Raw genomic sequence first — 57,359 nt, 5'->3', positions numbered from 1 at the left:
ATTCCGATCAGGGCGCTCAATATACAAGCCTGAAATATCGGCAACAGCTCTGTTGTTACAGGATGCAGCAGAGTATGAGTCGCCGCGGAAACTGCTGGGATAATGCGCCGATGGAGCGTTTATTCCGAAGTCTGAAAACCGAGTGGATACCGGATAAGGGGTATCGTTCGGTGATGGAAGCAAAAATGGATGTGGGCCGGTATCTGATGCATTACTACAACAGCTACAGGCCACACAGTGCTAACAATGGGCTGAGCCCATCGGCAGCCGAAGAATTACTTAAGACCGTGTCCGGAATTAGTTGACCACTACAACCTTACCCGCTGTTGCATATGGAGCTGACAGCCGTTTAACGGACGGAAACATAAGATAAGGACATTGCTATGAGTGAACCGGTCATGTGGGTTCGTAATCTTTATACTGGCGCCGGTGGTGGTGCGTATTCCGGCCCCGGCGGAGGCATGTATCGCGGTCCCGGAGGGGGCGCATCTGTCGGTCCAGGCGGCGGCCTGTACCGCGGACCGGGCGGCGGAGCTTATAAAGGCCCTGGTGGTGGATTGTATATCGGGCCTGGTGGTGGTGCTTATGCTGGCCCCGGGGGCGGTTTATATACGGGGCCTGGCGGTGGTTTATACACTGGCCCGGGCGGTGGCCTCTATACCGGTCCGGGCGGGGGAATGTACACCGGCGCGGACCCGAATCCATTTATGGCTCATTTTCCTCCATGGCCTGTTTTTGCCCGTGAGCTCAGGGCGATGGGCAAACACCGGGAGGCGGAATTAATTGAAAAAGCGTTGCGGCGTACGGGGGGAAGGTAAGCAGATGATAACGTGGCCTGTACGATATGCAGCTCAATTGTTTTACTATTTCCGCTCTGGTTTTGAAGAGAGCCAAATAACTTTCGACGTTTATCAGGATTTTTTTGTTGGCAGGGGGCGGGTTTGATTGATATCTGATTCCCCCAAGCCTTATCAGGCTGTCAGTATTTTTCTGAGAGCCTGGCAGTATGAGATCCGGTAATTCATAAAGCCCATTAGTACATCATTTAGTATCTTTTTAGTACGCTAAGCTCATCAAGCACCGTAACACTTCCACACTTACGTCCCAGATATTCTAGTTCACTGTTTGTATAACTACGCGGAAAGGTATTAATGAAAACAAACTTACCATCAATGAGTGTAACAACATCAGCCCCCTTTGCGGATGATGATACATCCCCTCTAAAACTTATCGTTCCTTTGACACCTTCGCAGGAATAAAAGAGAAGATTTAGGCTACCATAGAAGGCCAAAGCCACGTATAGAGATAGAAAGGCAAAAAACCATACCCAACAAACATCTTCGTAAGGGAGTAAGACTTCAAATAAGGCGTAACTGCAACACAGGAAAATATACAAAAAAAGACCGCAGAAGCTAACAAGCCCCAAACATTAGCGGTTATATAATCTTCACAAAACCAGCAAATAATTATTAAAACACAGAGAGCGTTCATGTATACCACTGAAACACTTTTCATTTAAAAACCACCAATACTTATGTCGCTCATGCCAGTATCATCTAATGAAGTCATATTAAAATTCAGCTCCTCTGAAGGTCTGTAATCAGCCTGATCTTTAAGCGCCTCCTGTATGCTCTTTATAAGCTTTGATGTGAAGCACTATGTGTTTGAATAGTATAGTGGTCAAATAAATCTGGCCAGCCTTCTTTATGGGCATTACTGTCCTTTTGGTGTTTGCAACTTGCGTTGTTTCCGCAATCGTAGAACTCAGTTCTCAAGGGTGGATTTTCCGGCACCTGAGCTGAATACCGATATGGTCTACTAGCAGTTGAGTCAATGCGAGTTTAAATTCGCGGCTGAGCTGTCTTCGGTTTCGCGCTAGCTGTACGTTTTTGGGAAAATGTCACCCATCGCCAGGTTGCCAAATAAATTAGGCCATTACCCAGAAAGAGAAACCGTCAGATATAGTCAATCATAATCCGGCTCCACATATCCTCCGCTAACAATGCAATCTTCTCGTTGTCCGTAGGAAAGGCTGGTCCCTCTCTGAAGGCGCCGCCAAATTTTCTCTCCAGCTCTGTTTTGTTGTGCAGGATGGCGCTCTTCAGCAAGAGATGTATCTGTGCTTTAAGCTGGTCTTTTGCCGGAATTTCATACCAGCCGATATTCTCCGTTTCGTAAAAACGGACAATGCTGTGCGCACGATAGGCTTTGCCTTTGGTTTTAAAATCGCAAGTCAGGCGGAATTGTATTTCAACATTTTTGCCATCGTCATCGGGCTGATCACAGATCACAAAGGCCATCTCGCCTTTGATGGCGGGTGACGAGCGCGCAGGCAATGATTCGGTGATGATGCTGCAATCAGACGGTTGTACATAGGCTTTATTGCCCAGAGAAAGAGCAATATTGTTGGTCTCACGACAGTCGTAATCGTTGACACATACTTTATTGCCAGCGCGCTGGACAAAGCGGTCACAGGCACTCGGGGCGTCATCAGGGAAGGTGCTGCTGTCGCAGGCTCTGTTCAGTATCTGCCACTGCAGACCAAGGTAAATCGCCTGATGCTGATGCAGATTGCTGTTACGCAGGGAAAAACTCTTGCTGGCAAGTGCTTCTGCCTCGGTGGGAAAAGCATCGGATATAAAATGTTCCTGATTAAAACAGTAACTGGCAATAAAAGCCTGCTCATGCTCATCGAAGGTAATCACTGCATGCCCGATATCAATGGCGTCAAAGACAAAGAAATGCTGCCGCCAGCCAGCGCTGTTGCTGAATGTTGATGGGGTATTGTTGCGGCTCAGCAGCGTGTTGCTCCAGCGTTGCAGGGTATCTTCCAGTGATGTCCTGATATCGGGTGTAACGTCCATATTCCGGCTCGGTGATGACTTGGCCCGCCAGTATAACGTCCGCCAATGGTGTTATGAATAGGGAACATAATAAGGAGGGGCGGGAGAACGCGGCAGGAAGGACAGTTTTCTTATGACTGGCAGGGCTGAGCAGAGGGTTCCTCAGGAGCACTTCAAAAAGCAAACAAGACTCCGCGCCTAAAAACTGGATAATAGCGCTCATTCTGATCCGGGCAGGCTGAACGCCCGGTTGCAACCCGCTTATTCTGGTATTCCCGCATGCAAATTAAGGTCAATTTTCTCGACAACCTCCGTCTGGAAGCCAAATTCGACGACTTTACCGTGGTGGCTGATCAGCCGATCCGCTACAAGGGAGACGGTTCCGCACCGGGACCGTTTGATTACTTTCTGGCCTCTTCAGCCTTGTGTGCGGCCTATTTCGTTAAGCTGTACTGCCAGACCCGTGATATCCCGACTGAGAATATCCGCCTGTCGCAGAACAATATCGTCGATCCGGAAAACCGTTATAACCAGATCTTCAAGATTCAGGTCGAGCTGCCGGAAGATATCTCCGAGAAAGACCGTCAGGGGATTCTGCGCTCCATTGACCGCTGTACGGTTAAAAAGGTTGTACAAACCGGCCCGGAGTTTGTCATTGAGGTGGTCGACAACCTCGACGAAGACGCACAGGCGCTGTTGATGACACTGCCGGCCGATAATGCGGCGACCTATATTCCGGGCAAGGATTTACCACTGGAGCAGACCATTGCCAATATGTCGGGTAAGCTGGCCGATCTGGGCATGAAAATCGAGATCGCTTCCTGGCGCAATATCGTGCCGAATGTCTGGTCGTTGCATATCCGTGATGCCGATTCGCAGATGTGTTTTACCAATGGTAAAGGCTCCAGCAAAGAAAGTGCGCTGGCCTCGGCGCTGGGCGAATTTCTTGAACGCCTGAACTGCAATTTCTTTTATAACGATCAGTTTTTTGGCGAAGAGATCGCTAACGCCGATTTTGTTCATTACCCGCAGGAGCGCTGGTTTAAACCCGGCCCGAACGATGAACTGCCGCAGGACATTCTCGATGAATACTGTCTGGATATTTATAACCCGGATGGCGAACTGTGTGGCTCACACTTGTACGATACGAACTCGGGCAATGTTGAACGCGGTATCTGCTCGCTGCCCTATGTGCGTCAGTCTGACGGCGAAACGGTCTATTTCCCCTCTAATCTGATTGAAAACCTGTTTCTCAGTAACGGCATGAGTGCCGGTAACACCCTGGCTGAAGCACAGGTACAGTGTCTGTCCGAAATTTTTGAACGCGCGGTAAAACGCGAAATTCTGGAAAATGGAATCGCGCTGCCGGATGTTCCGCAGGACGTGCTGGCGAAATATCCGGGTATTGTTGCCGGTATTCAGGGATTGGAAGAGCAGGGCTTTCCGGTTCTGGTAAAAGATGCCTCCCTTGGCGGCCGTTTCCCGGTCATGTGCGTCACCCTGATGAACCCGCGTACCGGCGGTGTGTTTGCTTCTTTTGGCGCCCACCCGAGTTTTGAAGTAGCACTGGAGCGGAGCCTGACCGAATTATTACAGGGCCGCAGTTTTGAAGGCTTAAATGATCTGCCGCAGCCAACCTTTGAAAGCCAGGCCGTGCAGGAGCCGAATAATTTCGTTGAGCACTTTATTGATTCAACCGGGTTGGTGTCCTGGCGCTTTTTCAGTGCCAAAGCCGATGTCGATTTTGTTGAATGGGATTTTTCTGCCAATAACGAAAAATCCAACGAAGAAGAGGCGGCCAACCTGTTCGCCATTCTGGAAAAACTCGGGTTGGAAAGCTATATGGCGGTGTATGACGATTTAGGCGTTAATGCCTGCCGGATTCTGGTGCCAGGGTATTCTGAAGTGTATCCGGTGGAAGACCTGATCTGGGATAACACCAATAAAGCGCTGTATTTCCGCGAAGATATTCTTAACCTGCACAGCCTTGATGATGAGCAACTGGAAGATCTGGCTGAGCGTCTGGAAGAAAGCGGTCTGGATAACTACACCGATATTATCACCCTGATCGGCGTTGAATTTGACGACAACACCGTCTGGGGGCAGCTCACCATTCTGGAACTGAAACTGCTGATTTATCTGGCACTGGATCGTCTGGAAGAAGCGAAAGAGCTGACCGAAACCTTCCTGCAGTTTAACGACAATACGGTTGAGCGCGGGCTGTTTTATCAGGCGCTGAACGTGATGCTGGAAGTGGTGCTTGATGACGAACTGGAGCCTGAAGACTACATCGGCAATTTCCGCCGTATGTACGGTAACGAGCGTATGGATGCTGTTGTCGGTTCCATTGAACGCAGTGTGCGTTTTTACGGCTTAACACCAACCAACATGCAGCTGGAAGGGCTGGATAAACACCTGCGTCTGATTGCCAGCTACAAAAAGCTGCATGTCGCGCGGGCTGCAGCGGCGGGGCTTAATTAAGCACGAGTCATTACGCTTATATTTATTAATGCCAGACGAAAGCCCTGCAGAGCAGGGCTTTTTTATATCCTCAGGCTACTGCCTGTGCATTCAGCTCAGCCTGCAGTTCTTTATTACTGCGTGCCATCGCTGCCACTTCCCCGACAATAATCAGCCCCGGACCATCGCTCTCGCTTTTCAGATAACGTTCGGCCAGATACGCAAGATCCATCAGTACGCCTTTAAAAACCTGTTGGTTGGCTAACGTGCCGTTGGTGATTAAAGCCACCGGGGTGGATTCGTGCAGGCCTTCCTGCAGCAGTTGGGCGGTAATCGGCCCGGCCTGGCGCAGGCCCATATAAAATACCCGGGTTGGATTCTGGCACGGAGAAAATTCGTTAAATTTGCTATGACCGGAATGCAGTACCAGCGCATTGCCATAATCGCGGTGGGTGAGGGGAATACCGGCTGCCGCGGCACAGCCTCCGGCGGCGGTAATGCCGGGGACAATATCCACTTCCACGCCGCGCTGTTGCAGGTATTCCATTTCTTCGCCGCCGCGACCAAAAATAAAAGGATCGCCGCCTTTTAAACGTACCACGCGCTGGTATTTTCCGGCAGCCGATAACAAGGCTTTATTAATATCCTGCTGCGTCATTTTATGCGCGCCGCAACGTTTACCGGTATGGATACGTGCACACTGGCGCGGCAGCAGGGCGAGAATATCGTCAGAAATCAGGCTGTCGTACAGCACCACGTCGGCCTCGGCGATGACCCGCATGGCTTTTAAGGTCAGCAATTCCGGATCGCCCGGACCGGCGCCGACCAGCCAGACTTTTCCTGAACCTTTCTGCTCTTTGCTGCCTGGTGGATTGGTCAGTTTGGATGCATGCAAAGAGGACGCACGTTTTACCGGATTTTTTGCCTGTATTGTCATCATTATAATTCCACTGCAGTGCAGGCCGCGTCGCTGAACAGGGCTGCAGGTTGTGTATCGCTACCGGCGCTGTGGCTGGCCAGCAGGGTTTTTAACTCGGGAATGCAGGAGCCGCAATTGGTGCCGCAACGCAGAGCCTTGCCTAGTGCGTCACTGCTGTCGCAACCGTTATTAATGGCCTGAATAATCTGTTTTTCACCGATCTGGAAGCAGGAGCACACAATAGCGCCATGATCCGGGGCATCAGCCGGTTGGCCGGCAAGCAGAGCACGGCGCTGCTGGCTGCTCAGTTCGCTCTGGGCAAAGCATTCGGTCAGCCACTGACGGTTACTGAACTGCAGATCTTTATGAACAAAAATGACGGCTTCAAGCTGGTTATTAACAATCAGAACATGGCGGTAATGTTGCTGAGCGGGGTCGCTCAGCGTTAACCACTGGCCTTTTAACGGTTGGTCCGGCAGCCGCTGACGCAGAGCATCGACAAACTGGCCGGCATCGCCCTGACCGGCCACTTCGTAGTACATGCCAGGATTATGGATGTCGTCGCCAAACACACCGCAGGCCCAGTAAGCGCAATCCGGCGTGCCGATATCACGGCGGCTTAACACAAAGCCCTGCCACCCGGGGCGGAAAGGCTCGGCATTAACCGCACTGTATTTCAGTTCCGGCTGACCGGAGATAGCGTCCACGCTGTTGTCTGTCAGGGTACCCATGCGTGCGGCACTGGCGTAACGGCTGGTCCAGTGCATGGGTACAAATATTTCGCCGGTGCGTTGGTTATCACTGATATGGGCACGCAGCAGCAGGCTGCCACGGGGGTTGAATATCCGTACCAGTGAGCCGTCTTCAATCCCGCGCAGGGCGGCATCCTGCGGGTGAATATCGGCGTATGGTTCGCTGATATGCTGTGCCAGCCTCGGTGCTTTACCGGTGCGGGTCATGGTGTGCCAGTGATCGCGTACACGGCCGGTGTTCATAATCAGATCGCCGCCAGTGCGGGGGACTGGCAGTTCGGGGGCAACGGCAATAAAGCGTGCTTTACCGTTATCGGTATAGAAGCGACGGTCATCAAAAAAGCGCTGACGCCCCTGCGGATATTGCGCATTCACCGGCCACTGTACCGGTGCCATGGCGTCGTATTGCGCGCGGCTCATACAGCTTAATCCGCTTAAATCAAAATCACGGCTGCCGTTATTTTCAAATGCCGAGAGTCTCGCATGTTCGTCAAAAATATCGGCCGGATGGCTGTAGTTAAATGCATCTGCATGACCCAGGGCATGGGCCACCTGGGTGATAATCCACCAGTCGGGCATGGCTTCACCCGGTGGCGGCAGAAAACCGCGCTGACGTGAAATCCGGCGTTCGGAGTTGGTGACGGTGCCGTTTTTTTCGCCCCAGCTGGCTGCTGGCAGCAATACATGGGCAGCGGCAGCAGTATCGGTATCGGCCATGCAATCGGAAACCACCACCAGTTCGCAGTGTTTGAGTGCTTCTTTTACATCGTCGGCATCGGGCATGCTGACCAGCGGGTTGGTGGACATAATCCACAGAAATTTGATCTCGCCGCGTTTAACTGCCTGAAACAGGTCAACGGCTTTCAGGCCCGGACGTTCGGCCAGATTGGGTGCCTGCCAGAAGCGCCGTACCCGGTCGCGCTCGGCAGCGGAAAAATCCATATGCGCAGCCAGCTGATTAGCCAGTCCGCCCACTTCACGGCCGCCCATAGCATTGGGCTGACCGGTAATGGAAAAGGGCGTGGCGCCGGGTTTACCAATACGGCCGGTGGCTAAATGCACATTGATGATGGCATTGCCTTTATCGGTGCCGGTCGCGCTCTGGTTAATACCCTGAGAATAAAAAGTAACCGTGCGTGGGGTATCGGCAAACCAATGAAAGAACTGCGCCAGATCTGAGGCTTCTATATCCAGCTGGCCGGCAACGTCTTTCAGGCTGCGGCATTGTTGCCGTGCGGCCTCCAGCGCGCTGCCAAAACCTTCGGTATGCAGGGCGATAAAATCGTGGTCGAGGTTATTGGTTTCACCGAGATACGCCAGCAGGGCGGTAAACAGAAAAGCATCGCTGCCGGGACGGATAGCCAGATGCAGATCGGCGAGATCACAGGTGGCGGTGCGGCGCGGATCAATCACCACCACTTTCATATCCGGGTTGGCTTTTTTCGCGGCCACCATGCGTTGATACAAAACGGGGTGGGCCCATGCCGCATTGGAGCCGGTCAGCACCAGCAGGTCGGCCTGCTCTAAATCTTCGTAGCAGCCGGGTACGGTGTCGGAGCCAAACGCACGCTTATAGGAGGCAACGGCCGAGGCCATGCACAGACGGGAGTTGGTATCCATATTGGCGCTGCCGATAAAGCCCTTCATCAGCTTATTGGCAACGTAATAATCTTCGGTCAGCAGCTGGCCGGAGCCATAAAAGGCCACAGCATCCGGCCCATGGGTATGAATCACTTGCTGAATTTTATCGGCAATAAGGTTGATGGCCTGGCTCCAGCTGCTGCGCTGGCCGTTCATGAGCGGATACATCAGGCGGCCGTTATGGCTGATGGTTTCATGCAGCGCTGAACCTTTTACGCACAAGCGGCCGAAGTTAGACGGATGGCGGCTGTCTCCGGCGACCGGTAACAGCTGTCCATTCTGCTGGCTGATATCAACGCCACAGCCAACACCGCAGTAAGGGCAGGTGGTCTGCGTTTGCTGTGTGGCGGTTAACGGCGTTGCTGTCTGCTCAATGGCGCTCATCGGCAATCCACTCTGAAAAATCCCAAAAAAAAGCGCCCACAGGTTTTTACCTGTGAGCGCCAATGCTCATTCTGCACAACATACGTTTCGTCGCGACAGGCCTTGTAAGCGCTGTGTATGACGGTTGGCATCTGCGTTGATGCCGGAAACGGCCTGATAGTGGCAGCTTCGTTATTCAAGACAATTCAAGATAAGTGCCAATCCTGCGGGCAAACCTGAAAAATAACAGCAAAGGCGCAGAATGGATCATCCGTGCGGGGCGGCACAGTATTCCGTCGGCCGGTATTGATTCGGCAAAGAATAAAAATGCGTTTTAGCGGAGCGCGGATTGGTCTTTATGACTCAAATTGGTGCGAAGGTGCCTGTGATTTAGCAGGCACTGCCTGAGTTTGCGCTATAAGCAGGCAGAATCGTTGCTACACTCTGAAGATCGGCTCCAGGTGTGCCGGATCAATTTGTACAGAAAGGCCCGGTATGCGATGACTGACGAAATAAATAACCCCGGAATAAAGCGACTGCTCGCCGAAATCCCTTTGCTGAATCGCCGTATTCAGCACTATCAGCCGGGTATGCCGATCACCATTCTGGCGTTCGGTACTGGTACTGTACCGCCATCTCTGGCAGAAAAAATCCGTGCGGCGGGTTACCGGCTGAAAGAAGTGGAATCCATATCGCACCTGCTGCATCACGAAGGTAATAACACCTGCGCCCTGATTGTTAATCTTGATTCTCTTAACGATAAGCAGCAGCAGCGTGTACTGCAGCTGGCGCAGAAGAATCTGCATCTGCCGGTGCTGGCCATCAGCACCGCCAGCGGACTGGAAGAACGCATTATTGCCATCCGCATGGGGGCTCAGGCTTTTATTACCACGCCGGTTAATGATGATCAGGTTCTGGCGGAGATTAATGCCCTGACCGAACGTTATGAACGCGACCCTTATCAGGTTCTGATTGTTGATGATCAGCCTTCTGTCGCCGAGTTTCTTTCCTCCACTCTGCAGGATGCGGGCTTTCATACCTATGTGATTACCCAGCCAATGAGTGAGCTGATGCCGTATCTGCAGAATCATATTCCTGATCTGATTCTGCTCGATTTGTATATGCCCGGTATCAGTGGTCAGGAGCTGGCGGGGGTAATCCGCCAGCAGGATAATCTGATCAGCGTGCCTATTGTTTTCCTGTCCAACGAAATCAGCCCCAAAGTTCAGGTGCAGGCCATGTGTACCGGCGCCGATGTCTTTTTAAGCAAACCGGTGCAGCCGGTTGACCTGTTGTTTGCCGTAGAATCGCGAATCCGCCGCGGCCGTATGGTACGTAATCTGGTGACCCGTGATTCACTGACCGCGCTGCTGAACCGGCGTGAATCGATGCGCCGCCTGCAGGAAGAGGTGCTGCGCTGTCAGCGTTATGGCAATAAACTGTGCGTTGCGCTGCTCGACCTGGACCGTTTTAAGCGTATTAACGATACCTATGGCCATGCCGTCGGTGATCGTGTCATCAAACATTTTTCTTTGCAGTTAAAAAACAGCCTGCGTGACGGCGATATTATTGGCCGTATTGGTGGGGAAGAATTTATGGTGGTGCTGCCGGAAACGACGCTGGCGGTTGCCCGGCGGACTTTTGAACGCCTGGCCGAAGAACTGCGCGAGAACCCGTTCAGTGATTTTTCCTATACATTTTCCGGCGGGCTGGTACGTTGCTTACCCGGCGTTATGGAAGATGCCCTGCTGGAGCAGGCGGACGTGGCATTATATGAAGCCAAAGCCGCTGGTCGTGATCAGGTTGTGTGTGTTGAGCAGCCGGCGGCATCCGGACACGGATAAAAAAGCCACACGCGGAATGTCCAGGGTCTGTTTAATTAGTATTAACAGGCCCTGGCACCCGGTGTGGCGAGTGCGCGAATCCGCTTCACAGAGTGAGCGTTTAACGGCCTGAGCATCGCAGGAATCCAATCTCAGCGCAGCCCCTTCTGTTACTCTTGCCTGCCAATCATGTCATTGTTTCTATGCTTGTCTCATACCCAGCCTATGGCTTTACCTCTTTTGCACTTTTTTATTCCGGCTTGTCTTTCACTGGTGCCGTTGTCTGGCATCTGAACGGTGCGGCGGCGGATCTTTTTGTGCAACCCTTACCGTAAATCTTCGTCCGGGATCATTATTGCCCTTAATAAGGGCAGGTTACGGTTTATCCGATATTTTCTGGTGCACTTTCCCTGCATAAAACCCGATCCGGCGCCATAAACAGGCTGTTGATTGCTGAAAACAGGGCAAATTTATTCTTTGGCATTCATGTTGCTAAACCCCTTGTGATGTTTTTGCACTGCAACGGCGTGGTGTGAAAATAGAGCAACGATGCAAATACAGGAGAAATCAGATTATGACCCGATAGCGAGGCCATCCCATGAGCAAAAAGCGTATTATCGTCGTTGGCAACGGCATGGTTGGACACAACTTTATCAACACTCTTGCCACCTCCGAACATTCCTCCGAATTTGAACTCGTTACCTTCTCAGAAGAACCGCGTCTGGCTTATGACCGGGTACAGCTGAGCAAATACTTTTCCGGCTATACCGCCGCTGATCTGGCACTGACCACAGCAGATGATTATGAACGTCAGGGCGTGGTATTTACCCTGAACGATAAAGTCGTGGCCATTAACAGCCATGAAAAAACCATCACCACCGCCAGTGGCCGTAAAGAAGGTTACGACAAGCTGGTACTGGCAACCGGTTCTTACCCCTTTGTTCCGCCGATTCCGGGCAAAGACCAGGATCACTGTCTGGTTTACCGTACTATTGAAGATCTTGAAGCTATTTCTGCCTCGGCCGCCGTGAGTAAAACCGGTGTTGTTGTGGGGGGCGGACTGTTGGGGCTGGAAGCCGCAAACGCGTTAAAGCAGGCCGGGCTGGAAACCCATGTCGTGGAATTTGCGCCGCGTTTAATGGCCGTACAGCTGGATGAAGGCGGCGGTAAATTACTGCGCCGTAAAATCGAAGATCTGGGCGTTACTGTTCATACCGAAAAAAATACCAAAGAAATTGTTGCCGGGCAGGAATGCCGCTATCGCATGAATTTTGCCGATGGCAGTTTTCTGGAAACCGATATGATTCTGTTCTCTGCCGGTATCCGTCCGCAGGATGAACTGGCGCGTCAGTTCGGACTGGATCTGGGTGAACGTGGCGGTATTGTTATTAACGATTACTGTCAGACCTCAGACGAGGATATTTATGCCATTGGTGAATGCGCACTGTGGGATAACAAAATTTTCGGTCTGGTTGCTCCCGGCTATCAGATGGCCAAAGTCAGTGCCGCACATATTGTCAGTTCGTTAATTACCCACGAAGAACCGGCACTGGCCTTTAAAGGTGCCGATATGAGCACCAAACTTAAATTGCTGGGCGTTGACGTTGCCTCCATCGGTGATGCACACGGACATACTGCCGGCAGTCAGAGTTATGTATTTAATGACGATATTGCCGAAGTCTATAAACGCCTGATTGTTTCTGCCGATGGTAAAAAATTGTTGGGTGCGGTGCTGGTGGGTGAGGCTGAGGCTTACGGTACGCTGTTGCAGTTAATGCTGAACGATATGGATATTCCCGGTAACCCGGCGGCACTGATTCTGCCAGCGGTGGATGGTGAAGCCTCCGCCGGACTGGGCGTTGCTGCCTTACCGGAAACGGCTCAGATCTGTTCCTGTTTTGATGTTACCAAAGGTGATCTGGCGGCAGCGGTGCAGGGCGGTTGTTGCACCATGGGGGATATTAAAGACGCGACCAAAGCCTCGACCGGCTGTGGTGGTTGTTCTGCGCTGGTGAAGCAGGTGATGGATGCTGAGCTGGTGGCTCTTGGTGTTGAGGTTAATAACAATCTGTGCGAACACTTTGCTTATACCCGTGCTGAGCTGGCGGATATTATCCGTGTTAAAGGCTACACCACCTTTGCTCAGGTATTGCAGGGGCACGGTAAAGGCCATGGCTGTGAAATCTGTAAGCCAACGGTCGGTTCTGTACTGGCCTCCTTTCATAACGAATACATTCTGAAAGACGAGCATATCGGTCTGCAGGATACCAACGATATTTTCCTCGGTAATATGCAGAAAGACGGTACTTACTCCATTGTGCCACGTATTGCCGGTGGTGAAATTACCCCGGATAAACTGATCGTGCTGGGTGAAATTGCCAAAGAATACGACCTGTATACCAAAATTACCGGTGGTCAGCGTATCGATTTATTCGGCGCACAATTACATGAACTGCCGCAGATCTGGGAGCGTCTGGTTGCTGCCGGATTTGAAACCGGCCATGCCTACGGTAAATCGCTGCGCACGGTGAAATCCTGTGTTGGCAGTACCTGGTGTCGCTACGGTGTGCTCGACAGTGTGTCGATGGCGATTGCACTGGAGAACCGCTACAAAGGCCTGCGTGCACCACACAAAATTAAGTTTGCCGTATCCGGCTGTACCCGCGAATGTGCGGAGGCACAGAGCAAAGATATCGGTGTTATTGCCACCGAAAAAGGCTGGAACTTATATGTCTGTGGTAATGGCGGTATGCGTCCGCGTCATGCTGATTTATTTGCCACCGAACTGGACGATGAAACCCTGATTAAAACCATCGACCGCGTACTGATGTTTTATGTACGCACCGCCGACCGTCTGCAGCGCACGTCGGTATGGATGGAAAACCTTGAGGGCGGACTGGATTACCTGCGTGAGGTCGTGGTCGACGACAAACTGGGTATCTGCAGCGAACTGGAAGATGCCATGACCCGCGTTGTGAGTACTTACCAGTGTGAATGGAAAACAACACTGGAAAATCCGGAAAAACTCAAACGCTTCCAGCATTTTATTAATGCCGATGAAGATGACAGCAACCTGCTGTATGTGCGCGAGCGTGGTCAGCGCCGTCCGGCAACCGCAACCGAGCGGATTGAACTGGTTAATCTCAGTACAGTACAGGGCTAAGGAGCACATTATGACGTTATCTAATTCCGTAATGAATGAGCAGAATCAGGCTATGAATCAATGGACCACTATCTGTCCGTTAGAAGATATCGCGCCGGATACCGGTGTGTGCGCTCTGTATCAGGGCGAGCAGGTCGCACTTTTCCGGATCGGTGACAGCGATCAGGTGTTTGCCATCAGTAATTACGATCCGCTGGGTGAGGCCAATGTGTTGTCACGCGGTATTGTCGGTTCTGTTGGTGAGCGGCTGGTGGTGGCATCACCCTTATATAAACAGCATTACGATCTGGCGACCGGCGAGTGTCTGGAGGACAGAGATCTGTTGCTGAAAACCTACCGGGTAAGAGTGGAGCAGCAGCAGGTTCTGCTGGGCTGAGGCTGCATAGCTTCAATTATTGAAACGCTGCCCGGAAACCGGGCAGTGATATTAATTACCGGATGAATTATCTGATGACGGTCGAAAAATTTAATCTGTTTAATTTCAGCGGTAAGATGAAAGTACTTCATCTTAGCTGGATCGCATTTTTTATTACCTTTGTTGTGTGGTTTAACCATGCTCCCATGCTGCAGGCGATTGCCGCCAGTCTGGGGCTGAGCGCTGCGGAAGTTAAAACACTGCTGATTCTTAACGTCGCGCTGACCATTCCGGCACGGGTTATTATTGGCATGCTGACGGATCGTTTTGGTCCACGTATTGTTTACTCGCTATTACTGGCGCTATGTTCAATTCCTTGCTTTATGTTTGCCCTGGCCGATGATTTTACTCAGGCCGCGATTGCCCGCTTTCTGCTGGGCTTTATCGGTGCCGGTTTTGTGATTGGTATCCGTATGGTCAGTGAATGGTTTCCGGCTAACGAGCTGGGAACGGCCGAAGGGATTTACGGTGGTTGGGGTAACTTCGGCTCTGCGGCGGCGGCATTCACCTTGCCGGTTATTGCGCTGTTATTTGGCGGGGACGATGGCTGGCGTTATGCCATTGCTCTGACCGGGGTTCTTAGCCTGCTGTTCAGCGTTATTTATTATCGTAATGTTTCGGATACACCGAAAGGCTCTACCTACTTTAAGCCAAAGCATGTCGGTGCGCTGGAAGTCACCAGTAAAGGCGATTTTTTCTTTCTGCTGGTGATGAAGGTGCCTATGTATGCGGCGCTGGCATTATTGGCATGGAAGCTGTCTCCGGCTGGTGTCAGCATGCTGACCGATACCATGGCAGTGGGGATTTATATAGGCCTGGTGCTGTTGTATCTGTACGATGTCAGCCATGTCTGGAATGTTAATAAAACGGTTTTCAAAGAACCGGTTGCTGAAATTCATCGTTATAAATTCCGTCAGGTGGCGGTGCTGAATATTCTGTATTTTGCCACCTTCGGTTCTGAACTGGCGGTTATTTCCATGCTACCGCTGTTTTTTGCCGAAACCTTTGAACTGACACCGGTTATGGCCGGCATGGTGGCTTCGGCTTATGCTTTTATGAACCTGATGTCACGTCCGGGGGGCGGTTGGTTGTCGGATAAATTCGGCCGTAAGCCAACCCTGCTGATTCTGACCTTGGGTTTGGCCATTGGTTACTGTGCGATGGCAATGGTCGACAGCAGCTGGCCTTTGTGGCTTGCCGTTGTTGCGGCAATGGCCTGTTCGTTCTTTGTTCAGTCCGGAGAAGGTGCTGTATTTGCTGTCGTGCCATTAATCAAACGCCGTCTGACCGGGCAGATTGCTGGTATGACCGGAGCCTACGGCAATGTCGGTGCCGTGACCTATTTAACGGTGTTGTCATTCGTGGATTATTCAACTTTCTTTATGGTGATCGCGGCGACGGCTGTCGTGGGCTTTATTGCTCTGTTGGCCATGGAGGAACCAGCAGGCCATATTGCTGAGGTGCGTGATGATGGTACGGTTGAAATGATTGATGTGAACTCTGCTGCAACGGCGCGCTGAGTTATAAGTATAACGATCGGGCGAACCAGACATACGGTGACAGCAGGTGCTTACCTTCCTTCATCAGTTGTGCCGTGTTTGGATATTTCGCCTATTGCGCTGTTGCGCACTGTGTAAAACGGGACGGATATCAATGAATACCGGGCTACTCTCTCACGTCTTGGTATTCATCATCTGTGCATCGTTTTACACAGGTTTTTTATTGCAGACCGTTGGGTCCTGATGCCTGACTCAGAGACATTTATGCAGACTGACAGAGCATTAAATAAGGAATATGGTCTTGCCACTGAAGGTGACATTATCCGTCGGCCTTCTGCCAAACGCCTGATCGTCACGCTGGGCGGCTACTCTTCTGCAGGTCCGAAAGACGAAAATCAGGATGCTTTTGCCGCTTGTCTTACCACCCAGGAGCATTATAAAGGGGTGGCCCTGTGTGTCGCCGACGGTGTCAGCTGCAGCGAGCATGCGCAGCAGGCAAGCACCACCAGTGTGACGCATTTTCTGCAGGATTATTACAGCACGCCCGACAGCTGGGATGTAAAAACTGCAGCAGGAAGAGTTTTATCGTCACTTAATGCCTGGCTGTATCATCACGGTCAGCAGGCCAGTGCCCGCCATAACAGTCTGGTGACGACCTTCAGTGGGCTGATTTTAAAATCCAATACTGCGCATTTACTGCATGTAGGCGACAGCCGGATTTATCGTCTGCGGGCCGGTATTCTTGAGTTACTGACCCGCGATCATAATCATCAGCAGGGTGGGCGTCAGTACCTTAGCCGGGCGCTGGGAATGGATACCCATCTGGAAGTTGATTATCAGACTCAATCATTGCGGCAGGGCGATGTTTTTGTACTCACCAGCGATGGTGTGCATGGTTTTTTAACCGCCCAGCAATTACAGCAGACACTGAACGGTGCATTGCAGGCCGCGACTGCTAGTCACGGAATCAATCAGCATCAGCTGGAACAATGCAGCAAACAGCTGGTGCAACAGGCTTTGGCTCAGGGCGGTGATGACAATGCAACCTGCTGTCTGCTGGTGGTTGAACAATTACCGCAGACCAATCTTGAGGAAGCACACCGTACTTTGTGTGAGCGGGCTATTCCGCCGGTAATGAAAACAGGCGATAAAATCGACCACTTTCAGATACAGGAAATTCTGTATGCCGGTACGCGCAGCCATGTCTACAGAGTGCGTAATCTGCGCGACCAAAAAGACTATGTATTAAAAGCACCGTCGCTGAATTTTCAGGATGATCTGGTTTATCTAGAGGGCTTCGTGCGCGAGCAATGGGTTGGCAGCCGGGTCGATCACCCGAATATTATGAAGATTTACCCGCCACTGGATAGCAGTCGCTTTCTTTATCATATTTGTGAAAAACTGGATGGCGACAGCCTGCGCCAGTGGTTGCATGACCATCCGGCTCCGTCTGCTGCCGATGTCCGTAAACTGGTCGGGCAATTAATTCATGCACTGCGGGCATTTCAGCGATTGGGCATGGTGCACCGTGATTTAAAGCCTGAAAATGTGCTGGTTGACCGCGATGGCGGTATTAAATTGATTGATTTTGGCACCGTTCAGGTACGCGGCCTGGCAGAAATTAACAGCGCTGTTAAAGAAGAATGCCCGCAGGGATCGGTTAATTATATTGCACCTGAAACCGTTCTTGGCACTACAGGCCTGCACAATGCCAGCCATCAGAGTGACTTATTTTCGCTGGGTGTTATGGTCTATGAGCTGTTCAGCGGTGCGCAGCCTTTTTCTATGGATCAGGTACACCGGCGCGGAGCGAAATCGTTTTCGCAATGGCGTTACACGTCGCTGTTGCAGCATCGTCCGGACTTGCCGCTGTGGCTGGATCTCTGTATTCAGAAAGCCTGTGAACCCAATCCGGCGGAGCGTTATCAGGCTTATTCTGAATTCTGGACCGACCTGCATCAGCCGAATGCTTCGCTGCAGCGGCAATACCGGCAAAAGCCATTGCTGGAGCGTAACCCGTTGCGTTTCTGGCAAATACTCAGTGGGCTTTTACTGCTTGTGATTATTGTACAGGCGCTGATTTTTTCCGGCTGATTCAGGGCCTGTCAATAGGCCCTCCCTGATCGCAAATCAGCGCTTTGCACTTTTCATCGCACACATCACCATCAACACTATCAGCGCGCAAAAAAACAGTTGAGCGACAGTAATACTGTCACGCAGCATCAGGCTGATAAATGCCAGAGTAAAAAACGGCTGCAGCAATTGCAGCTGACTGATTTTGGCGACACCCGCCGTCGCCAGGCTGCGATACCAGAAACGGAAGCCCCATAGTTGGCTGATGAGACCCAGATAGAGCAGGGCGAACATGCTTTCCACAATATTCTGCTGGTTGCTGTGCGCAGCTTCCGTGGCCCACAAACTTCCCCATACCAGCGCAGACAATGGCAAATATAAAACCACCATCCAGCAGATGGTCTGCCAGCCACCGATCATTGCGGCGGCTTTGGCTCCGGCGCTGTAACCCAGACCGCCAAACAGCAGGGTGGCGATCAGAGTCAGCAGATGCTGAGGGGCGAACGCCGGCAATGCACCAATGGTGGTAATGACATAACCGGCGAGCAGGCTGCAGCCGACAACGGAAAAAAACCAGAAGCGTGGCGGATGACGTTCGCCCTGCAGCAGGGTGGCCAGTAACGACGTTACCAGCGGCAGGCCGGCCAGAACCACGCCCATATCAGCGGCAGGTATACGGGTAAGGCTGAGACTCAGTAAATAAGGAAAGCCCAGTACCACACCAACACCGGCCAGCAGCAACCAGGGCAACGCCTGCAGCGGCGGACGTTTCCAGCCATTAATAACGATTACCACCCAGGCTGTCAGGCCCGCGATGACGGCGCGGCTGGCGGCAATAAACTCGGCTGAAAAACTGCCCAGTGCGATCTGTGTCATCGGAATGGTGAGGGCAAACAGCATCACCGCAAACAAGGCCTGATGAACGGCACTGAATACGGGGACCGCGAATTTTCCGGGTTTGCTGTTAGCGGGTAAATTTGTCCTGCTGTCAGGAGGAGAAGGAATGGTCAGAGATGGATTTTGCATACATGGCCTTTGTGCTGAATCGATGGATAACTGATGAATCATCATGCCGTGCTGTGGGTTACGGCAGCAGACGCAGGGCGGGAGAGAAGCAGCAGTACAGTAGTGCTACGATCGGTAACTGTACTGGAATGAATTGGCCAAACTGTATCGGTTGGCGGTACAGTTGTTTCTTTAGAATGCGCTTTGTCAGTGAGTAATTGGCCATGGAGCCTATTCCACGCCGCCGATTCTATGCAGCCGTCAGTGCTCAGGAGTTCATCGTGTTACAACGCCAGACAGAACAACCCCTTTATCAGCAACTGGCTGGCCGGGTGGCGGATGATATCCGTGCCGGAGTGTTTGCGGCCGGCAGCAAAGTACCCAGTGTGCGTAAACTGGCGGGGCAGTACGGCGTGAGTATTTCAACCGTAACCCAGGCTTATGCCTGGCTTGAGGATCAGGGCTGGATTTCGGCCCGGCCACAGTCGGGTTACTTTGTCCGCAGCCATGTGTCGTCTGCTGAGCAGCAGATACCGCCGTTATCGGCCGGTGATAAACCCTGCGCTGTTACCAAGGCTGAATTTATTAATGGCATGCTGGCGAAAATCAATCGTCCGGCCATGATCAATCTTGGTGCTGCGATTCCGCGTCCGGACTGGTTACCGCAGCGGGTGCTGCAGACCCATATTCAGAAAGTCAGTCGTTTTCATTCTGCCGAAGTATTCGATTATTTATTTTCACCCGGTCTGGAAGAGCTGCGTAATCAGGTTGCGGTACGAATGCGCGATGTGAATGTGCGTTGTCAGGCGGATGATATCGTTATTACCCATGGCTGTGCCGAAGCGCTGGCCCTGTGTTTACGGGCAGTTACGAATCCCGGTGATCTGATCGCAGTTGAATCGCCCTGTTATTACGGTTTTTTACAGACCGCCGATATGCTGGGGCTGAAGATTATTGAAATACCCACTGATCCGCAGCAGGGCATGAGTGTCGATGCACTGCAGCTGGCATTACAGCAGTGGCCGGTAAAAGTCATTCAGGTCAGCAGCCGTTATTCCAATCCGACCGGTTGCAGTATGCCGGTAGAGCAACAGAAAAAACTGATGGCGCTGGCCAGTCAGTATCAGGTGCCGGTGATTGAGGATGATGTTTATGGCGAAACAGGGTATCCGGTCGCGCGTGGACAGGCTCAGTCACCGGCTTCGGTGCTGAAAACCTACGATCAGGATGGTCTGGTGCTGTACTGCTCGTCGTTTTCCAAAACGGTCTCGGCAGGCTTGCGTGTGGGCTGGTGCATTCCTGGTCGCTGGTACCGGCAGGTAACAGAACGGCAGACATTTACCACTTTTTCGGCAGCGAGCCTGTCACAATACGCGATGCTGTCGTATCTGCAGAACGGCCACTACGACCGGCATCTGCGTCAGTTCCGGGTGCGTGCCGCCAACAGCATGCAGCGTTTTATTCATGCCATCCGCCAGTATTTTCCACCGGGAACCCGGGTTAGTGAGCCTGCCGGAGGATTTATTCTCTGGGTCTGTTTGCCCGAGGGCGTCAGTGCTATGGATCTGCATTATGAGGCTGCGCAGCGTTCGGTAATTATTATTCCCGGTGATGTGTTTTCCAATACTGAGCATTTTTCCAATTATATCCGCATTAATACGGCTATTACCTGGAGTGAGGATGTGGAAGATGCGATTAAAATACTGGCGCAGCTGGTGAAAAGACAGCAGCAAAAATACAGTGGCAGTGTGGGAGCCTAGTATGAATACCTGGTGGATTCTGGCGATTGCGATTATTGCCGAAGTGATCGCAACCTCAGCGTTAAAAGTCAGCGAAGGTTTTACCCGTTTAATACCCTCGCTGGTGGTAGTGGTTGGCTATTCTATAGCGTTTTATGGTTTGGCCCTGACATTAAAAACCATTCCGGTCGGCGTTGCTTATGCCATCTGGTCGGGCATGGGCATTGTTCTGGTTACCCTGATTGGCTGGTTTTTATTCGATCAGAAACTCGATCCGGCGGCTATTATCGGTATGGTGCTGATTATTACCGGTGTCGTGGTGATGAATGTTTTTTCTGCCAGTAGCGGTCACTGATAATTTTTCAGCACAGTATCAGCAATACGCCTGGCCGAACAATAATGTTGGCCGCAGAGCGGTAACGCTGTCACCCTGTTGCATTAATTCATAATACCAGTGGCTGTCGGCGACATCACCGACACACAGGGCCCCGACGATACGCTCATCGCGCAACAGTATTTTTTTATAAATACCCGCGTGCTCATCCAGCAGTTGCAGAACTTCTGTACTGCTGTCTGCTTCAAACTGACCGATGCTGTGAATATCGACACCGGATACTTTTAATTTGGTTAAATACTCGCGCTCCTGATACGACAACAGAGGATCGGCAGTGCTTAATCTCTGCTGCTGATCGGTTTGATATTGCTGGTGCAGCTGGCGTGCAAGGATGCTGGCCTGTTCCCAGATGGGAGCGACCAGGCCATAGGTGTTGCCGTTAAATTCGCAGCATTCGCCTAGTGCATAAATATGCGGGTGACTGGTACGCATCAATGCATCTACCTGAATCCCCTGGCCACAGCGGATGCCCGCACTTTCTGCCAGTTCTTTATTGGCAATAATACCGGTAGCAAATACCACCAGATCGGTATCCAGCTGTTGCTGAATATGGCGCTCAGCCTGTTCAAACTGAATAGTATTGATGTGCAGCTTTGGCGTATTGCTGCTGCACAATTTAAGCGGGGTGCAGCCGGTGCGCACATCAATACCACGGTTAAGCAATTCTTTTTCCAGTAATGCCGACGCTGTGGCATCCATCTGGCGGTTCATTAACACAGGATTACGGTGCAGCAGGGTTACCTGGATGCCGTGGCTGCGAAGTCCCGTGGCGGCTTCTACACCCAACAATCCGGCACCAATCACGGTAGCGTGTTGTATATCCGGCAAGCGTTCAAACATAGTGTCAACATCGCGCAGACTGCGGAAACCAACAACATTGGTTGCATCTGCACCGGGAATATCAGGCACAAAAGAACGGGACCCGGTGGCTAGTATCAGTGCGTCATAAGCAAAATGGTCGCCACCGGAACAGATAACCTGCTGGGTTAGCGTATCAATGCGTTCAACATTCTGCTTCAGATAAACAGAAATACGCCGGCTCTGATACCACTCTTTATCATGTGGCGTAATGGCATTCAGCGTTGTTTCGCCGGCCAGCAGTGGTGAGAGCATAATGCGATTGTAATGAGCAACAGGCTCGTCGCTCAGTACGTGAATAGCGCTGAACGGATGGTTCTCGCCCAGTTGCTCCAGTACCCGGTTGGCTGCCAGACCATTGCCAATAATCACCAGAATGTTTGTCGCCATGTTCTATCTCCTTCGCTGACAGATGGCGGTACCCGCAGGGCACCGCCGTATCGCTTTTTTAAGGCTTAATCAGAATTTTGCTTCCAGCCACAGCCAGGCTTTGTCGCTGTCGCTACCATTATCTCCGGCGCTGTAGGCGGCGTATTTCAGACCGGCACTGTAATGCTCAGCAAAGCTTCTGGCGGCGAGGAAATTGACTTCGCTGCCTTTATCGTCATTGCCTTCATCGGCACTGTACTCATGGTACATGGCCAGCAATTTGACACCGGCGACGGCACCCGTGGCTTTAATATAGGTATCACTCAGGCCATCGGCGGGAGTTACCAGGAATTTGTCTGCCCAGCCATTAAACGCATGTTTGGTGGCTAACGGGGTCTGGAATCCATAGGCGCCGTCATCACTGCCGAGGGTTTCATTGCCCAGTGCGAGAGTAATGCCGGACAACACCACGCCGCCTTCCAGGGCATAATAACTGGCATCAAAATCATCGCTGGACTGGGTAGCAAATTCTGCGCTGTAGATCAGGCTCAGATCATTGACGGGTGTTTTTCCGGCAAAGCGCGCACCATAGGTATCCAGCTTGGCATCACTGTCGTCATCCTTTAATAAATAGGCGTAACCGGTCAGGTTTCCGGCTTTGAGTCCGGAGTAGGTGGCATTAAGTAAATGGCTGGTAACGTCGGCATCAAATTTACGCAAAATACCGTTAACCTGATCGATGTAAGCGTATTGAAGGTTAACATCGCCGGTTTTATAAGCCGCTTTTACCGCATCAAAAGTTTGTTCATTCTGACGCCAGCCGACATTACCGACGAAGCGGGCATTATCCAGAATAATACGCTGGCGACCGGCTACAAGGCTGAAGCCATCTTTGCTGTAGCTGATCTGAGCACGGTTGATCTCGGTGTTCTCCGGATCGGCAACGGTATCATAATCGGTATTTTCCGGAGCATAGTCGTCGATAGCGGCGCGTACATCTTCAATTTCGTACAGCACTTTAAAGCCGTTAAGATCGGCTGTTTCATAACCCAGGCGAGAGCGCAGAGTGAGTGCCGTGGCAGAGTCTTTATCGGCAGCATCGTCATCATCAACGCTTTCATAGCGCAGGCGAAGATCAATAATGGCGTCACCTTTTTTCAGCATATCAACAGCCGTATCTTCTGCCAGCACACTCTGACTGAAGACAATCTGGCTGATGGCTAAACTCAGGGCAGTAGCTGACAACGTTTTTTTTGTTTGCATCATTCTTTCTCCGGTATTTGATTAAAATCAGGCAGTTTTTAACTGGTTAGCTTTATCCTGATCCGGTGTATGAGCATGGGAATGCCCGGCCGGGGTGTTTATCGCGCGGGTTTCATGATTTTCTTTTATTATTTGGGAACCTGAGACCTGACCATGGGGTTGCGTGGCAGGCAGGCTGTCATCAGTCTTACGCTGTTTTTCATAAAGGAAACTCAGCACCTGATGACGGTAATGGTTGTAGCGTGGGTCATCGGCTAACTGCAGGCGGTTACGTGGCCGTTCCAGATCGATGTGCAGAATTTCGCCAATGGTGGCAGCGGGACCATTGGTCATCATTACAATCCGGTCAGACAATAAGACCGCTTCATCCACATCATGGGTAATCATAATGACGGTGTTATTCAGCTCCTTCTGAATGTCCATTAATGAATCCTGAAGGTGCGCACGCGTCAGGGCGTCGAGCGCGCCAAAAGGCTCATCCATTAATAACACCTGAGGCTCCATCGCCAATGCCCGGGCGATACCCACGCGTTGCTTCATGCCACCGGAAATTTCATCCGGGCGTTTATGCATGGCATGGGTCATATGCACCAGCTCCAGGTTGTGCTCAATCCAGGCTTTCATTTCGGCTTTGGATTTTTTGCCACGGAATACCTGTTTTACTGCCAGCTCGACATTTTCATAAGCACTGAGCCAGGGCAGCAGGGAGTGGTTCTGAAAAACCACCGCACGTTCAGGGCCTGGCTCGTTCACTTCTTTACCATTCAGAACTACGCCGCCTTCGGTTGCCTGCAGCAGACCGGCAACAATATTCAGCACGGTGGATTTGCCGCAGCCGGAGTGGCCGATCAGTGAAATATACTCACCTTTATTAATCTTAAGATCGACACTCTGCAACGCGCGGAAACTGCCTTTTGCGGTGCTGAATTCAATACCTACCTGAGTCAGTTCGAGTAGTGGGTTCATAATTTTCTCCGGTTCTCAGCGTAAGGTGGCGGACTTATCCCAGGAAACGCTCCGTTGCAGCAGCAACATAATGCGGTCAAGGGCAAAACCAATTAAGCCGATGGTAATAACCGCGACCATAATACGGCCGAGGGAATTTGAGCTGCCGTTCTGGAATTCGTCCCAGACGAATTTTCCGAGTCCGGGGTTTTGTGCCAGCATTTCCGCAGCAATCAGCACCATCCAGGCGATACTCAGCGACAGACGAAGGCCGGTAAACATCATCGGAATAGCGGCAGGTAACACAATTTTCCGTACATGAGTCAGCCAGCTTAAACGCAGCACCTGACTGACATTTTTTAAATCCTGAGAAATAGAGGCGACGCCCACGGCGGTATTAATAACGGTTGGCCACAGGCAGCAGAGCATGACGGTAATCATGGAAGTGACAAAAGACTTTGCTACAACCGGGTCATCGCTGACATAGACAGCACTGACCACCATAGTGACCAGTGGCAGCCAGGCCAGAGGTGATACCGGTTTGAAAATCTGAATCACCGGGTTAAACGCCGAGTACAGGTTGGCATTTAAACCAATAACAATACCCAGCGGAATGGCGATCAGTGAGGCAATCAGAAAACCGCTCAGAACTGTAATCAGGCTGGTACCAATCTGATCGACGTAGGTTGGCTTACCGGTGTAGTCGCGGATTTTGACGATATAGTCCGGGTCTTGTGCCAGACGCCGGGCATTACGTTCATCCTGGCGCTGGTAAAAAGCGGCTGCTTTTTCACGCTCTGTAATATGTTCGCTGATCAGGGTTTTACTCTGGATCAGGACATCGGCAGGTCCGGGGAATTTTCCCAGAGAGGTGTTAATGCTTGATGCGGCCGCATGCCAGATCATTAAAAACACCAGAATCCCTGCCAGAGGAATGCCGATGGCTTTGGCAATAATGCTCAGGTTCTGGCTGCGGTTTTCTCCCTGAGCGGCTTTAATCATCGGTTCCAGCCAGCTTATTTTGCTTAATGTTTGGGTCAGGGCAATGCTCATAGGATCTCCTTGACGGATTCAGTTGACTGCACAATTTCGATGAATGTGTGATGGTTGGCCGGCTGTTAAAACAGCCGGCTTATTCCCTGTGTTACAGCTTTTGCTCGCCTTTCAGGCCGATAGCAAACTTCTGCAGGTAAGCATTCGGTTGCTGACCGTCATAGGTGATGTTGTCGATAAATTCCGTTTGTGGGGCACGGAATCCGCTTTCATTGCTGAAGTCAGGGAAGTCTTTGGCATCGGCTTTACCTTCAGCAATAAGTGCCTTGGCTGCTTCTGCGTAGATATCCGGGCGATACACTTTTTTCGCGATGTCTTTGTACCAGTCATCCGATTTAGCTTCGGCAATCTGGCCCCAGCGGCGCATCTGTGTCAGATACCAGATGGCATCGGAGTAATAAGGGTAGGTGGCGTTGTAGCGGAAAAAGACATTGAAATCCGGTACAGAGCGCTTATCGCCTTTTTCATACTCGAAAGTACCGGTCATGGAGTTAGCAATCACTTTGTAATCGGCGCCTACATACTGTGGCTTGGCCAGAATTTTTACCGCCTCCTCGCGGTTGGCATTATTGTTTTCATCAAGCCAGGCGGCAGCACGGATCAGTGCTTTGACCACACGCTTGTGAGTGTTCGGATATTTTTCTGCCCAGGTTTTGCTGACGCCAAATACTTTTTCCGGATTGTTTTTCCAGATTTCGTAGTCGGTAATCACCGGAACACCGATGCCTTTAAAGACGGCCTGCTGGTTCCAGGGTTCGCCTACGCAATAACCATAAATCGTACCGGCTTCCATCGTTGCCGGCATTTGTGGTGGCGGTGTAACCGAAAGCAGGGCATCAGCATTCAGCTGGCCGGAGGTATCGCCTTTCGACGGTGCGTAATAACCCGGGTTGATACCGCCAGCTGCCAGCCAGTAGCGTAATTCGTAGTTGTGGGTGGATACCGGAAAAACCATGCCCATATTAAATGGCTTACCCTGGGCTTTGTATTTTTCTATGACTGGTTTCAGGTAATCGGCTTTAATCGGGTGTACGGGTTTCCCTTCAGCATCTTTGGGGATAAAGGGTTTCATTTGCTGCCAGACATCATTGGAAACGGTAATAGCATTGCCGTTTAAATCCATACTGAAGGCGGTAATGATATCGGCTTTGGTGCCAAACCCAATGGTTGCGCCCAATGGCTGGCCCGCCAGCATATGGGCGCCATCCAGCTGGCCATCAATCACGCGGTCGAGTAGTACTTTCCAGTTTGCCTGTGCTTCGAGGGTGACATACAAGCCTTCGTCCTCAAAGAAACCCTTTTCATAGGCAATAGCCAGCGGTGCCATATCGGTTAATTTAATAAAACCGAATTTAAGCTCTTCTTTTTCCGGATAATCATCAGCATGACTGAGTGGTATCGATAATGCCGATAAACCACTGGCCAGACCTGTGGTCAGAATCAATGCACTTTTTATCAGTGTGCGGCGCAGAGTGTTCAGTCCTTGCATGGTCTTCCCCTTTCTTGGCAACAAAAAAAAGGCGCCACAACGGTTGCCCGTTGTAAGCGCCTTTGCTGTTAAAATGTGTCAGTACGGTTACCCGCCATTGGGTATGCACTGAATAAGAAATTCAGAATAAGTATTGCCAGAAGCGTGCCAGAGTTTTCAGACAATGTCCGTCTATGGCGTTTTTAACGCATTTTAATCCGCTAACTTCCTGTTTTTATTTGGGTTGCAATCAACCGTAAGGTTTTTAAAAGCGGTTGTCAGGAATAAAAAAATCCCTGCGTTTTTACGGCAAGGATTTTTTTTGCTCTGCTGAAGAGCAGGTTATGCGTTGGTGCTGCGACTTGGTGCAGTGCACAACCTGATTTAAAGAAGCTCGGTCATGCTTAATAAACCGGCAGCAACATCCACCAGACGGCGGTTCTGATTCATCGCCATACTGCGTAATAACGCATAGGCTTCCTGTTCGCTCATCTGGCGGCGCTGAATCAGTTCACGTTTGGCGCGGTCAATCAGTTTGCGCTCATGCAGTTCTGTACGGGCGGCATCCAGTTCATCATTCAGGCTTTTTAAGCGTTGGCCCTGAGCTTCGATTAATTCGACCACCGGCTTACTGACGTTATGTACCATATCGTCATCGGGACCGCTGAGAGCATGGTCTGACTCATGCCCGGCGGACTGTGAATGGCTGACGTACAGAGCAAACGAAGGAACATCGTCGAACGCTCCGCGTTGCAAGTCGTTGCCTTGTTGGTCGGGACTCAATGCTGCTTCGCGTACCGCAAGAATACGTTGCTGGCTGTGGGAGAGGAGTTGGGTTTCCAACACTTCTTCGACATATTTGATGGCATCCAGCCGTTCAGAACAGCAGATAAACCAGCGCACATCATAATCCGCTGCCGCCAGTGACTGGGGGCCGGCGGTCAGGGCCAGACGCCGCAGGCGTTCAAATTCGAGCTGGAATTCACCGCGCTGAACCTGTTCCCAGGCGCTCAGAGCTTCGTCACTGGCATAATCGCTGAAAATATGGAAACAGCGATCCTGGCGGTCGATTAATTGTGTCAGGCGCTGACGCAGGCCGGGGTCAAATTCGTGAGCGGAAAATCCGGCAGCCCCACAGGCGCGTTCCTGTCCGGCCAGCTCTTTGCCCTGCATTAAATTAAACATGGCGACGAGAATACGTGCGGTTATTTCATCGGCCGCGTTGCCTGCGGCCTCGAACACCACGGCCAGTAAGCTCTGAATCATTTCGGAATAGGCTTTGATGGCAACGGTGGTATTGAATTTCAGCTGTTCTACATCCTGCCGCAGTTGTGACAGTCGTTCGAGACTGTGCAGGGCATAACCCAGACGGCGGAACCAGCGTGCGGGAAAGGCATGCTGCCCGTGCTCTGGCAGTAAGTTGGCCAGGGCTTTATGAAACAGCGCCAGTTGCTCATTGCTGCTGTGCCACTGTTGTTGCAGTTCTTGCTGGCAGCGCAGGCCAGCACTGCCAAGAAAGCGGTTGGATAATCCGCGTTCGTACTGCAGCTGATGCAACAGATTGCTGATGGCAATCACCAGTTGGCCGGTACGGGCAAACTGTTCAAGTTCCTGTATTTCCTGTTGCTGACCGAGGTTCAGAAAATAGGCAACGCTGTGAAGATCCTGCACGGAAATGAATCCTTCTTTGCAAATAAATAAAGGCTTTGCTCAGTGCTGGTGCAAGATGAATACCAGATGTGAAATATCGGTTAATAAACGGAAGTGCAGCTGACGGTTGTGCAGCCGCTGATCAGATTAACGGGCCTGGGGACAGGGAAAAGCCTCTGAGCCGGTCAGGGAGCAGGGTTGAGGCAGACTGCTTGCGCTGTAAAGCGGCAGAGCGATAGGACATCGCTCTGTTCTGGTGCAAAGCTGCTGGTGGCTGTTTCAGCCGCTGGCACAGTCCTGAGCGGGCAGGGTGTCGATCCAGGCCCGTATTAAGGCGATGGCGTCTTTGTCGGGCACGCTGCGTCCTATCGGCGGCATCCGGTCGGCTGCACCGTTTAATTCCATGCGTAACGGCAGGCTGGAGTCATTACCGCGCCCGGGCCAGATATCAAAGCCTCCGCCACGCCAGCCATGGGCCGAGTTGCAGACACCATGGGTATAGTCAATGGCGGTACGCCAGTATTCCAGCCGCAGGCCGGACAGGGCGGCGGCGCCGTTGTCGTTGTGGCAGTGAGCGCAGTTAATATCCAGATAGGCTTTGGCACGTTGTTGCAGCGGTGCTGATGCATCGCGCCAGTCCGGTGCATAAGGATGCTCACCGGCAGGCAAGGTAATAAGCCCCAGAGACTGCCAGTGCTCAAGCTGGTTTACCGGCTGGCCATTCACTTCAATAGTCTGATTCAGATGGCGGATCTTCGGACCAATGGGCACAAAACTGAGCTGGTCATTGATTTTAACCTGATGGCAGTTCTGGCAGCGCAACAGAGAGGGCGATTCATAGGTCAGATTCAGCATTTCGCCTTTATGGCTGAAACTGACAGGTGTCTGGCTGCCGGCTATCGCCAGGCGGGCATCATTAATGTTGTTATCCCAGACATAAGGAATAAATATCCAGCCACTGCTGCGTTTGACCAGCAGGCGGACTTCCATAATATCTTCTGCACTGTCTGTGGTACTTTGTGTGGGCATAGCAAAGACTTTAACGATGACACTGCCGGTTGGAAAATCGAGCACATCCTGTTGCTGGTAACCGAGCTGAGTACTTTCCGGCAGAAAGATATAGCGGTATTTGCGCGCATGATCGGTAAATAATTCACTGCCCAATTTATAATAAATACCGCCATTGCTGTTTTTAATATCGGAGGGTAATCCTTTAAACAGACCATATTGCGATAATAACGGACAGCGCGTTTGTTGCAGGGCCTGCCAGTTAATTTCGCTGCCGGATTGGTCGCAGAGTGGGTCCGCGGAAAGGGCTGGGGTATTGTTTTCGTCCGCGCTGCCGGCTCCGCAGCCGATCAGCAATAGCATTAAAAAAAGGGCGCAGAAGCGCCCGGTGACATTAATTAATTGCACAATGCCGGGTCCAGACTGTCAATCCAGGCTTTGATCAGTGCAGTACCTTCGGTATGAATAACCGCACGTCCCAGCGGTGGCATGATCAGTCCGGCCTTGGTGGTATTCATACGGTTATACATCAGCGACTGGGAAGAATCGCCCGGTACAATAATCCAGGTTGAGCCTGCGCTGGCTCCGGAAACCGGTACGGCACAGGCACCGTGATGGCCTTCGTTGCCGTCCCAAGGGGTGTTGTAGTCAGCGCGGAAAGCCGTATTGCTGGCCTGACCTTCGGTGCGGTGGCAGTGGCCGCAGTTGATATCCATCCAGGATTTAGCGGTTGCTGTCAGTTGTTCCGGCGTACCGCTGTATTCACTGAGGGATTTATAGTCACTGAAATCTGCCGCTTTCTGGATGCTGCTGTTTTCGGCTGGCAATCCGGACAGCATATTGTCGGCGACCCATTTGTTTAACTGGTTTTCCGGGCCCTGACCAAAATCATAATCGGAATTCAGATAGCGGGCTTTGGGGCCGATCGGGGCGAAATAAGCCGGTGTCGGATCAATACCGTTAACGGCATCGTGGTCGCCATTAGGATTAAACTGATGGCAGTTGGTACAGGAATTCTGATTTGGTACGCCATAATTAAACGACAGGGTATCTTCACCGTGTTTCAGATTATTAATGGCTACCACCTCACCGGTCTTATCCCAGACGGCTTCGGTTTCTGCTGCGTTCCATACATATGGGCGGGCTACCCAGCCACCTGCTTTTTTGATCAGCAAGCGGGTTTCAATAATTCTTTCCTTTTCTACACCACGATCAGAGGTGTCGGCGGGCATGGTAAAGGTTTTGGTAATGACGGTGCCGACCGGGAATTCAAAAACTTCTTTTTCTGAATAGGTGGCTGTTTGTCCTTCGGGGATAAATACAAAACGATACTTGGATGCGTAGTCGGTAAACAGTGGTGCAGAGAGGCTGTAGGGCAGTCCGCGCGTACTGGCATTCTGTGTCGGGTCGCAAGGGTTATCAAATAACTGATATTCAGCCAGTGTTGCAGCATCGGCCTGCAGTACTTTTTCCCAGTTAACGTTTTTTTCCGATGAAATGCAGGCAGACGATGAACCGGTATTGTCGCTATTGCTGCTTTCGCCGCCACAGGCAGTCAGTAATACAGCGGCTGAAATTACTGCCAGAGAATTGATATATTTCATAAATTTAATCCGCAATACAGACTTGGATAAGCCGGGGGCCTATGGCCCCCGTGGAGATTACAGAGCGCAGGACGGTTTGGTGGAATCGTCAGCGGTGCAACCAAAGGTTTGAGCATTAAAGGTAACGGTAGCGGCCGTTCCTTCGAAGCCTGAAGCACAGCTCATGGTGCCATTCGGGTCTGCCATAATGGCTCCCGCAAGGCTGAGATTACCGCTGAGCTGTTCCAGTTTGGTAAGCGGTGAGCCGTCGACAAAGGTGCCGGCGGTTGCGCTGGTCTCATAGACAGAAGCCGCAAACAGATCCACACCATCAATACCATTGTCAGACTGACACAGGCCACCATCGGTCGCGTAAGGGGCAAATTTGCTCAGGTCGATTGCCGTGTAATCAGGAGCACCAGGAATATTGGCTTTTACTGCAGCCGCTACCTGATTAATGCCGCCGGCAATGGCCTGCATAATGCTTTCACCTTCACCGCCCGGATTTGGTGTATTGGCCAGCAGCTCACCAACACCATCATAAAGAATATGAGGCACAGTGGTTTTACCGCCTGCGACATCCGGTAACTGGTTGTGGAAGGCCGTATAGCCGTCGATCAGATCCTGAATCAGCGCACCCTGTGGGTTATTCAGCGCGGCAGCGAGGCTGATGGTGTTGTTGTGAATATTGATGTTGCGTACGAACGGTGACCAGCCATCCATAAAGACTTCAGCATATGGGTGAATATCACCGTAGCTCATGACTTCACCGCCAACGTCCTGATCCGGAACGGCAGCGACTTTGTCATCTGGCAGCATGTAGGAAGTAATAGCGATAGAGGTTGTCTGGTGGTCTTTGATGGTGTTGTTGTAAATCTCAACGTCGGATGTTGAGAGTACGATCACACCGGTACCTGGTGGCACGATATGAACACCACCGGCAAAGGTGCCGACTTTGGCGAAGTTAGGTGCGTTGTTGGCTTCAACATTGTTGTCGAATACGCGCACGCCGGAACCGTATTTACCGTTGCCGATTGGCAGATCAAAAATCAGGATACCGCCGGTGTTGCCGGTAGCGGTGTTGCCATATACGTCCGCCTCGGTGCTGTTTTCGATTTCGATACCAGCGACGTTTTTCTCGGCAATGTTGTTACGTACAACGATCTTGTCAGACTGACCCACATAAATACCGGCATCGGCAGAGCCTTTTACGTAACAGTCTTCAATCAGCACGTTGCTGGTCTGTACCGGATACAGACCATAGGCACCGTTGGTTGACTGGTAATCGGTCTCCCATACAGTCGCCATACGACGCATGATCACGCCATCGGATTTGGTCACTTTAAGAGCGTTGTTATTCGACTCGTAAATGGCGAAATCTTCAAAAATAAGATTGTTGGTATTGTTGATCAGGAAACCATCGGAAGCCGCGCCGCTGGCGTCGATAATGGTTTTCTCCATGCCAGCGCCACGGAAGGTGAGGTTGGATACCGGAATGTTATCGACCAGACCGTTAAAATCGATGGTGCTTGTGAAGGCATAACGCCCCTGAGGTAATACAAAGGTGTCGCCGGTTTCTGCCCCGGCCAGTGCTTCAATCAGCTCATCCTGAACGGCTTTGTCGCTCAGATCGCTGGCCGAACCGATACAGATAACCCGTGCCCCGGAGGTGCTGCTGTCGGTACAGTTAAATACTTTCTTCAGGCCGCTGCTGCTTTTGTTATCGCTGCCGCCGCAGGCTGTCAGGCCGATGGCGGCAATGGCCATCGCCAGAACCAGCGGCTTATGACCGCGGGAGGTGTGTGCTTTCTGCATGATGAATACCTTTCTCATTGTTTTTATGCGCCCGGATTCCATCCCTGAGCGTTATGTCGGTAGCTTCCCAGCCGTGGCTCATCAAAACGAAAGGCGGCGAAAGGGTAAAAGCAAATCGTGCTGCAAACTCTGGAAGTGGCTGTGCATTTTGTGAAAAGCCAGTGTTTATGCAGGCTGCAGGGATGTAACAGACAGCTGAAAACTGACTGTGCAAAAGTTAAAACGCAGGATGTGCACAGTTATTTATGGGGTGTTTGAGTGCATTTTCAGGGCGTCTTGCGGGCGTTTTTTTGGGTTAGGCTGAGCCTCCTCTTATGCCCTCAATAGGGCTGCACAGAAAGCGTGCAGAAAGGGGCTGTTACGCCCCTTGATGGGTAGATGAGACTGTTCTGAATGGTGGTAAAGAGAGCGGCAGAGCGAGGAGGGTAACGAAGTACGCTGACTGAATAGCCGCCGCGGTGTCATCCGTTGTGCGGTGGCTGGCCGCGATGCTCACGGTAATCAGACGGTGTGCTGTGATGGATTTTACGGAAGGCACGGTTAAATGAACTCATCGTACGGTAGCCGACGTCGAGCGCAATATTGGTAATCGGAGTTTCGGCTTCGTTCAGTAAGCGGTCGGCGGCTTCGCCAATACGCAGCTCGTTAATGTACTCGTTAAAGTTGTTGTAATTCAGCGCCTTGTTGATGGTGGCCCGCAAACGGTATTCCGGAATGCCAAGTTCCTGAGCAAGAATCGCCAGGGTCAGATTCTCGCGCCGGTAAAAACCCTGATTCATCAGTTCCTGCAGCATCTGCAGTTCTTCGCAACTTTGCTGGCTGAGGGCCAGGGTGGTGACTGCCGGTTCATGATCCGCGTTGCTGTCCGCCGCCGGCGCAGGCTGTGGCAGCAAACGCCACAACTCAGAACGCCCCTGCATCAACAGCCAGGCCAGAATCAGCATGGAAACATCCAGGGCCAGATAGCGTGAGGTGCTGTCGCCGATGCGCATATTGAACGAAAAAATACCCCAGCCAACAGCCAGCCCCATGGCCAGCATCACACCGCCACGCAGGCGCCGGCGGGCTTCCACCAGGTCGTTATTCCAGTTACTGATCACTTCCCACAATCCAGCCAGAATCAGCAGATACTCCAGCCACTGCGGAATGCCTTTCAGCAGCAGGTGCAGGCCATCCGGGGTTCCGGTCAGCAAATACAGCAACGGACCTAAGAAACTGTAAAAGGCCAGTCCCCAGAGAAGACGGCGCGGTTCATCGGGGGCGACAAAGGTCAGGCGGCAGCACATCCAGAACAGGGCGGGTGAGGCACTCTGAACAACAAAGGAATAGCCGTGCCAGGCCTGAGGCAACCAGGGGTGAAACAGATGCACATTGGCGGCAACCAGCAGCAGGATAAACAGCCGGGCGGTCAGGGTGTGAAAAAAATCCCGGGCAATAATCGCCGCCAGTATCAGACTCAATCCGGCTCCGAAAGCCGCAAAAAACAACAGAGGATCAAAGGGTGGCATAGGCTGGCTCGTACGTTCTTCTTATTTTGAGCGCTATTTGCGCAGCTCCCGATACTCGGCCAGTGCGCGCGAAAAGACAAGGTGATGGTGCGGATAAAATGCCGGGAAGGTAAAAAATGGCCTGTAAATCACAGATTAATCCTCATAAATGCAAGGGGAATAAAAGCGTGAAATGATCGCGAAAGGCAGGGAATATTTTGCCTTTCACCTTTTGTCGGCCCGCGTAATTTGGGACAATAGCGACCGTTTTTTCCCGGTCCGGACTTATGACTCAGCCAGCGCAACACCTGTTTTCTTACTACCCCTACTGGGCCGAATGTTTCGGCACGGCTCCTTTCCTGCCGATGTCCCGTGAAGAGATGGACGTGCTGGGCTGGGACAGCTGTGATGTGATCCTGGTAACCGGTGATGCTTACGTTGATCATCCGAGCTTCGGCATGGCGGTATTGGGTCGTCTGCTGGAGGCGCAGGGCTTCCGTGTCGGCATCATTGCCCAGCCGGACTGGAACAACCCGGAAGAGTTTAAAAAGCTGGGTAAGCCTAATCTGTATTTTGGCGTCACCGCCGGCAATATGGATTCGCTGATTAATAAATACACCGCCGACCTGAAAGTCCGCAGCGACGATGCCTACACACCGCACGGCGAGCCGGGCAAGCGTCCGGACCGCGCGGTGATTGTGTATTCGCAGAAATGCCGTCAGGTGTACAAAGACGTGCCTATCGTGATTGGTGGTATCGAGGCCAGCCTGCGCCGTATCGCCCAGTACGATTACTGGAGTAATCAGATCCGCCGCTCGGTATTAATCGATTCCGGTGCCGATATTCTTCTGTACGGTAACGCTGAGCGCGCTCTGGTGGAGCTGACCCACGCCCTGGCGGAAGGCAAAACCCTGGACGATCTGCAGGATCTGCGCGGCACAGCGGTGGTGCGTGATGCCACACCGGCAGGCTGGAGCGAAGTCGACTCCACCCGCATCGATTGGCCGGGTCATATTGACCAGATTCCTAATCCGTATGAAATGAAAGATACGGAAACAATGAGCTGCAGCACGAACGGCAGCAGCGGTGATGCGGCCGACGGGGCTGATGATGTGATGCCGGTAAAAATCGTACCGATGCCACTGCAGCGTAAGGCCGGTCTTGATCCGGATAAAACCTGTATCCGTTTGCCATCCTTTGAAAAAGTCCGCAACGACAGTGCACTTTATGCTCACGCGTCACGGGTTCTGCATCAGGAAGCCAACCCCTATAACGCGCGGCCATTAATTCAGAAACACGGTCATCAGGAAGTGTGGATTAACCCACCGCCGATTCCGCTGGAAACCGATGAAATGGACTCGGTATTCGGCTTCGCCTATCAGCGTGTGCCACACCCGAGTTACGGCGATGCGAAAATTCCTGCTTACGATATGATCCGTTTTTCGGTCAACATTATGCGCGGTTGTTTCGGCGGCTGTACCTTCTGTTCGATTACCGAACACGAAGGACGGATTATTCAGAACCGCTCACAGGAATCCATCCTGCACGAGCTGGAAGAAATCCGCGATAAAGTACCGGGCTTTACCGGCACCATTTCGGATCTGGGTGGCCCGACCGCCAATATGTATCGCCTGCACTGTAAGAGTGAAACCATTCTGAAAAGCTGCCGGCGTTTGTCCTGCGTGTTTCCGGGCATCTGTAAAAATCTGGAAACCAGCCACGAACATACAACGGCGCTGTACCGTGCGGCGCGTAAAATTCCCGGCATTAAACGCATCGCCATTGCTTCCGGCCTGCGTTACGACCTCGCCGTGCGTGATCCGGAATACGTGCGTGAGCTGGTTACCCACCACGTGGGCGGCTTGCTGAAAATTGCGCCGGAGCACACCGAAGAAAACGTGCTGAATAAAATGATGAAGCCGGGTATGGGCACCTATGATGCCTTTAAGAAAATGTTCGACCGTTTCTCCAAAGAAGCGGGCAAAGAACAATATCTGGTACCGTATTTTATTGCCGCGCATCCGGGTTCGGAAAACAAAGACATGATGAACCTGGCACTGTGGCTGAAACGCCAGAAAATGCGCGTGGATCAGGTGCAGACCTTCTATCCGTCGCCGATGTCGCTGGCAACCGCGATGTACCATTCCGAACGCGATCCGCTGCACCGTATGAGTTATAAATCGGACAAGATTTATATCCCGCGCGATTTGAATCAGCGTCGCCTGCAGAAAGCCTTCCTGCGTTATCACGATCCGAAAAACTGGCCGTTACTGCGCCAGGCTCTGAAGGATATGGGACGCACTGATCTGATCGGCAGTGGTCCTAAAGCACTGATTCCGGCAGAAGAGGAGGCGGTGTTGCGTAATACTCCGCGTCCGGGTTTTGCTAAAAACAGTAAAGCCGGTGTGCGTAATAAACGGCCTGTGCGTAAACCACGGTAATACTGGTTTGCCCCTGCTGCTGCGGGGGCAGATTGCGCTGGCGTGGTTTGAGCGGCTGGAGCCTGCACGTATCGGTTTGAGCTGAATGGCAAAAGGCGGTACGGTGACCTGAAACTCTGTCGGGATGACCCTATGGCTGAGCACCCCCCGGTTCCGGATACCGCATGGCTTATATCGCTGGTTGAAAAAATACTCGATAACGCCATTTCGCCGCATTTATTGCGTGCAGAAGTCAGTGAGTTAGCTGCTGCTCTCAAATTGTTGGGACACGAACATCCTGAGGGCCTGTCAGGTGCTGCTAAAGGAACGTTAACCGTAAACGGCCTGGCACTGGCACCGGATATGGCGGCAACCTGCGCTGATGATGCTGTCCGGACAATTATGTTCCTGCGTGGTACGCGGGCGGCTATTGCTGATCAATATGCTCAGGGTTCAGGTGGTCCGGTACGGATTTTATATGCGGGCTGTGGGCCATATGCCATTCTGGCTGTGCCTCTGATGCTGGTTCTTAGTGCTGAAGAAGCATCTTTTACACTTATCGATATTCATCCGGAATCGGTCGCTTCTGCAGAACGTATCATTACTGCCCTGAATCTTGCGGATGCGGTTTTCGATATGAAGGTTGTGGACGCTACCGGGTATCTGGCAGACCCGGATTTTTCTGCGGATATTATTCTGACAGAGGTGATGCAGGCGTGTCTGCAGACCGAGCCTCAGGTTACGGTTGTCCGCCACCTGTTATCGCAGTCACCGTCGGCACTTGTTATTCCGCAGGAAATCCGTGTCGATCTTGTGTTTGCTGATCCGGAGGTTGAGTTTTCTGCAACGCGAAGGGCGGTTGCTGGCCAGAGTGCGCAGGACGGGCGTGTTTATGCCGGTTCTGTGTTTATTCTGAATAATGAGGCTGTTTTCTCATGGAAGAATGTCAGCGGCAGTTATTTGCCTGGTTTATCGGTAGAGGTTAATCATCTTCCTGATGACCGTTATCAGCCAATGTTGTTTACCGATATTTGTGTGTATCAACAATACCGCATTGGTGCTTATGAATCCGGCCTGACCTTTCCGCGAATGCTGGAATCGGCTGAGAAAATATCCTCCGGAGCGCAGCTGCATTTTCGATATCGGCTGGGAGATAATCCGGGCGTTTTTATTGCGGCGGTCCGGTAACCGAATGCATTATCAGATACCGTTTTTCCGTTTCTCTCATCGTCACAATAAAAAAAGAAGGCCAGCGGGCCTTCTTTTTTTATTGTTTATCTGAATATTGCGAAGGTTATTTTACTTCAGTAATAAAGCCGTCGTGACTGCGGCGCACCTTCTTCAGATTCACCAGCCAGTCGCCTTCTTCAGCGCGATAGCCTAATGGCAGCAGAATAACCGAGCGTAAGCCTTTTTCTTTCAGGCCCAGAATCTCATCCACTTTCTCCGGGGTGAAGCCTTCCATTGGTGTGCTGTCTACCCGTGCTTCGGCGGCGGCAATTAATGCCGATCCCAGGCCGATATAGGCCTGACGGGCAGCGTGCTGGTAGTTGGTTTCAGCATCGCGCTGCGGGTAGATGCCCAGCAGCATTGCGCGGTAGTTTTCCCAGCCTTCGTTTTTAAAACCACGGATTTCGTTGGTCAGATCGAACATATGGTTAATGCGTTCTGCGGTGTAATTATCCCAGGCGGCAAACACCAGCAGGTGAGAGCAATCGGTAATCTGATCCTGATTCCAGGCATGAGGTTTGATTTGTTCACGTATTTCTTTGTTGGTAACAACCAGTACTTCATAAGGTTGCAGGCCGCTGGAGGTTGCCGTCAGGCGGATCGCTTCGAGAATGGTATCGAGCTTTTCCTGTTCAACAGTACGGCTTGGATCAAATTTTTTGGTGGCATAGCGCCATTGCAGATTACTGATTACATCAGACATAAAAAACTTCCACAGAAACAGTGATACGAAGCCGGAGCGGCTGTTTTGGGCAGGTACAGCGTCAGGCTGTTGGCGCAAGTATACGCTTGTCAGCGAGGGGCTTTGAGCCGTGGTGGCGGGTAACACTATTGCGCTGATCCGGTTAATCCCCGGTGCCTGCAGGGCTAAAGCCCTGGCGCTACTGACTTCCCGCTGCAGGCCCGGTCAATACGACCACTTCAAACCTAACCCTGTTACCGGACTTTTCCTCCCCGGTATCCGGCTCGGGTGGTGATATGGACATTTCTGGCCGTATTTGGAGTTGACTCAGTTGCAAGTCGTAATGATAATGCGTCGCAATAACTATTTAAGTTGAAGTCTGCAGGTTCTGGGGAGGACTGATGAAAACGCAACGATTAAACCGTCTGGCGTTGAGTATTGCGCTGCTGAATGTGGCCTCTGTGGCATTGGCAGAAACCACAGCGGGCCAAGAGACGGGAGTGCTGGTCGCCGATACTGACAATGCGCCGGAACAGAGTGAGGTACGCCTCGATAAAACCGTCGTTCGTGCGGAGTTGACCAACTTTGGCGCGACTAAATCCAGTGTGCCTATTGTTGAAACCGCACGTTCTGTCTCGGTAGAAACCAGTGAGCAGTTTGAAGAAAAAGGCGCGCTGAATCTTTCTCAGGCTACCTCCTATATGGCCGGTGTTACCGCCGAAACTTATGGTTTTGCCACCCGTGGGGATGCTATTCACGCCCGTGGTCTGAGCCTGCCACGTTACCGCGATTCTATTCAGGAATTATTCGGCAGCTACAACACTACCCGTGCCGAGGTGTATACGCTGGAACAGGTCGAAGTGCTGAAAGGCCCGGTGTCGGTACTGTATGGGCAGGGCACGCCCGGCGGTATTGTTAACTATGTATCGAAAACCCCGAAGGCAGAATCTTCTACCGAAATCGTCGATGAGATGGGCAGCAATAAGCGCAAGCAATTGGCGATTGATTCGACCGGTAAACTCGGCAGTGACAAATGGCTGTACCGTATGGTGGCGCTGAAGCGCGACAGTGATACCCAGGTGGATTATGTCGAAGATAATACCCTGGTGCTGATGCCATCGGTCAGTTATGTGCCATCGGCAACCAGTCGCTACACGTTAATCGCTATGCATCAGAACACCGACAGCGACACCGGTGCGCAGTTTGTGCCGGTTGAAGGAACCTTAAAACCGTTAAAAGACGGTACCTATCTCGACCAGAATGTGTATGCCGGTGAGCCGGGCTGGAATAAATACGATACCCGTTCCAATCAGTTAACCGCTCTGGTTGAGCAGCAGCTGACAAATAATCTGGCACTGGAAGCGACCGCGTTATGGCGTGAAGGCAGCGCTGATTATAATCAGGCCTGGCCGGTCTTTACCGGTGCCGGAAACAGCCGTTATCTGAATGATGTTCTTGGCAGCAATGCCTTTACCGACACCACCGTGGCGCGGACTTTTTATAAAGCCGATAACGAATTTCAGCTGTATGCGCTGGATGTTCGCCTGTTAGCCGATTTTGATACCGGCGCGCTGCGTCATCAGATTCTGGTTGGTGCACAAAAGCAAAGCGTAACCACCGATAATGACACTGCACGCTCCGCCGATGGTGGTGCGTCATCCGGTAATTTTGATTACGTACTGGATCTGAAAAACCCGAAATATACCGGTGCGCCGGATGATTCGATGTTTACCTACACCGATAATCCGGAGCAGAAAATCGACAGCATCGGTTTGTATGTGTCTGATCAGATCAGTTATGACAACTGGCGTTTTACCGCTGGTCTGCGTTACGACGAAGTCGATAATGACACCGGCAGTGATAAACAATCCGACGATGCACTGTCGGCCAGCGCGGGCGTTTTATACACCTTCAGTAATGGCCTGGCACCTTACATCAGTTATTCCGAATCGTTTGAAACCGTGGTCGGAACCGATGCCAATGGCAAACAGCTGGAACCGCGTGAAGCAACCCAGTATGAAGCCGGTCTGAAATTTGAACCTAACGGTTTCCCCGGATTGTTTACGTTGTCGTATTTCGATATCGAAATTACCAATCTGCCCAACCCGAATGGCGTACCAGGCACCAATTCACAACAGCAGGGCGTAGCAAAAATTGACGGTGTTGAACTGGAAGGTAAGGCCAACGTCGGTGATTTTTATATTCAGGGTGCGCTGAGCACACTGAATACAGAAGACCAGAATGGCTACCAGTATGCGGCTGAGCCGGATAGCAATGCTTCGCTCTGGGTAACCTGGAAACCGGCCGGAAAATTCCGCATGGGCGGTGGTGTGCGTTATGTCGGTGAAAGCGTGTCTGAGACGGCAACGGTTAAATACGTTACGCCGGATTACACCCTGGTCGACATGATGCTGGGCTACGAAGCAACCGAGCAGCTGGATCTGGCGCTGAACGTACGCAATCTGGGCGATGAGGAATACCTCACTTCCTGTCTGGCCCGTGGCGATTGTTTCCCGGGTGTGCGCCGTACGGTTAATGCCCGTGTTACTTACAATTTCTGATTATCGCGGCCTGCTGCCTGCAAATTAAGCAGGCAGCGGGCCCGGACGGATATTTATCATGATGTTATTTCTGATGGCAGCTGTCCCCGCGTTATGCGGGGTTGGTTGTCTTTTTCATTCGTGGAAATCCGCACGGAAACACGGACGCAGCCTGGTTATTTATGGCTGGCTGTTACTGTTGTTGTCTTTGCTGAGCTGGATACAGCTGGCGGGCGCCGAATACGGCGTTGTGTTTACGTTGTTATTTCCCGCTTTTTTTGCCTGGCTGATGATTGTTTTTCAGCGCCGCAAAGGCCGTCGTAAAACGTCAGCGCCAAAGACTGTTCAGCCCATGCCTGCGCCATCCTGGCAGGGAATTGGGCGGAATATTGCGCGCTTTCTCTGGTTATTTGCCGGCCTGGGTGTGGCCATGCTGCTGGTGAGTGTGGCACTGGTGATGCAATTCCCCTTTGCCGCCAATCTGAATCTGGCATCAGCATTGTTGTTATTTCCTTTGCTGTGGGCTGCCTCGGTGTGCTGGTTTCTGAGCAGTCGCAACCCCTGGAAAGTCTCGTTACTGAGCACCGTAGCGGCACTGGTGTCATCCTTATGGTTATTGGTTTGATGGTGTTATGAAATATTCCAGACAATTAGTGAAATCCAGCCTCAGCGCACACAGCTGGCTGGGCATTGGCATGGCAGCGGTGCTGTATCTTATTATTCTGAGCGGTACGCTGGTGGTGTTTCATACGCATATCGAACGCTGGGAGCAACCGCTGGCAGCGGAATTCCATGAGTTTGATGCGGCTGCTGTTGAAAGCGCATTTAATAAATATCTGACCACGCCCGATAATCTGACGCCGCACATGTATCTGGTCTTTCCGTCAGACGCGATGCCACGGATTAAATTCGCCAACGAACAGCAGGGCGAATACCGCAATGCCGATGGCAGTGCCGGAGTGCCGGCCTATGACGATTGGGCGCACCAGCTCAGCGACCTGCATTATTACCTGCACCTGCCGAAAAACATCGGCATAATTCTGGTGAGTGGAATGGGGGTTATTCTGCTGGCGCTGATCATCAGCGGTTTGCTGGCGCATCCATCTATTATCAAAGATGCCTTTGCCTGGCGCTCCGGTTCTGAACGTATTCATTTTACCGATCTGCATAACCGTCTGAGCGTCTGGGGTTTACCATTTCATCTGATGATGGCTTTTACCGGAGCGTATTTTGGCCTGGCCGGGCTGATTATTCTGATTGCTGCCGAAGCTTTTCACGATGGCGACCGGGAAGCGGTAACGCGGCAGTTTTTCAGTGGCGACCCGGTGGTAGAAGCACAGCCATTACAGGTGAATATTCAGCAGCCGCTGCAGTATCTGAATGCCAACGTGCCCGATGGTCAGTTATTGTTTATGACCATTCACGAAGCCAACAGCGAACAACGTTTTCAGGAATATTATGTACAGCAACCGGGACGGCTGATTTATTCCGAAAATTACCGCTTCGATATGCAGGGCAATTTCCTCAACCGCGCAGGCTATTCTGATGGCGATCTGGCCAAACAGATTGTGTACTCCATTTATCGCCTGCATTTCGGCAATTTTGCCGGTATGGGCAGCAAGCTGCTTTATTTTGTAATGGGGCTGGCCCTCACAGTTGTCTGCGTCAGCGGCATTAATATCTGGCTGAACCGGCGCAAACACGAAGACCTGCTCAACCGCTTATGGGGGGCGGTGGTGTGGGGCGCGCCGCTGGCCATTACCGTATCCGCCATCAGCGGCGTGTTAGTGCGCTGGCCATCGGTAATACCCTTCTGGGGCGTGATACTGGCAGCGCTGGTATTTGCGCTAATCGTTCAGCCAGCGGCCCGGTTCCGGCGCCAGATTCAGCTTGCCGGAATACTGGCCGTATTCGTGCTGTTGGCAGGCTACGTCATTCAATTCGGGCTGGCCGCCGCCTTGGGCCCCGGATTACTGCTGACCTGCGGCTTGTTGGTGTGGGCGCTGGTGCTCGCTGTGTTTGTGATCCGCAGTTCAGGGGCTGGGGTAGGAAAAGCCGGGTAAGTGCAGGGTAGGGCAGGCTGGGAGGAAAATGGAACTGGACACCTCGTCAGGTTGACTGGTGTCCGTTAAAGCGGGGCAAGATCACCAGTCCGGCAACAGCGCCTTGTTACGCATTTTCTGGCCAGCCCTCGTGAAGTTCAAATATCTCTCTAAATGTGAGCCCTTTGTTCCACTGCATTTTGTCATTCTGAGGCTCTGCAAAGGGGAAACATTTCAATGATTCTGGAGCAGGCAACGCGGCCCAGGGATTAAAATATATGGTGCTATCCCTTACCGCTAAGGAAGAAGCATGAAGGTCATTAAAAATCCATGCAGCGCTAACGCGCGTATACTGCGGCCCTCTTTTTCCATGCCATGCCCCATTTGGTGCCCTTCGCATTTCGGGCTCAGCATCGCTGCCAGGTTTAAAAACAAATTGCTCTTGCCCAAAAAGCGCCTGCATTTCATCGATTCGGTCCAGATGGAAGCTATCTAAATTGACAGCTACAATCAAGGGGATTTCGAGATCACCATATTTCCCGCCCTTAAACTTAACTGCATCTCTAATGGGGCTCCAAGCATCGACCCAGCCACCCCCGCTACCACCGATGCCGATAAGGGTAGAACTCTGTCCTCTTCGTTCAGGCTTTAGAGGGATTGGGCGAATTTGCAAGTGCCACTCGTCATGAGCCCAAACCAAAGGTTCGATGCTATCCAAGCCTGCACTATCTATTTTTTCCAGCACCTCATCAGGATCAAGAGAATCCAACCACGCATGAATCTGATTTTTTAATTTTTTACCACTAGGAGGACTTTTGGGGCTTCCTTCATCGTCCAGCGCAATCATAAATTTATCATGGGGAGATTTCGCTAAGGTGTCTAAAACAGCTCCTTTTCTCGCTTCCCCACCTCTATCTAATTCATTGTTTTCTGTTGCTAAGACTGCTTCTAAATAAAAACACCGGCCTTCAGTGTCAGAAACGAGAAAATCTGGCCTATAAGGACTCCCATTGGGGAGTTCTGGATGAGGAGTTAGTGTAAAACCCTGTCTTCTCAGTACTTCATATATAAATAATTCAAAACATGCAGAACGAAAATGAACATCATCTCCGGACCGAAGACGAGAAATAATTTCCTTTTGTTCCGTACGAGGATAGTTCTTTACACAGTCTTCAATGAAATTTCGTATTTTTTCAATTTCGGTTCGAGCAGATCGATTATAGAAAATGAAGTCACTCTCAGTGTTCTGCTTAGGTGAGTCGTCTGTGCGTTTTACACTATCGAAGACTTTAGGAGCGGCAATATTAAAACCAATTCCTAAGGACTTTCTGAAAGCCTTCATTCTCTTCTTGCGTCCAACTCTTCCCATGAGACCACTCAGTCGTATGCGTAACGCCGCTCAGCACGCGCGGCTACGAAATGGAGGCGAAGCCGAAATGTAGTAGACGTCGCCGTGCCTGGCCTTGTTATGCTATTGATTTTCTTGAACACACTTATCAAAAAGCATGCTCCACGTTTGCTCATCCGAAAGGCCGTGGAATTTAATAGCCCGACTCAATGCACTTATCTCAACGGTCTTGAATAGCTCCAGCGTTTTAACTTCCGCCTCTGCTCGAGTGATACCTTGATGTTTCTGGGCCATGGGAACGAACTGGGCATAGTCTTTACCGGTCAACTCCCCCAACTCCTCTAATGAGGTAGTTTTTGCGAGCATCCCCTTGTACGCATTCAAATTTTCTATCGGGTAGGAAGTCAGCTCTCGCATTTGATCGATCTGCGCTTGGCAAAGCGCATAGGTATCGGCAGCAAACGCGTGACCAGAGGTCAAAACCAAAACCGCGAATAGCAAAGACCTCATTTCGAACTCCTTTTGAAGCATGACAGTTTCTTAGTAGGCATGCTCACTTGCACACCTGTGTCCTTGTTTAAGTCCCGAGTCTAACCCACTGTTACCGCTGCGAAAAGTACCGCTAGTAATATCATTATCAGGCTATAAACGCGCACGCACACTATCACTCCGCCATCGTCTTTACACTTAGCGCACTATCTCGTTGAGTGATCCGTTAACCCATTGATTTTACAGGGTATATTCTTCCTGGTAGGTGACAGATTGCGCATCGTTATTTTGATACCGGCGCGTAAACACGCACGATTCCGGCCGTTCATTAACATAATCTGGTGGTCTGTTCAGTAGTCTGGTACGCAGTCGTCTGGTCGGTGTTGATTACTGCGCCCAGCAGCCCCTGACCCAGCTACACTATTTTTATATATTACGGAGGTGCTTATGCGTATTGGTGTCCCGAAAGAGATTAAAAACCATGAATACCGGGTTGGTCTGACCCCGGACAGCGTGCGCGAGCTGGTGCATCGCGGTCATGAAGTCTGGGTGCAGCAGAACGCAGGAGCGGCCATTGGCTTCAGTGATGACGATTATCTGAGCTGTGGGGCAATGGTCGTTGATACTGCGGCGGAGGTGTTTGATAACGCCGAGCTGATCGTTAAGGTCAAAGAGCCGCAGCCGGAAGAAATCAGCCTGATCAGCGCTGAGCATACATTGTTTACCTATCTGCATCTGGCGCCGGACCCGGCACTGACCCAGGCGCTGATGGCAACCGGTGCCACAGGCATCGCCTATGAAACCGTCACCGATAAAGCCGGGCGGCTGCCATTATTGGCCCCGATGTCAGAAATCGCCGGACGCATAGCCGTTCAGGCCGGTGCCCGCAGTCTGGAGATGGAGGCCGGCGGACGCGGGGTGTTGCTGGCCGGAGCGCCGGGTGTGCCGGCTGGCGAGGTGGTGATTATCGGCGCCGGGGTAGTGGGGCGAAATGCTCTGGCTATCGCCGTGGGCATGGGCGCGCAGGTCACGGTGCTCGATACCTCGATGCAGGCGCTGCGCGAGCTGGATCAGCAGTACGGCAACCGCATCCATACCCGTTTTTCTACCCGCACCGTATTGGATGAGTGTCTGCCCAAAGCCGACCTGGTAATTGGTGCGGTATTAATTCCCGGTGCTGCAGCGCCTAAACTGGTGCTGCGTACCCATCTGGAAAGCATGAAACGCGGCGCGGTGATCGTCGATGTCGCCATCGATCAGGGCGGCTGTGTGGAAAGCGCACGGCCAACCACCCACAGCAATCCAACCTATGTCGACAGCGGTGTTGTGCACTACTGCGTTGCCAATATGCCGGGTGCCGTGGCCCGCACTGCCACGCAGGCGCTGAACAACGCCACCTTGCCCTTTGTGCTGGCGCTGGCAGGTAAAGGGGTTGAGCAGGCGCTGCGTGATGACCCTTATCTGCGTATGGGCCTGAACCTGTGTCAGGGCGCGCTGACCAGTGCCGAAGTGGCGGCCAGTCAGGGCGTGGATTATGTTGAGCGCGAGACGCTGCTCGGGCTCTGAGCGTATCCGCAGATAAAAAATACCAGCAAACATAAAAACGGAGCGTCAGGCTCCGTTTTTTATGGCCTGTCCAGATTCCGCTTATCGCCAGCAAGTGATCCGCTCTCAAAGACCGTCTTCTCTGGTACTCTATGGCCTGCCAACCACTTGCCCGCAGGGAAAGCATGTTCCGCCTCTATCATTCCAACGACCTTGAAATTCTTAAGGGCATTCTTGTCCATCAGATGCAGGAATCGCCCGTCGGCCCCTTTGGTCAGGAAGCCATTCTGGTGCAGAGTCAGGGCATGTCGCACTGGCTCAAACTGCAGCTGGCGGATTCGCTGGGGATCGCCGCGCAGGTGGATTTTCCGCTGCCCTCAAGCTTTGTCTGGCAGGTGTTTAACCGTCTGAAACCGGAGCTGCCGGAACGCTCCCATTTCGATAAGCAGATCATGGCGTGGAAGCTGGTGCGTCTGTTACCACAGCTGGCGCTGAAAGAGGGTTGTGAGGCCATTGCTCATTATCTGCAGAACGATGCCGATGGTGTTAAGTGCTATCAGCTGGCGCAGACCATTGCCGACGTGTTTGACCAGTATCTGGTGTATCGCCCGGACTGGCTGCTGAGCTGGGAGCTGGGCGAGGATGAAGTCGCCGATACCCAGGTGTCGGCCCATCCGTGGCAGCCGCTGGTGTGGCGGGCGTTAGTGGCCGACAGCGCCAAACTTGGTCATTCGCTGGATCACCGTGCGCGCCTGCTGCAGGAGCTGGAACAGCTGGTGCAGGCCCATCCTGAACGTCTGGCCGATCTGCCCAAGCGGTTGTTTGTGTTTGGTATTGCGGCGTTGCCGGGCAGCTACTGGCAGGTGCTGCAGGCGATTTCGCCGGTGATTGAAGTGCATTTCTTTTTGCTGAATCCATGCAAAAACTTCTGGGGCGATATCGTCAGCGAACGGCAGAAGATGCGCATTCTGCGTGATAACCCAGAGGTGGAAACCCTGCTGGACAGCGGTAATCCGTTACTCGCTTCCTGGGGGCGTTTAGGGCGCGATTTCCTCACGCTGGTACACGAAACCGCCGAGCAGTATGAAGGCCGTATTCAGGATGTGGATGCCTATTTAGAGCGGGAGCTTGAACCTGAATCACAAACGCTGCTGGCACACCTGCAGCAGGACATTCTGACTTTAACTGACCGTCAACAGGGCGCGTTCAGCAAAGAGGCCCAGTTGCACAGCTACTTTAAACAAAGCATCGCGCCTGATGACGGCAGCGTGCGCTTAATCAGCGCCCACAGCCCATTGCGTGAAGTGCAGCGCCTGTACGATCAGATTCTGCACTGGCTGGATAACGACCCGGACCTTAAACCGCGCGATATCGTGGTGATGGTGCCGGATATCGACCAGTACGCACCGTACATCGATGCGGTGTTTGCCAGCAGCCGGGCGCGCACAGATCAGGGCGGTGAGTACCGTATTCCCTGGGCCATTGCCGACCAGTCGATGGCGCAGGAAGATCCGCTCATCGACAGCTTCCTCAGTCTGCTGGGGTTGGGTGACTCGCGTTTGCTGATTACCGAAGTTCAGGACTGGCTGGATGTATCCGCTATCCGCAGCCGTTTTAATATCCGCGAAGACGATCTGCCGGCACTGCGAGACTGGCTTGCACAGGCGCAGATTCGCTGGGGCTTAAACAGCGAACAGCGTCAGCAGCTGGGCTTGCCGGCGTTTGAACAGAACAGCTGGCGTAAAGGTCTGCGCCAGTTATTGCTGGGTTATCTGACACCAGACAGCCGTCAGGATTTTATGGGCGATTTTCCGGTGGCCGCCACCGAAGGCAATGAAGGCGAATTGCTTGGCCATTTAATGGCCTTTATCGACGTGCTGGAACACTGGCAGCGTCTGTTTGCGGCCGGGCCGCGTCATGTTGCTGACTGGTCGGCGTCGCTGCTGCGGCTGCTGGATGATCTGTATCTGGCCGACAGTATTGAGCAGAACTCGCTGCAGCGTATCCGCGATGCTATTCAGCGCTGGCAGGAAGAATTATTGCTGGCTGGCTTTAACGGCGAATTATCCGCACCGGTGGTGCGCAGCTGGTTTAACGAACAATTAGGGCAGCAGGGCGGCTGGCAGCGTTTTCTCGCCGGGCCGGTGAACTTCTGTACCCTGATGCCGATGCGTTCCATCCCGTTTAAAGCGGTGTGTCTGCTGGGGATGAACGACGAGGATTATCCGCGCCGGGTAACACCGGTGGGCTTCGATTTAATGGTTGCCGGGCGCAGCCGTCGCGGTGACCGTTCGCGCCGAGAAGATGACCGCTATCTGTTTCTGGAGGCGGTGTGTTCAGCACAGGATTATCTGTACATCAGTTACCGTGGTCACGATGTGCGTGAAAATGCCGAATTGCAGCCGTCGGTGCTGGTGGCGGAACTGCGCGATTATTTATGCGATGGTTTTGCCCTTGAGCAGGATCTTGATTTACCGCACCAGCAAAGCCGCCAACAGATGCTGCACTGGCTGCTGGAAGAGCTGCCACTGCAGCCCTATAACCGTCAGGCATTTGCGGCTGACGATTTATTGAAGCGCCATGTATGCAGTTATCAGCAGGTGTGGGCGGATGTCGCCGCTGAACAGGGCGCTGGCCATGAGTCGGAAAGCGATCATTTCTTCAGTCAGCCGCTGGCCATTCCGGCCGATATCGATACCAGCGTGGTTGCCTGGGAAGACGTGAAACAGGCCCTGGCAGACCCGCTTAAATATTTTGTCACCCGCCGCTTAAAAGCCTCGTTCGATGTGTACTGGCAGCAGCATGAAACCGAAGAACCCTTTGCCTTAAATGGTCTGGATTTATATCAGCTGAAAGACGACTGGCTGCAATTAGCCATGGCCGATATTCAGCAGGGCCACGCTGAAGAATTAAGCGATGAACTGGCTTTTACCCGCCGCCAGCAGGCGCTGGGGCAATTACCGGTGAATGCGCTGGGGAAAGTCTGGAGCGATGATCTGATTGATTATTCGCGTCCGCTGGCGCAGAAAATCGTCGAATTATCCGAATTCCGTATGGACGTTAAAGCGCTGTCGGTGCCGCTGGAAAACTGCACCGTACAGGGCGAATTACAGCAGGCGTTTGTGCGCCATGAAGGTGATGATTGCGGTTATCTGCTGTATCACCGCGTCGGTGATATTTATGGTAAACATTTATTGCAGGCCTGGCTGGATGCCTTGCTGGTGGCTGCGGCCGCGCCGGCTCTCTCTCCTCAGAGTATCAGTCATGTCTGCCTGCTCGGTTTAAGCAAAGACAAGGGTAATACCTGGCTGCGGGAAATACAGCTGGGCTTGCCCGCACCGGACACTGCGCTGGCTTTAATTAAACAGGCCGTCGACTGGTACTGGCAGTGCTGGTGTAAACCCATCGCGCATTTACCCGATACGCTGTGGAGTCTGATTCAGGCGCAGGAATTATTTGCCGAAAAACACGCTGACGATACCGACGCGCAAGCCGATGCCATGCAAAAAGAAATCAGCAAACTGGCCGAGCGGGATTTTGGTGAACTGGCATCACCTTATTTACAGCGCTGTTTGCCGGATTTTGTCGCGCAGTTGCAAAGCCAGTCGCTTGATCAGTGGCTTGCTGAGCAGGGCATCTTGCTGACCAGTCTGAAAAAACACATAAAAACCGATGAACTGCATAAAGATTCCGCTGCCAGCTACAGTGGAGGAGAAGGCGCATGAAAACCTTATCCATTCCTGATTTTCCGCTGTACGGTCAGTCGCTGATTGAAGCCAGTGCCGGTACCGGTAAAACCTTTACCATTACCGGCCTGTATAACCGTTTGATTCTTGGTCACGGTCGTCCGCGTTTGGGCTGTGATCAGATTCTGGTGGTGACCTTTACCCGTGCCGCCACCGAAGAATTGCGTGGCCGTATCCGCCAGCGCCTGCGTGATACGCTGGAAGATTTATTGTCGCTGGAAAACGACCAGCCGATTGACGCTCAGCAGCAGAGCTATTTACAGCAACTGGCTGAAGCACGGTACAGCGATATCGACAGCCTGTGTAAGCAACTGAAACCCTGGCTGCAAAGCAATCTGGCATTAATGGATGAAGCGGCGATTTATACCATTCACGGTTTTTGTCAGCGCATGCTTAAGCAGTTTGCCTTCGACAGTGGAGTGGTATTCAGCGCCGAGCTGGTGCTCGACAGTGACAGTTACCTGCAGCAGGCCTGTGAAGATATCTGGCGTCAGCAGGCCTATAGCCTGAATGAACAGCAGAGCCGTTATTTAATCAGCCGTTATGCCGCCCCGGACGATGTGCTGGCGAAAGTTAAAGCGCGGATTAACCGCCCGGATATGACGGTAATTCCGCCGCTTTCAGCTGATGGCCTGAGCAAGGCGTGGCAAAGCGCCGAAGCCGCATTTACGACCGCCAAAGCCGCCTGGTCGCAAATCAGTGCGGCTGATGTGGTGCAGTTAATTGCGGATTCCGGGCTGGATAAAAAATCCTACAGCAAACGTTTTGCCCCGAACTGGGTAGAAGAAGCGGCCGGCTATTTTGCCGGACGCTTTTATATGCCGGCGCCAAAAAACCTCTACCGTATGACGCCAGCCGCGATGGCAGAAAAGCTGAAAGACGGTGGCGAATTACCGCAGCATGCGGCCTTTGACGCGACTGAGGATTTTCTGCAGGCGGCCAACCAGTTAGCACTGCTGCTGGAAGCCGCGTGGATGGACGCCATTAAAGAGCGTTATTTCGAGCTGCTGGAAAAAGCCGGCGCCTTAACTCCGGATGATTTATTACGTTTATTGGTCAATGCTCTGCGTGCCGAGCAGGGCGAGTTACTGGCCAGTCATATCCGCCGCTTATATCCGCTGGCGATGATCGACGAGTTTCAGGATACCGACCCGCAGCAGTACGAAATTTTTAACCGCATTTATCCGCCGCAGGATGATGCTGAGGAGGTTTCTGACAACGCGCTGGCGACTCAGCCAGGTCAGAAGGGGCAGGCAGGTCAGCATGGCCTTATTATGATCGGCGACCCGAAGCAGGCCATCTACGGCTTCCGCGGCGCCGATATTTTTACCTACATCAAAGCCCGCCGTCAGCTGGACGAAGAACGCCGCTTTACTCTGGAAAAAAACTGGCGCAGTCATAGCCAGCTGGTGGCCGGGGTTAATCAGATATTTGCCGGGCACGACAGCCCGTTTGTATTCGATAAGGATATTCAGTTCGTTAATGTCTCGGCGGCAGGTAAACCCGACGGCCAGCCATTGAAAATTGCCGGTGAAGAACAAACCCCGCTGCAGCTGTGGCATGACGGCGGTGAATATTCACGCAGCCGGGCGCAATTTACCGCTGCAGAGCAGTGTGCCGAGAAAATTGATGCCTTAATGCATGGTGATGCGACGTTGGGTAATGAGCCGGTGCAGGCGCGCGATATTGCCGTGCTGGTGCGCAGCCGCAAGCAGGCCGGGTTAATCCGTGAGGCGTTATCTGCGCGCCAGATCGGCAGTGTGTTTTTAACCCGCGACAGCGTATACGACAGTCTGGAAGCGCGGGATTTATTTGCCTGGTTGCAGGCAGTGGCTCATCCCAGTGATGAGCGTGCATTGCGTACGGCCATGGCTACGGAAACCCAGGGCTTAACTGCCGCGCAGCTGGATGCCCTGTTAAACGATGAGCAGGCGTGGGAACGCACGCTGGAGCAAAACCACAGTTACCATCAGCTATGGCAGCGTCGCGGTGTTATGGCCGCCATTATGCAATGGCTGGAAGAAGACGGTCGCGCACAGCGTTTGCGTCGTCATCAGGATGGCGAACGCCGCATTACCAACCTGATGCACTTAGGTGAATTGCTGCAAAGTGCTGCCCGCCGTTTGCGCGGCCACGAAGCGCTGTTGCGCTGGTTTGGTGAGCATATTTTCTCGGATAACCGCAGCGGCGATGAAGCACAGCTGCGCCTTGAGAGCGACGCCAATCTGGTCACCATTGTCACTATTCATAAATCCAAAGGTCTGGAATATCCGCTGGTGCTGCTGCCGTTCCTGTGGGACGACAGTTATCTGCCTAACCCGAAAAGCGATACCCAGTATTTCAGTGAAACAGACGGCATGGTGCTCAATCTGGAACCGGATGATGAAGCCAAAGCACTGGCTGTACGCGATTCTCTGGCCGAGTCTCTGCGCTTGCTGTACGTGGCATTAACCCGTGCCGTGCAGGGCTGTTTTATCTGGCTGACCGATGCGGTGGATGGCAAAAGTAAAAAGGAGAAAAAATCCCGCATTGCGCAAACCGCACTGGGTTATCTGCTGGCCGTAGACAATGATCCTGACTGGGCCGGCTTAAAACAATCGGCCTCGACTGAATGTTTAATTACCGATTTGCCGGACTGGCCGCTAGATGAACTGCGTCGCCAGGCTGTTGTACAGGAAGCGCCACAGGCGGCAGTGTGCCAGCCGCATAGCTGGGATAGCTGGCGGGTAAGCAGTTACAGTCAGCTAACCGCCGATGATCATAGCGGACATACTGCTCATGATGATGTGCTGGTGATGGATGAAAGCAGTGAACAATCAGACAGCGATGAATCGGTTTCCGAATTTATTGACGCAGCGCTGCTGAACGAAATCAGCGAGCGTGAATTTGATGCCACAGCAGCGGCACTGACCTTTGCCAAAGGCGCAAACGCCGGTACCTGTCTGCACGCCATTTTTGAACACTGGGATTTTGTCGATAGCGAATCGCTGTTCAGTATTACCGAGCGTGAACTGAGCCACTATGGTTTAGCGCTCAGTGAGGATGAAGCCGGCGCCGGGGAAAAACAAAAGCAGATCAATAACATTGCCGGCTGGATGCAGGCGGTGGTGAACAGTCCACTGATGAATGATCAGGGCGAGCAATTCACCTTAGCGGATATTTCTGCGGCCAATCGCCTCGATGAAATGGAATTTTACCTGCCGGTGCAGCAGCTTAAGGCGGCGGATATTAATCGTCTGTTAGCTGACCCGGCGAAAAGCGGGCGCTTTCATTTCGATACCTTAAGCGGCTATTTAAAAGGTTTTATTGACCTTATTTTCTGCCATAACGGCCGCTATTACGTGGCGGACTATAAATCCAATCATCTGGGTTTCAGTATTAACGACTACACCCCGGCGGCATTAAAGGTGGCAATGGCCGATCATCAGTATGATTTACAGGCCTGGCTGTACACGGTTGCTCTTGATCAGCTGCTGCGTCAGCGTCTGAATAATTATGATCCGGCTCAGCATCTGGGCGGCGTGTATTACTTCTGGCTGCGCGGTATGCATCTGGGCGTCGGCGCCCCGCGTTTAGTTGCCGATGATGCGGCTGCCTCACAGCAGGATTTATTTGCCGCACCCGCACTGACTCAGGTGCCGGGCGTGTATTACCACGCTGTCGACCTTGATGCGTTGCAACGCTGGCGGCAGGCGCTGTTACCGGATTCTGTCTGCGCGCGAAACAGAACTGATAATAAAGCGGAGGCCGGTGTATGAATCCGCTGCTGTTGCAATATTTGCCCGACATTGAAGTGAAAAACCTGCGTGATATTGACCGTCAGGTGGCTATGCAGATGCTGCAGTGGGAATTGCAGGCGTCGGCGGACGCCGAACCGCACACGCTGCAGTTACTGGCGATGGCGTCGGTGATGGTCAGCGTTGCTCTGGGTAAGGGGCAGGTGTGTTTGCCGCTGACATCCTGTGCCTTGCCTGAATGGCGCGAGTTCTGGAGTGAGCATTCGTTACTGGCCAGTTCGCTGCTGGCTGCTTGCCGTACGGTGTATGTGGCGGAAGCCAGGCCGAAAACAGCCGTTGGCGAATTTCGCGATTACGCCCAGCAGCCGCTGGTACTCCATGGCAATAATCTCTATCTGGCGCGTTATTTTTTCTACGAGCGCGGTGTATTAACCCAGATTCACCAGCGCCTGGCGCAGGAACCGGCGTTAAAGGATACGGAGCTGACCAGCACGCTGACGCAATTGTTCGGCGAGCCGGGTGCTGTTAATCCGGGGGCTGCTAGCTCAGAGGCCGTGGTTGACTGGCAAAAAGTGGCTGCCGCCAGTGCCTGTATCCGTAATTTTGCGGTGATTACCGGCGGCCCGGGCACGGGTAAAACTACCACGGTGACGCGCCTGCTCAGTGCTTTGCTGAGTCAGAATCCGCAAATGTCGATTGCGCTGGCCGCGCCCACCGGTAAAGCCGCTGCGCGCATGACGGAATCCATTCGTGGTGCCAAATTACGCGCCCAGCAAAGCGGCGAAAAGTCGCTGCCCTTTGCCGAACAGATTCCGGACGACAGTTACACGCTGCATCGTTTGCTGGGCTGGTCACCACGCGGCTTCCGTTATAACGCCAATCGCCATTTACCCTTCGATTGCGTGGTGGTGGACGAAGCCTCGATGGTCGATCTGCCGATGATGTATCACCTGTTTCAGGCATTGGCCGCCGATACCCGCTTAATTCTGCTCGGTGACCGTGATCAGCTGGCCTCCGTAGAAGCGGGCAGTGTGCTGGCGGATTTATGCGATGCCGGCGTGCAGCACGGTCCGGACAGCGCTTTTGCCCAACGTCTGCAGCAACTGACCGGTTTTGATTTAACGGCCGTCACAGAAGAAGCTGTAAGCCCGATGCAGAATGCGGTAGCGTCACTACGGGTATCCCATCGTTTTACTGCGGACAGTGGCATTGGCCAGCTGGCGGCGGCGGTCAATAACAGTGACATTGCACGTGCCGATCAGGTGCTGCGCTATTTTGCCGATGTGCGTTTTGTGGCAGTGAATCCGCTGGCCGAGCAGCCGTTCTGGCAACAGCCGCAATGGCAGCAAACCTTAATGGATGGCTACCGTGATTACGCCGAAGCATTGCGCGCTTTTGCTGCGGATAAAGCCGATGCGAACGATGTTTTTAGCGCCTTTAACCGTTTTCAGATTCTGGTGGCGCTGCGCCAGGGCCCTTATGGGGTGGAGCAGGTGAATCAGCGCACTGAGCGTTTACTGCAGGCAGCGGGATTAATCGATACCCGTGCTTCGGCTTCCGGCTGGTACGCCGGCCGGCCGGTAATGATCAGCCGTAACGATTACGATCTCGGTCTGTATAACGGTGATATTGGTATTGCTTTGCCGCTAACGGATGAACAGGGCAGGCAGACGTTAAAAGTCGCCTTCCCGGATGCCGACGGCGGTGTACGCTATTTATTGCCCAGCCGTTTGCCAGCCCACGAAACCGCCTTTGCCATGACCGTGCATAAAAGCCAGGGCTCGGAGTTTGATCATCTGTGTCTGCTGTTACCGGAGCAGTGGCAGAGCGTTATTACCCGCGAGCTGATTTACACCGCCATCACCCGCGCGAAAAAGACCTTCAGCCTGTTTGGCGGCACAGCCTGCTGGCAACAGGGGCTGAATACCCGGGTGCAGCGCGCCAGTGGTTTACGGGAAGCACTCTGGCCTCAGCGCTGAGGTCCGGTGTGGTGTGTTTGCGTGCTCAATATTTTTTATTGACCACGTAAACAAGGCTGTATACATTTGTATTCACTGTGTATGCAGATGAACAGGGAAGCTCATGATCAGCAAGTCACAATCAATCAGTGTGCGTTTATCGGAAGACGATTACGCCTATCTGATGGCCATCCGCCAGAACGGTGCGCTGACCCAAAGCGATAAAGTTCGCGAGCTGATTGCTATGGCGCGGGAAGCGGTGGGCACCGAAAGTTTTGCCCGCTCGTTTATTACCGCCAGTGACAGCATGGCGCCGTATCGCGCACGTTATAAATCCCCCGAATCTGATCGCAGCATCCTGAATGAAGCGGTCTTTGATCTGCTTACCGAAAGCGCTGCCATTATTCAGTCGCAGGACAGCAAAGCCTGTGCTGCTGATCTCGAACGGCACTTATTTCCTGTTGTCAGCGATATGCTGCGTCGTCTGCTGCCGCCATTACTGGCGCAAAGCGGCGGTACACTGCTGAATAATGATCTGGCTGAGCAACTGCAACAGCAGCTGCTGACGGATTTTTCTCACCTGAATTGCGCCAACCGCAAGGAGTAACACCATGTCTGAAGGATTATTAAAACGTATCGGCCGGCTGGTGTCGGCATCCGCCAACTCTCTGGTCGACAGCCTAGAAAATGCCGCACCGACCATGGTGATGGAAGAAGCGATCCGCGAAATCGACAGCGCCATCGCCGATGTCCGTGCCCAGCTGGGCAAAGTTGAAGCGGCGCGTTATCTGAGCGCCAAAAGTTTAAACGCGGATAACAGCCGTCATGCTGAACTGCAGGCGCAGATTGAAGTGGCTGTTGCTCAGGGCCGCGATGATCTGGCCGAAGCGGCGATTGCGCGCCAGATGGATATCGAAGCCATGATTCCCGTGGTTGAGAAAAGCATCGCCGACAGCGACGCCGAAATTAATGAACTGAATTCCTATATTCAGGCACTGCAGGCGAAAAAACGCGAAATGCAGGAAACCCTGAAA

General features: G+C 52.4%; 37 protein-coding genes. 20 read left to right on the top strand and 17 right to left on the bottom strand.

Translation table 11 applies throughout. The annotated features are described in order from the left end of the window. The coding region (locus tag B3P58_RS04540) for an integrase core domain-containing protein (RefSeq protein WP_286716303.1) at window positions 1-305 on the top strand (305 nt) is incomplete at its 5' end. A gap of 1,650 nt (window positions 306-1,955) precedes the next feature. Here the strand turns inward: B3P58_RS04540 and B3P58_RS04535 are convergent. Further along, window positions 1,956-2,864: a hypothetical protein gene (locus B3P58_RS04535; RefSeq protein WP_286716301.1), complete on the bottom strand. Its 909-nt coding sequence runs from the start codon at window positions 2,862-2,864 to the stop codon at window positions 1,956-1,958. A 258-nt stretch (window positions 2,865-3,122) separates the two neighbouring features. Here B3P58_RS04535 and B3P58_RS04530 point away from each other — a divergent pair, with 258 nt between their 5' ends. After that, the gene (locus B3P58_RS04530) at window positions 3,123-5,324 is read left to right on the top strand and encodes an OsmC domain/YcaO domain-containing protein (RefSeq protein ID WP_286716300.1); all 2,202 of its coding nucleotides are present in this window, start codon (window positions 3,123-3,125) and stop codon (window positions 5,322-5,324) included. Between the two features lie 70 nt (window positions 5,325-5,394). Here B3P58_RS04530 and cobA read toward each other — a convergent pair whose 3' ends face one another. Beyond that, window positions 5,395-6,243, bottom strand: a complete 849-nt coding sequence (gene cobA / locus B3P58_RS04525; RefSeq protein WP_225691932.1) for a uroporphyrinogen-III C-methyltransferase — start codon at window positions 6,241-6,243, stop codon at window positions 5,395-5,397. After that, complete coding sequence (locus B3P58_RS04520; protein WP_286716297.1) at window positions 6,243-8,999, bottom strand: nitrate reductase; 2,757 nt, start codon at window positions 8,997-8,999, stop codon at window positions 6,243-6,245. The genes cobA and B3P58_RS04520 overlap by 1 nt, the downstream gene beginning before the upstream one ends. Window positions 9,000-9,478: 479 nt before the next feature. Between B3P58_RS04520 and B3P58_RS04515 the strand changes: the two genes are divergently transcribed. The 5 genes from B3P58_RS04515 (at window position 9,479) to B3P58_RS04495 (ending at window position 17,972) form a co-directional block, all read left to right on the top strand. Continuing rightward, complete coding sequence (locus tag B3P58_RS04515) at window positions 9,479-10,822, top strand: diguanylate cyclase (protein ID WP_145468957.1); 1,344 nt, start codon at window positions 9,479-9,481, stop codon at window positions 10,820-10,822. Window positions 10,823-11,399: 577 nt separating this feature from the next. Continuing rightward, on the top strand, window positions 11,400-13,964 hold the full coding sequence (gene nirB, locus B3P58_RS04510; protein ID WP_286716294.1) for a nitrite reductase large subunit NirB: 2,565 nt from the start codon (window positions 11,400-11,402) through the stop codon (window positions 13,962-13,964). A 10-nt stretch (window positions 13,965-13,974) separates the two neighbouring features. Further along, window positions 13,975-14,340: a nitrite reductase small subunit NirD gene (nirD, locus tag B3P58_RS04505; RefSeq protein WP_286716292.1), complete on the top strand. Its 366-nt coding sequence runs from the start codon at window positions 13,975-13,977 to the stop codon at window positions 14,338-14,340. Between the two features lie 74 nt (window positions 14,341-14,414). After that, window positions 14,415-15,899: a NarK family nitrate/nitrite MFS transporter gene (locus tag B3P58_RS04500; protein WP_230331972.1), complete on the top strand. Its 1,485-nt coding sequence runs from the start codon at window positions 14,415-14,417 to the stop codon at window positions 15,897-15,899. 243 nt (window positions 15,900-16,142) lie between these two features. Beyond that, entirely contained in the window at window positions 16,143-17,972 is a 1,830-nt protein-coding gene (locus B3P58_RS04495; protein ID WP_286716289.1) for a bifunctional protein-serine/threonine kinase/phosphatase, read from the top strand. Between the two features lie 36 nt (window positions 17,973-18,008). Here the strand turns inward: B3P58_RS04495 and B3P58_RS04490 are convergent, their stop codons facing one another. Continuing rightward, window positions 18,009-18,977, bottom strand: a complete 969-nt coding sequence (locus B3P58_RS04490) for a DMT family transporter (RefSeq protein WP_286716288.1) — start codon at window positions 18,975-18,977, stop codon at window positions 18,009-18,011. Between the two features lie 260 nt (window positions 18,978-19,237). Here B3P58_RS04490 and B3P58_RS04485 point away from each other — a divergent pair, with 260 nt between their 5' ends. Beyond that, a complete protein-coding gene (locus B3P58_RS04485; protein WP_286716287.1) occupies window positions 19,238-20,716 on the top strand; it encodes a PLP-dependent aminotransferase family protein in 1,479 nt (492 codons plus the stop codon). A gap of 1 nt (window position 20,717) precedes the next feature. Further along, complete coding sequence (locus B3P58_RS04480) at window positions 20,718-21,050, top strand: DMT family transporter (protein ID WP_225691938.1); 333 nt, start codon at window positions 20,718-20,720, stop codon at window positions 21,048-21,050. An 18-nt stretch (window positions 21,051-21,068) separates the two neighbouring features. Here the strand turns inward: B3P58_RS04480 and B3P58_RS04475 are convergent, their stop codons facing one another. The 10 genes from B3P58_RS04475 to B3P58_RS04430 all read right to left on the bottom strand — a co-directional run bounded on the left by B3P58_RS04475 (window position 21,069) and on the right by B3P58_RS04430 (window position 34,561). After that, window positions 21,069-22,337 (bottom strand): NAD(P)/FAD-dependent oxidoreductase, encoded by a 1,269-nt coding sequence (locus B3P58_RS04475; protein ID WP_286716285.1) that lies wholly within the window; start codon window positions 22,335-22,337, stop codon window positions 21,069-21,071. A gap of 69 nt (window positions 22,338-22,406) precedes the next feature. Then, window positions 22,407-23,582: an alginate export family protein gene (locus B3P58_RS04470; protein ID WP_286716283.1), complete on the bottom strand. Its 1,176-nt coding sequence runs from the start codon at window positions 23,580-23,582 to the stop codon at window positions 22,407-22,409. Between the two features lie 24 nt (window positions 23,583-23,606). Continuing rightward, complete coding sequence (locus tag B3P58_RS04465) at window positions 23,607-24,545, bottom strand: ABC transporter ATP-binding protein (protein WP_230331978.1); 939 nt, start codon at window positions 24,543-24,545, stop codon at window positions 23,607-23,609. A gap of 15 nt (window positions 24,546-24,560) precedes the next feature. Further along, a complete protein-coding gene (locus B3P58_RS04460; RefSeq protein ID WP_286716281.1) occupies window positions 24,561-25,577 on the bottom strand; it encodes an ABC transporter permease in 1,017 nt (338 codons plus the stop codon). Between the two features lie 91 nt (window positions 25,578-25,668). After that, window positions 25,669-27,066: a CmpA/NrtA family ABC transporter substrate-binding protein gene (locus tag B3P58_RS04455; protein ID WP_145468946.1), complete on the bottom strand. Its 1,398-nt coding sequence runs from the start codon at window positions 27,064-27,066 to the stop codon at window positions 25,669-25,671. A 363-nt stretch (window positions 27,067-27,429) separates the two neighbouring features. After that, window positions 27,430-28,716: a nitrate regulatory protein gene (locus B3P58_RS04450; protein WP_286716280.1), complete on the bottom strand. Its 1,287-nt coding sequence runs from the start codon at window positions 28,714-28,716 to the stop codon at window positions 27,430-27,432. Window positions 28,717-28,974: 258 nt separating this feature from the next. Beyond that, the gene (locus B3P58_RS04445; RefSeq protein WP_286716279.1) at window positions 28,975-30,111 is read right to left on the bottom strand and encodes a hypothetical protein; all 1,137 of its coding nucleotides are present in this window, start codon (window positions 30,109-30,111) and stop codon (window positions 28,975-28,977) included. Further along, on the bottom strand, window positions 30,102-31,307 hold the full coding sequence (locus B3P58_RS04440; RefSeq protein WP_286716278.1) for an SO2930 family diheme c-type cytochrome: 1,206 nt from the start codon (window positions 31,305-31,307) through the stop codon (window positions 30,102-30,104). Before B3P58_RS04440 ends, B3P58_RS04445 begins: the two co-directional genes overlap by 10 nt. Window positions 31,308-31,364: 57 nt before the next feature. Next, window positions 31,365-33,101 carry a parallel beta-helix domain-containing protein gene (locus B3P58_RS04435; RefSeq protein WP_286716276.1) on the bottom strand — a complete coding sequence of 579 codons (1,737 nt, stop codon included), beginning with the start codon at window positions 33,099-33,101 and terminating at the stop codon, window positions 31,365-31,367. A 461-nt stretch (window positions 33,102-33,562) separates the two neighbouring features. After that, complete coding sequence (locus B3P58_RS04430; protein ID WP_286716275.1) at window positions 33,563-34,561, bottom strand: AraC family transcriptional regulator; 999 nt, start codon at window positions 34,559-34,561, stop codon at window positions 33,563-33,565. A gap of 314 nt (window positions 34,562-34,875) precedes the next feature. Here B3P58_RS04430 and B3P58_RS04425 point away from each other — a divergent pair, with 314 nt between their 5' ends. Continuing rightward, entirely contained in the window at window positions 34,876-37,029 is a 2,154-nt protein-coding gene (locus B3P58_RS04425) for a YgiQ family radical SAM protein (RefSeq protein ID WP_286716273.1), read from the top strand. Between the two features lie 132 nt (window positions 37,030-37,161). Further along, window positions 37,162-38,196 (top strand): hypothetical protein, encoded by a 1,035-nt coding sequence (locus tag B3P58_RS04420; protein ID WP_286716272.1) that lies wholly within the window; start codon window positions 37,162-37,164, stop codon window positions 38,194-38,196. A gap of 106 nt (window positions 38,197-38,302) precedes the next feature. Here the strand turns inward: B3P58_RS04420 and B3P58_RS04415 are convergent, their stop codons facing one another. Next, window positions 38,303-38,941, bottom strand: a complete 639-nt coding sequence (locus tag B3P58_RS04415) for an NAD(P)H-dependent oxidoreductase (protein ID WP_286716271.1) — start codon at window positions 38,939-38,941, stop codon at window positions 38,303-38,305. Between the two features lie 380 nt (window positions 38,942-39,321). Between B3P58_RS04415 and B3P58_RS04410 the strand changes: the two genes are divergently transcribed. The 3 genes from B3P58_RS04410 to B3P58_RS04400 are packed head-to-tail and all read left to right on the top strand — an operon-like array spanning window position 39,322 to window position 43,523. Next, window positions 39,322-41,481 carry a TonB-dependent siderophore receptor gene (locus B3P58_RS04410; protein ID WP_286716270.1) on the top strand — a complete coding sequence of 720 codons (2,160 nt, stop codon included), beginning with the start codon at window positions 39,322-39,324 and terminating at the stop codon, window positions 41,479-41,481. A gap of 58 nt (window positions 41,482-41,539) precedes the next feature. Next, window positions 41,540-42,085, top strand: a complete 546-nt coding sequence (locus B3P58_RS04405) for a hypothetical protein (RefSeq protein WP_286716269.1) — start codon at window positions 41,540-41,542, stop codon at window positions 42,083-42,085. A gap of 7 nt (window positions 42,086-42,092) precedes the next feature. Then, a complete protein-coding gene (locus B3P58_RS04400; protein WP_286716268.1) occupies window positions 42,093-43,523 on the top strand; it encodes a PepSY-associated TM helix domain-containing protein in 1,431 nt (476 codons plus the stop codon). 106 nt (window positions 43,524-43,629) lie between these two features. Here the strand turns inward: B3P58_RS04400 and B3P58_RS04395 are convergent, their stop codons facing one another. After that, the gene (locus B3P58_RS04395; protein WP_286716266.1) at window positions 43,630-44,871 is read right to left on the bottom strand and encodes a hypothetical protein; all 1,242 of its coding nucleotides are present in this window, start codon (window positions 44,869-44,871) and stop codon (window positions 43,630-43,632) included. Between the two features lie 102 nt (window positions 44,872-44,973). After that, complete coding sequence (locus B3P58_RS04390) at window positions 44,974-45,360, bottom strand: hypothetical protein (RefSeq protein WP_286716265.1); 387 nt, start codon at window positions 45,358-45,360, stop codon at window positions 44,974-44,976. 426 nt (window positions 45,361-45,786) lie between these two features. Between B3P58_RS04390 and ald the strand changes: the two genes are divergently transcribed. The 6 genes from ald to B3P58_RS04360 form a co-directional block, all read left to right on the top strand. Next, window positions 45,787-46,905, top strand: a complete 1,119-nt coding sequence (gene ald / locus B3P58_RS04385) for an alanine dehydrogenase (protein WP_225691955.1) — start codon at window positions 45,787-45,789, stop codon at window positions 46,903-46,905. 164 nt (window positions 46,906-47,069) lie between these two features. Further along, complete coding sequence (gene recC, locus B3P58_RS04380; RefSeq protein ID WP_286716264.1) at window positions 47,070-50,609, top strand: exodeoxyribonuclease V subunit gamma; 3,540 nt, start codon at window positions 47,070-47,072, stop codon at window positions 50,607-50,609. Continuing rightward, the gene (gene recB / locus B3P58_RS04375; RefSeq protein ID WP_286716263.1) at window positions 50,606-54,388 is read left to right on the top strand and encodes an exodeoxyribonuclease V subunit beta; all 3,783 of its coding nucleotides are present in this window, start codon (window positions 50,606-50,608) and stop codon (window positions 54,386-54,388) included. Before recC ends, recB begins: the two co-directional genes overlap by 4 nt. Next, a complete protein-coding gene (recD, locus tag B3P58_RS04370; protein ID WP_286716262.1) occupies window positions 54,385-56,346 on the top strand; it encodes an exodeoxyribonuclease V subunit alpha in 1,962 nt (653 codons plus the stop codon). The genes recB and recD overlap by 4 nt, the downstream gene beginning before the upstream one ends. A gap of 103 nt (window positions 56,347-56,449) precedes the next feature. Next, window positions 56,450-56,932: a hypothetical protein gene (locus B3P58_RS04365; protein WP_286716261.1), complete on the top strand. Its 483-nt coding sequence runs from the start codon at window positions 56,450-56,452 to the stop codon at window positions 56,930-56,932. A 4-nt stretch (window positions 56,933-56,936) separates the two neighbouring features. Then, a partial coding sequence (locus B3P58_RS04360) for a PspA/IM30 family protein (protein ID WP_286716259.1) occupies window positions 56,937-57,359 on the top strand: 423 nt, incomplete at its 3' end.

The sequence above is a fragment of the Thalassolituus sp. UBA2009 genome, from assembly GCF_002335285.1.
In the GTDB taxonomy this organism is placed as follows: domain Bacteria; phylum Pseudomonadota; class Gammaproteobacteria; order Pseudomonadales; family Oceanobacteraceae; genus Venatoribacter; species Venatoribacter alkanivorans.
This window is presented reverse-complemented; position numbering and strand designations above follow the sequence as displayed.

Bases quoted from the DNA above. Each gene is read 5' to 3' on its own strand.
- B3P58_RS04530 (WP_286716300.1), top strand. From the start codon at position 3,123: ATGCAAATTAAGGTCAATTTTCTCGACAACCTCCGTCTGGAAGCCAAA.
- B3P58_RS04390 (WP_286716265.1), bottom strand. From the start codon at position 45,360: ATGAGGTCTTTGCTATTCGCGGTTTTGGTTTTGACCTCTGGTCACGCG.
- recC (WP_286716264.1), top strand. From the start codon at position 47,070: ATGTTCCGCCTCTATCATTCCAACGACCTTGAAATTCTTAAGGGCATT.
- B3P58_RS04470 (WP_286716283.1), bottom strand. From the start codon at position 23,582: ATGATGCAAACAAAAAAAACGTTGTCAGCTACTGCCCTGAGTTTAGCC.
- B3P58_RS04475 (WP_286716285.1), bottom strand. From the start codon at position 22,337: ATGGCGACAAACATTCTGGTGATTATTGGCAATGGTCTGGCAGCCAAC.
- B3P58_RS04365 (WP_286716261.1), top strand. From the start codon at position 56,450: ATGATCAGCAAGTCACAATCAATCAGTGTGCGTTTATCGGAAGACGAT.
- B3P58_RS04520 (WP_286716297.1), bottom strand. From the start codon at position 8,999: ATGAGCGCCATTGAGCAGACAGCAACGCCGTTAACCGCCACACAGCAA.
- B3P58_RS04440 (WP_286716278.1), bottom strand. From the start codon at position 31,307: ATGAAATATATCAATTCTCTGGCAGTAATTTCAGCCGCTGTATTACTG.
- B3P58_RS04455 (WP_145468946.1), bottom strand. From the start codon at position 27,066: ATGCAAGGACTGAACACTCTGCGCCGCACACTGATAAAAAGTGCATTG.
- B3P58_RS04460 (WP_286716281.1), bottom strand. From the start codon at position 25,577: ATGAGCATTGCCCTGACCCAAACATTAAGCAAAATAAGCTGGCTGGAA.
- B3P58_RS04435 (WP_286716276.1), bottom strand. From the start codon at position 33,101: ATGCAGAAAGCACACACCTCCCGCGGTCATAAGCCGCTGGTTCTGGCG.
- B3P58_RS04415 (WP_286716271.1), bottom strand. From the start codon at position 38,941: ATGTCTGATGTAATCAGTAATCTGCAATGGCGCTATGCCACCAAAAAA.
- B3P58_RS04490 (WP_286716288.1), bottom strand. From the start codon at position 18,977: ATGCAAAATCCATCTCTGACCATTCCTTCTCCTCCTGACAGCAGGACA.
- recB (WP_286716263.1), top strand. From the start codon at position 50,606: ATGAAAACCTTATCCATTCCTGATTTTCCGCTGTACGGTCAGTCGCTG.
- nirB (WP_286716294.1), top strand. From the start codon at position 11,400: ATGAGCAAAAAGCGTATTATCGTCGTTGGCAACGGCATGGTTGGACAC.
- B3P58_RS04410 (WP_286716270.1), top strand. From the start codon at position 39,322: ATGAAAACGCAACGATTAAACCGTCTGGCGTTGAGTATTGCGCTGCTG.
- nirD (WP_286716292.1), top strand. From the start codon at position 13,975: ATGACGTTATCTAATTCCGTAATGAATGAGCAGAATCAGGCTATGAAT.
- ald (WP_225691955.1), top strand. From the start codon at position 45,787: ATGCGTATTGGTGTCCCGAAAGAGATTAAAAACCATGAATACCGGGTT.
- B3P58_RS04465 (WP_230331978.1), bottom strand. From the start codon at position 24,545: ATGAACCCACTACTCGAACTGACTCAGGTAGGTATTGAATTCAGCACC.
- B3P58_RS04420 (WP_286716272.1), top strand. From the start codon at position 37,162: ATGGCTGAGCACCCCCCGGTTCCGGATACCGCATGGCTTATATCGCTG.
- B3P58_RS04405 (WP_286716269.1), top strand. From the start codon at position 41,540: ATGATGTTATTTCTGATGGCAGCTGTCCCCGCGTTATGCGGGGTTGGT.
- B3P58_RS04480 (WP_225691938.1), top strand. From the start codon at position 20,718: ATGAATACCTGGTGGATTCTGGCGATTGCGATTATTGCCGAAGTGATC.
- cobA (WP_225691932.1), bottom strand. From the start codon at position 6,243: ATGATGACAATACAGGCAAAAAATCCGGTAAAACGTGCGTCCTCTTTG.
- recD (WP_286716262.1), top strand. From the start codon at position 54,385: ATGAATCCGCTGCTGTTGCAATATTTGCCCGACATTGAAGTGAAAAAC.
- B3P58_RS04515 (WP_145468957.1), top strand. From the start codon at position 9,479: ATGACTGACGAAATAAATAACCCCGGAATAAAGCGACTGCTCGCCGAA.
- B3P58_RS04500 (WP_230331972.1), top strand. From the start codon at position 14,415: ATGACGGTCGAAAAATTTAATCTGTTTAATTTCAGCGGTAAGATGAAA.
- B3P58_RS04535 (WP_286716301.1), bottom strand. From the start codon at position 2,864: ATGGACGTTACACCCGATATCAGGACATCACTGGAAGATACCCTGCAA.
- B3P58_RS04425 (WP_286716273.1), top strand. From the start codon at position 34,876: ATGACTCAGCCAGCGCAACACCTGTTTTCTTACTACCCCTACTGGGCC.
- B3P58_RS04395 (WP_286716266.1), bottom strand. From the start codon at position 44,871: ATGGGAAGAGTTGGACGCAAGAAGAGAATGAAGGCTTTCAGAAAGTCC.
- B3P58_RS04495 (WP_286716289.1), top strand. From the start codon at position 16,143: ATGCAGACTGACAGAGCATTAAATAAGGAATATGGTCTTGCCACTGAA.
- B3P58_RS04400 (WP_286716268.1), top strand. From the start codon at position 42,093: ATGAAATATTCCAGACAATTAGTGAAATCCAGCCTCAGCGCACACAGC.